This window comes from Tumebacillus amylolyticus, from assembly GCF_016722965.1.
GTDB lineage: Bacteria > Bacillota > Bacilli > Tumebacillales > Tumebacillaceae > Tumebacillus > Tumebacillus amylolyticus.
In genome coordinates this window covers 1-56,196 of record NZ_JAEQNB010000005.1, presented here as the reverse complement: position 1 = coordinate 56,196, position 56,196 = coordinate 1, and the positions used below count along the sequence as shown (strand labels likewise).

55 protein-coding genes, 16 tRNA genes and 2 rRNA genes (1 of these 73 only partly in view) are annotated in these 56,196 nt (G+C 55.7%); 57 read left to right on the top strand and 16 right to left on the bottom strand.

The features are described 5' to 3' along the window. The 4 genes from JJB07_RS15605 to abc-f form a co-directional block, all read left to right on the top strand. Window positions 1-68, top strand: partial view of a GNAT family N-acetyltransferase gene (locus JJB07_RS15605; RefSeq protein ID WP_201636644.1) — the 3' end only. 367 nt of this gene lie to the left of the window's left edge; 68 of the gene's 435 nt are visible here — the last part of the coding sequence; its start codon lies beyond the left edge, outside the window; its stop codon occupies window positions 66-68. Between the two features lie 53 nt (window positions 69-121). Then, window positions 122-610 (top strand): signal peptidase II, encoded by a 489-nt coding sequence (lspA, locus tag JJB07_RS15600; protein WP_201636642.1) that lies wholly within the window; start codon window positions 122-124, stop codon window positions 608-610. 31 nt (window positions 611-641) lie between these two features. Next, window positions 642-779 (top strand): hypothetical protein, encoded by a 138-nt coding sequence (locus JJB07_RS15595; RefSeq protein WP_201636640.1) that lies wholly within the window; start codon window positions 642-644, stop codon window positions 777-779. A gap of 105 nt (window positions 780-884) precedes the next feature. Next, window positions 885-2,798, top strand: coding sequence for a ribosomal protection-like ABC-F family protein (abc-f, locus tag JJB07_RS15590; protein WP_201636638.1), 1,914 nt, complete (start codon window positions 885-887; stop codon window positions 2,796-2,798). Between the two features lie 50 nt (window positions 2,799-2,848). On the opposite strand, the gene JJB07_RS15585 is transcribed toward abc-f, so the two are convergent. Beyond that, window positions 2,849-3,727: an SDR family oxidoreductase gene (locus tag JJB07_RS15585; RefSeq protein ID WP_201636636.1), complete on the bottom strand. Its 879-nt coding sequence runs from the start codon at window positions 3,725-3,727 to the stop codon at window positions 2,849-2,851. A gap of 103 nt (window positions 3,728-3,830) precedes the next feature. Between JJB07_RS15585 and modA the strand changes: the two genes are divergently transcribed. From modA to JJB07_RS15565, 4 genes are all read left to right on the top strand, one after another. After that, window positions 3,831-4,625 carry a molybdate ABC transporter substrate-binding protein gene (modA, locus tag JJB07_RS15580; protein WP_201636634.1) on the top strand — a complete coding sequence of 265 codons (795 nt, stop codon included), beginning with the start codon at window positions 3,831-3,833 and terminating at the stop codon, window positions 4,623-4,625. A 167-nt stretch (window positions 4,626-4,792) separates the two neighbouring features. Next, a complete protein-coding gene (modB, locus tag JJB07_RS15575; RefSeq protein ID WP_201636632.1) occupies window positions 4,793-5,449 on the top strand; it encodes a molybdate ABC transporter permease subunit in 657 nt (218 codons plus the stop codon). 123 nt (window positions 5,450-5,572) lie between these two features. Further along, window positions 5,573-7,411, top strand: a complete 1,839-nt coding sequence (gene typA, locus JJB07_RS15570; protein WP_201636630.1) for a translational GTPase TypA — start codon at window positions 5,573-5,575, stop codon at window positions 7,409-7,411. Further along, complete coding sequence (locus tag JJB07_RS15565; protein WP_201636628.1) at window positions 7,390-7,632, top strand: YuzB family protein; 243 nt, start codon at window positions 7,390-7,392, stop codon at window positions 7,630-7,632. Before typA ends, JJB07_RS15565 begins: the two co-directional genes overlap by 22 nt. A gap of 69 nt (window positions 7,633-7,701) precedes the next feature. On the opposite strand, the gene JJB07_RS15560 is transcribed toward JJB07_RS15565, so the two are convergent. After that, window positions 7,702-7,857, bottom strand: coding sequence for a hypothetical protein (locus JJB07_RS15560; RefSeq protein ID WP_201636626.1), 156 nt, complete (start codon window positions 7,855-7,857; stop codon window positions 7,702-7,704). A gap of 156 nt (window positions 7,858-8,013) precedes the next feature. Here JJB07_RS15560 and JJB07_RS15555 point away from each other — a divergent pair, with 156 nt between their 5' ends. The 3 genes from JJB07_RS15555 (at window position 8,014) to erpA (ending at window position 9,454) form a co-directional block, all read left to right on the top strand. Beyond that, a complete protein-coding gene (locus JJB07_RS15555; RefSeq protein ID WP_201636624.1) occupies window positions 8,014-8,466 on the top strand; it encodes a pyridoxamine 5'-phosphate oxidase family protein in 453 nt (150 codons plus the stop codon). Between the two features lie 68 nt (window positions 8,467-8,534). Then, a complete protein-coding gene (locus JJB07_RS15550) occupies window positions 8,535-8,984 on the top strand; it encodes a hypothetical protein (RefSeq protein ID WP_201636623.1) in 450 nt (149 codons plus the stop codon). Window positions 8,985-9,100: 116 nt separating this feature from the next. Continuing rightward, entirely contained in the window at window positions 9,101-9,454 is a 354-nt protein-coding gene (gene erpA / locus JJB07_RS15545; protein WP_201636621.1) for an iron-sulfur cluster insertion protein ErpA, read from the top strand. 111 nt (window positions 9,455-9,565) lie between these two features. Here the strand turns inward: erpA and tpx are convergent, their stop codons facing one another. The 4 genes from tpx to JJB07_RS15525 form a co-directional block, all read right to left on the bottom strand. After that, window positions 9,566-10,084, bottom strand: a complete 519-nt coding sequence (gene tpx, locus JJB07_RS15540; protein WP_201636619.1) for a thiol peroxidase — start codon at window positions 10,082-10,084, stop codon at window positions 9,566-9,568. A gap of 77 nt (window positions 10,085-10,161) precedes the next feature. Beyond that, window positions 10,162-10,941, bottom strand: coding sequence for an elongation factor P 5-aminopentanone reductase (gene ymfI / locus JJB07_RS15535; protein WP_236588130.1), 780 nt, complete (start codon window positions 10,939-10,941; stop codon window positions 10,162-10,164). Window positions 10,942-10,974: 33 nt separating this feature from the next. After that, a complete protein-coding gene (locus JJB07_RS15530; RefSeq protein ID WP_201636615.1) occupies window positions 10,975-11,754 on the bottom strand; it encodes an alpha/beta fold hydrolase in 780 nt (259 codons plus the stop codon). A gap of 3 nt (window positions 11,755-11,757) precedes the next feature. After that, window positions 11,758-12,594 (bottom strand): hypothetical protein, encoded by an 837-nt coding sequence (locus tag JJB07_RS15525; RefSeq protein WP_201636613.1) that lies wholly within the window; start codon window positions 12,592-12,594, stop codon window positions 11,758-11,760. A gap of 82 nt (window positions 12,595-12,676) precedes the next feature. Between JJB07_RS15525 and JJB07_RS15520 the strand changes: the two genes are divergently transcribed. The 6 genes from JJB07_RS15520 (at window position 12,677) to JJB07_RS15495 (ending at window position 19,720) form a co-directional block, all read left to right on the top strand. Continuing rightward, complete coding sequence (locus tag JJB07_RS15520; RefSeq protein WP_201636611.1) at window positions 12,677-14,023, top strand: acetyl-CoA carboxylase biotin carboxylase subunit; 1,347 nt, start codon at window positions 12,677-12,679, stop codon at window positions 14,021-14,023. Window positions 14,024-14,064: 41 nt separating this feature from the next. Next, complete coding sequence (locus JJB07_RS15515) at window positions 14,065-14,280, top strand: acetyl-CoA carboxylase biotin carboxyl carrier protein subunit (protein ID WP_201636609.1); 216 nt, start codon at window positions 14,065-14,067, stop codon at window positions 14,278-14,280. Between the two features lie 2 nt (window positions 14,281-14,282). After that, window positions 14,283-15,182: a hydroxymethylglutaryl-CoA lyase gene (locus JJB07_RS15510; protein WP_201636607.1), complete on the top strand. Its 900-nt coding sequence runs from the start codon at window positions 14,283-14,285 to the stop codon at window positions 15,180-15,182. A gap of 59 nt (window positions 15,183-15,241) precedes the next feature. Next, window positions 15,242-16,075, top strand: a complete 834-nt coding sequence (locus JJB07_RS15505; protein WP_201636605.1) for an enoyl-CoA hydratase — start codon at window positions 15,242-15,244, stop codon at window positions 16,073-16,075. A 47-nt stretch (window positions 16,076-16,122) separates the two neighbouring features. Then, entirely contained in the window at window positions 16,123-17,652 is a 1,530-nt protein-coding gene (locus tag JJB07_RS15500) for an acyl-CoA carboxylase subunit beta (RefSeq protein ID WP_201636603.1), read from the top strand. Window positions 17,653-17,836: 184 nt separating this feature from the next. Beyond that, window positions 17,837-19,720: an ATP-dependent nuclease gene (locus tag JJB07_RS15495; protein ID WP_201636601.1), complete on the top strand. Its 1,884-nt coding sequence runs from the start codon at window positions 17,837-17,839 to the stop codon at window positions 19,718-19,720. 87 nt (window positions 19,721-19,807) lie between these two features. On the opposite strand, the gene JJB07_RS15490 is transcribed toward JJB07_RS15495, so the two are convergent. Then, window positions 19,808-20,986, bottom strand: coding sequence for a cytochrome P450 (locus JJB07_RS15490; protein WP_201636599.1), 1,179 nt, complete (start codon window positions 20,984-20,986; stop codon window positions 19,808-19,810). Window positions 20,987-21,143: 157 nt separating this feature from the next. Here JJB07_RS15490 and JJB07_RS15485 point away from each other — a divergent pair, with 157 nt between their 5' ends. The 3 genes from JJB07_RS15485 (at window position 21,144) to JJB07_RS15475 (ending at window position 24,052) form a co-directional block, all read left to right on the top strand. Next, window positions 21,144-22,232, top strand: a complete 1,089-nt coding sequence (locus JJB07_RS15485) for a GTP pyrophosphokinase (protein WP_201636597.1) — start codon at window positions 21,144-21,146, stop codon at window positions 22,230-22,232. Then, window positions 22,229-23,122, top strand: a complete 894-nt coding sequence (locus JJB07_RS15480; RefSeq protein WP_201636595.1) for a ketopantoate reductase family protein — start codon at window positions 22,229-22,231, stop codon at window positions 23,120-23,122. Before JJB07_RS15485 ends, JJB07_RS15480 begins: the two co-directional genes overlap by 4 nt. A 477-nt stretch (window positions 23,123-23,599) precedes the next feature. Beyond that, complete coding sequence (locus tag JJB07_RS15475; protein WP_201636593.1) at window positions 23,600-24,052, top strand: helix-turn-helix transcriptional regulator; 453 nt, start codon at window positions 23,600-23,602, stop codon at window positions 24,050-24,052. Between the two features lie 25 nt (window positions 24,053-24,077). Here the strand turns inward: JJB07_RS15475 and JJB07_RS15470 are convergent, their stop codons facing one another. The 8 genes from JJB07_RS15470 to JJB07_RS15435 form a co-directional block, all read right to left on the bottom strand. After that, window positions 24,078-25,160, bottom strand: a complete 1,083-nt coding sequence (locus tag JJB07_RS15470) for a tetratricopeptide repeat-containing glycosyltransferase family 2 protein (RefSeq protein WP_201636591.1) — start codon at window positions 25,158-25,160, stop codon at window positions 24,078-24,080. Next, window positions 25,157-25,735 carry a hypothetical protein gene (locus JJB07_RS15465; RefSeq protein WP_201636589.1) on the bottom strand — a complete coding sequence of 193 codons (579 nt, stop codon included), beginning with the start codon at window positions 25,733-25,735 and terminating at the stop codon, window positions 25,157-25,159. The genes JJB07_RS15470 and JJB07_RS15465 overlap by 4 nt, the downstream gene beginning before the upstream one ends. Continuing rightward, window positions 25,732-27,759, bottom strand: coding sequence for a DUF1796 family putative cysteine peptidase (locus tag JJB07_RS15460; protein WP_347338365.1), 2,028 nt, complete (start codon window positions 27,757-27,759; stop codon window positions 25,732-25,734). Before JJB07_RS15460 ends, JJB07_RS15465 begins: the two co-directional genes overlap by 4 nt. Then, window positions 27,756-28,715: a Gfo/Idh/MocA family protein gene (locus JJB07_RS15455; RefSeq protein ID WP_201636586.1), complete on the bottom strand. Its 960-nt coding sequence runs from the start codon at window positions 28,713-28,715 to the stop codon at window positions 27,756-27,758. Before JJB07_RS15455 ends, JJB07_RS15460 begins: the two co-directional genes overlap by 4 nt. Then, a complete protein-coding gene (locus JJB07_RS15450; RefSeq protein ID WP_201636584.1) occupies window positions 28,712-29,818 on the bottom strand; it encodes a DegT/DnrJ/EryC1/StrS family aminotransferase in 1,107 nt (368 codons plus the stop codon). Before JJB07_RS15450 ends, JJB07_RS15455 begins: the two co-directional genes overlap by 4 nt. A gap of 17 nt (window positions 29,819-29,835) precedes the next feature. After that, on the bottom strand, window positions 29,836-30,513 hold the full coding sequence (locus JJB07_RS15445) for an acyltransferase (RefSeq protein ID WP_201636582.1): 678 nt from the start codon (window positions 30,511-30,513) through the stop codon (window positions 29,836-29,838). Then, window positions 30,510-31,511: a DUF3880 domain-containing protein gene (locus JJB07_RS15440; RefSeq protein WP_201636580.1), complete on the bottom strand. Its 1,002-nt coding sequence runs from the start codon at window positions 31,509-31,511 to the stop codon at window positions 30,510-30,512. Before JJB07_RS15440 ends, JJB07_RS15445 begins: the two co-directional genes overlap by 4 nt. A 156-nt stretch (window positions 31,512-31,667) precedes the next feature. Further along, window positions 31,668-32,018, bottom strand: coding sequence for a winged helix-turn-helix transcriptional regulator (locus tag JJB07_RS15435; protein WP_201636578.1), 351 nt, complete (start codon window positions 32,016-32,018; stop codon window positions 31,668-31,670). A 128-nt stretch (window positions 32,019-32,146) separates the two neighbouring features. Here JJB07_RS15435 and namA point away from each other — a divergent pair, with 128 nt between their 5' ends. The 31 genes from namA (at window position 32,147) to rrf (ending at window position 54,835) form a co-directional block, all read left to right on the top strand. Further along, window positions 32,147-33,166 carry an NADPH dehydrogenase NamA gene (namA, locus tag JJB07_RS15430; protein WP_201636576.1) on the top strand — a complete coding sequence of 340 codons (1,020 nt, stop codon included), beginning with the start codon at window positions 32,147-32,149 and terminating at the stop codon, window positions 33,164-33,166. A 197-nt stretch (window positions 33,167-33,363) separates the two neighbouring features. Beyond that, on the top strand, window positions 33,364-33,795 hold the full coding sequence (gene mraZ / locus JJB07_RS15425) for a division/cell wall cluster transcriptional repressor MraZ (RefSeq protein ID WP_201637313.1): 432 nt from the start codon (window positions 33,364-33,366) through the stop codon (window positions 33,793-33,795). Window positions 33,796-33,807: 12 nt separating this feature from the next. Continuing rightward, the gene (gene rsmH, locus JJB07_RS15420; RefSeq protein ID WP_201636574.1) at window positions 33,808-34,755 is read left to right on the top strand and encodes a 16S rRNA (cytosine(1402)-N(4))-methyltransferase RsmH; all 948 of its coding nucleotides are present in this window, start codon (window positions 33,808-33,810) and stop codon (window positions 34,753-34,755) included. Between the two features lie 49 nt (window positions 34,756-34,804). Beyond that, window positions 34,805-35,191: a cell division protein FtsL gene (locus JJB07_RS15415; RefSeq protein ID WP_201636572.1), complete on the top strand. Its 387-nt coding sequence runs from the start codon at window positions 34,805-34,807 to the stop codon at window positions 35,189-35,191. Further along, the gene (locus tag JJB07_RS15410) at window positions 35,191-37,419 is read left to right on the top strand and encodes a PASTA domain-containing penicillin-binding protein (protein ID WP_201636570.1); all 2,229 of its coding nucleotides are present in this window, start codon (window positions 35,191-35,193) and stop codon (window positions 37,417-37,419) included. Before JJB07_RS15415 ends, JJB07_RS15410 begins: the two co-directional genes overlap by 1 nt. Window positions 37,420-37,570: 151 nt before the next feature. Beyond that, complete coding sequence (locus JJB07_RS15405; RefSeq protein WP_201637312.1) at window positions 37,571-39,490, top strand: stage V sporulation protein D; 1,920 nt, start codon at window positions 37,571-37,573, stop codon at window positions 39,488-39,490. Between the two features lie 71 nt (window positions 39,491-39,561). Beyond that, the gene (locus tag JJB07_RS15400) at window positions 39,562-41,046 is read left to right on the top strand and encodes a UDP-N-acetylmuramoyl-L-alanyl-D-glutamate--2,6-diaminopimelate ligase (RefSeq protein WP_201636568.1); all 1,485 of its coding nucleotides are present in this window, start codon (window positions 39,562-39,564) and stop codon (window positions 41,044-41,046) included. Further along, window positions 41,043-42,440 (top strand): UDP-N-acetylmuramoyl-tripeptide--D-alanyl-D-alanine ligase, encoded by a 1,398-nt coding sequence (locus JJB07_RS15395; RefSeq protein WP_201636566.1) that lies wholly within the window; start codon window positions 41,043-41,045, stop codon window positions 42,438-42,440. The genes JJB07_RS15400 and JJB07_RS15395 overlap by 4 nt, the downstream gene beginning before the upstream one ends. Before the next feature lie 32 nt (window positions 42,441-42,472). Beyond that, window positions 42,473-43,438 (top strand): phospho-N-acetylmuramoyl-pentapeptide-transferase, encoded by a 966-nt coding sequence (gene mraY, locus JJB07_RS15390; RefSeq protein WP_201636564.1) that lies wholly within the window; start codon window positions 42,473-42,475, stop codon window positions 43,436-43,438. Between the two features lie 13 nt (window positions 43,439-43,451). After that, a complete protein-coding gene (gene murD / locus JJB07_RS15385) occupies window positions 43,452-44,798 on the top strand; it encodes a UDP-N-acetylmuramoyl-L-alanine--D-glutamate ligase (protein ID WP_201636562.1) in 1,347 nt (448 codons plus the stop codon). Between the two features lie 42 nt (window positions 44,799-44,840). Beyond that, a complete protein-coding gene (gene spoVE / locus JJB07_RS15380) occupies window positions 44,841-45,947 on the top strand; it encodes a stage V sporulation protein E (protein WP_201637311.1) in 1,107 nt (368 codons plus the stop codon). 185 nt (window positions 45,948-46,132) lie between these two features. Next, window positions 46,133-47,056, top strand: coding sequence for a UDP-N-acetylmuramate dehydrogenase (murB, locus tag JJB07_RS15375; protein WP_201636560.1), 924 nt, complete (start codon window positions 46,133-46,135; stop codon window positions 47,054-47,056). Between the two features lie 5 nt (window positions 47,057-47,061). After that, window positions 47,062-48,330, top strand: a complete 1,269-nt coding sequence (gene murA, locus JJB07_RS15370) for a UDP-N-acetylglucosamine 1-carboxyvinyltransferase (protein WP_201636558.1) — start codon at window positions 47,062-47,064, stop codon at window positions 48,328-48,330. 113 nt (window positions 48,331-48,443) lie between these two features. After that, window positions 48,444-49,235, top strand: a complete 792-nt coding sequence (locus JJB07_RS15365; protein ID WP_201636556.1) for a cell division protein FtsQ/DivIB — start codon at window positions 48,444-48,446, stop codon at window positions 49,233-49,235. A 2-nt stretch (window positions 49,236-49,237) separates the two neighbouring features. After that, window positions 49,238-49,987, top strand: coding sequence for a DUF881 domain-containing protein (locus JJB07_RS15360; protein WP_201636554.1), 750 nt, complete (start codon window positions 49,238-49,240; stop codon window positions 49,985-49,987). A gap of 10 nt (window positions 49,988-49,997) precedes the next feature. Then, window positions 49,998-50,723: a DUF881 domain-containing protein gene (locus JJB07_RS15355; protein WP_201636552.1), complete on the top strand. Its 726-nt coding sequence runs from the start codon at window positions 49,998-50,000 to the stop codon at window positions 50,721-50,723. Beyond that, window positions 50,720-51,076, top strand: coding sequence for a small basic family protein (locus JJB07_RS15350; RefSeq protein ID WP_201636550.1), 357 nt, complete (start codon window positions 50,720-50,722; stop codon window positions 51,074-51,076). The genes JJB07_RS15355 and JJB07_RS15350 overlap by 4 nt, the downstream gene beginning before the upstream one ends. A gap of 97 nt (window positions 51,077-51,173) precedes the next feature. Then, on the top strand, window positions 51,174-52,418 hold the full coding sequence (gene ftsA, locus JJB07_RS15345; protein ID WP_201636548.1) for a cell division protein FtsA: 1,245 nt from the start codon (window positions 51,174-51,176) through the stop codon (window positions 52,416-52,418). Between the two features lie 33 nt (window positions 52,419-52,451). Beyond that, complete coding sequence (gene ftsZ / locus JJB07_RS15340) at window positions 52,452-53,522, top strand: cell division protein FtsZ (protein WP_201636546.1); 1,071 nt, start codon at window positions 52,452-52,454, stop codon at window positions 53,520-53,522. A gap of 208 nt (window positions 53,523-53,730) precedes the next feature. After that, window positions 53,731-53,806 (top strand) — tRNA-Lys (locus JJB07_RS15335). Between the two features lie 17 nt (window positions 53,807-53,823). Beyond that, window positions 53,824-53,900 (top strand) — tRNA-Arg (locus JJB07_RS15330). A 10-nt stretch (window positions 53,901-53,910) separates the two neighbouring features. After that, window positions 53,911-53,986: transfer RNA gene (locus JJB07_RS15325), tRNA-Ala, on the top strand. Window positions 53,987-53,991: 5 nt separating this feature from the next. Next, window positions 53,992-54,067, top strand: a tRNA-Asn gene (locus tag JJB07_RS15320). Window positions 54,068-54,070: 3 nt separating this feature from the next. After that, window positions 54,071-54,146: transfer RNA gene (locus JJB07_RS15315), tRNA-Thr, on the top strand. A 7-nt stretch (window positions 54,147-54,153) separates the two neighbouring features. Then, window positions 54,154-54,230, top strand: a tRNA-Glu gene (locus JJB07_RS15310). 6 nt (window positions 54,231-54,236) lie between these two features. Continuing rightward, window positions 54,237-54,312, top strand: a tRNA-Val gene (locus tag JJB07_RS15305). A gap of 9 nt (window positions 54,313-54,321) precedes the next feature. Then, window positions 54,322-54,398: transfer RNA gene (locus JJB07_RS15300), tRNA-Asp, on the top strand. Between the two features lie 4 nt (window positions 54,399-54,402). Continuing rightward, window positions 54,403-54,478 (top strand) — tRNA-Phe (locus tag JJB07_RS15295). A 61-nt stretch (window positions 54,479-54,539) separates the two neighbouring features. Further along, window positions 54,540-54,614: transfer RNA gene (locus JJB07_RS15290), tRNA-Gly, on the top strand. 14 nt (window positions 54,615-54,628) lie between these two features. Beyond that, window positions 54,629-54,705: transfer RNA gene (locus JJB07_RS15285), tRNA-Ile, on the top strand. Window positions 54,706-54,718: 13 nt separating this feature from the next. Then, a 5S ribosomal RNA gene (rrf, locus tag JJB07_RS15280) occupies window positions 54,719-54,835 on the top strand. A gap of 89 nt (window positions 54,836-54,924) precedes the next feature. On the opposite strand, the gene JJB07_RS15275 is transcribed toward rrf, so the two are convergent. Beyond that, window positions 54,925-55,101, bottom strand: coding sequence for a hypothetical protein (locus JJB07_RS15275; RefSeq protein WP_201636544.1), 177 nt, complete (start codon window positions 55,099-55,101; stop codon window positions 54,925-54,927). 232 nt (window positions 55,102-55,333) lie between these two features. Here JJB07_RS15275 and JJB07_RS15270 point away from each other — a divergent pair. From JJB07_RS15270 to JJB07_RS15245, 6 genes are all read left to right on the top strand, one after another. Next, window positions 55,334-55,425 (top strand) — tRNA-Ser (locus JJB07_RS15270). Window positions 55,426-55,429: 4 nt separating this feature from the next. Further along, window positions 55,430-55,506 (top strand) — tRNA-Met (locus tag JJB07_RS15265). A 9-nt stretch (window positions 55,507-55,515) separates the two neighbouring features. Beyond that, window positions 55,516-55,599: transfer RNA gene (locus JJB07_RS15260), tRNA-Tyr, on the top strand. 8 nt (window positions 55,600-55,607) lie between these two features. After that, window positions 55,608-55,683: transfer RNA gene (locus JJB07_RS15255), tRNA-Asn, on the top strand. Window positions 55,684-55,686: 3 nt separating this feature from the next. Next, window positions 55,687-55,778 (top strand) — tRNA-Ser (locus JJB07_RS15250). A 203-nt stretch (window positions 55,779-55,981) separates the two neighbouring features. After that, window positions 55,982-56,196, top strand: a 16S ribosomal RNA gene (locus JJB07_RS15245); the annotation flags it as partial.

Below are 56,196 nucleotides of genomic sequence, written 5' to 3'. Positions count from 1 at the left end.
AGACCGTCTCGCCGGAACCGTTCCTCGAAGCGGGCATCTTGCATGTGAAAATGGTCAAAAACGCGTAACTTCACACGAAGTACTGAACAAATAAGGAGTACAGGCGAGGGGGCGTTATCGAGTGAAGAGAAGCTACCTGTGGTTCTGGTTGTCCGCTTGTCTCGTTTTCGGTCTTGATCGGTTCACCAAAGTCTGGGCGCAGACGTCGCTGACGCTCGGCGACAGTGTGGTCGGCATCGACGGCTGGTACCAGTGGACGTTGTATCACAATCCGGGCGCCGCCGGGGGACTTTGGAGCGGGCACGCCGATTGGCTCGCGCTGATCTCGATCTTCGCCGGAGTTGCCATCCTCTGGTTCATCTACAAAGGACCGCACGACCGCAACGGGTTGCTCCTGTTGGGTCTGGGTCTGATGTTTGGCGGAGCGCTCGGCAACCTCTACGACCGCTTGCTGTACCAATACGTCATCGACTTCATCGACCCGGTCGGGGCGAACTACATCTACAACCTCGCCGACAAAGGCATTCGCTGGGGCTTGTACCTCGCCGTACTCGGGCTGTGGTTTTCCGGAAAAAGGCTTGCGAAGGAAAGTCAGAATGTGGTATCTTAATTTTAACTAATTGTGAAGGGTGGTGAGGAGGATGAATTTCAACGTGGCGTTCAACAGCCGTTTCCAAAGTTTGCAAGCGCAAGTCTTTGGATTTTCGTACGATGTGGCCTATCACGGGACCCGTCTGCCCATTTTTACCCATACGGTTGTTGAAAATCACGTGAAATGACTCCTGCCTTGACCACATCGGAAGTTTCAGATGAGGGGCTGTGGGGACTTTTCCCGCAGTCCCTTTTTTTCATGCGCAGGGGCATCCAATAGGAGGCTTACCCCCATGATCATCTCCATGCAAAATGTCCAAAAATACTACGGCGCCAACTTGGTGCTTGCCGATATTACGTTTGAAATCAAGCCGGGCGAGCGTGTCGGGCTGATCGGCCGCAACGGCCAAGGCAAGACGACGATTGCCAAGATGTTGACAGGCGAACACAAGCCGGACGGCGGTTCGCTTTTGATTCGCAAGGGCACGCGGATCGGCTGTCTCGACCAGATTCCCGATTACCAAGACGAGACGTCGGTGTACGACGTGTTGGCACGCGGGTACAAAGCCGTTCGCGAGGCTCAAGTGAAGATGCGCGTTCTGGAAGAGCAGATGACGCTCCCGGACGTGTACGAATCGGAAGAAACTTTGCAAAAAGTGCTCGGCGAGTACGACCGCCTGCGCCATGCGTTTGAGCAGGGCGGCGGCTATGAAATGGAAGCGCACATCGAACGCGTTGCCCGTGGCCTCGGTGTCCCGGATACGCAATTTACGCGTCCGTTCCGCTCGCTGTCAGGCGGGGAGAAGACCAAAGCAGGTCTCTCTGCGCTGCTGATTGAGAATCCCGATTTGCTTTTGCTCGACGAACCGACCAACCATCTCGACATGCACGCCATTGAGTGGTTGGAGCAATACCTGACGAGTTACGAAGGCACCGTCGTTGTGATTTCGCATGACCGCTACTTCCTCGACAAAGTCGTGACCAAAGTGATTGAGATCGAAGACGGCGAAGCGTTCACGTACCACACGAACTACTCGGGCTTCCAGATTCAAAAGGAAGAGAATCTGCTCAACCAGTTCAACGCCTTCCAAGAACAGCAGAAGAAGATCAAGAAAATGCAAGAAGCGATCAAACGCCTGCGCGAATGGGCGAAATTGAACCCGCAGAACGGCAAGTTCCACCGCCAAGCCAACTCGATGCAGAAAGCGCTCGACCGCATGGAGAAAATCAAACGCCCGATTCTCGAACGCAAAGCGATGGACTTGCAACTGAACCAGAACGACCGCTCCGGCAAGCAAGTCGCCGTGTTGGAAGACGTTGCGAAGTCGTTCGGCGACCGCCGCCTGTTCCAAGGGGTGTCGGAGTTGCTCGTCTACGGGGAGCGCGTGTTCCTGATCGGGGACAACGGGGCGGGGAAGAGTACGATTTTTAAAATGCTGCTCGGGGACCTCGAACCGGATGCCGGCCGCGTGCAACTGGGTTCCCGCGTAGAAGTCGGGTATCTCGCCCAAGAAGCCGCCCCCAAGGACGAGTCCAAGACCGTCTTGCAATACTTCCGCGACCAAGTGGTCATTCCGATGGAGGAGGGCCAAGCGCGCGGGCAACTCAGCCGCTTCCTGTTCTACGGGCCGGATGTGTTCAAATCGGTGAAGAGCCTCTCTGGGGGCGAATGGACGCGCTTGCGTCTGGCGCTTTTGACGTATATCAAACCGAATTTGTTGTTGCTTGACGAGCCGACCAACCACTTGGACATCGACTCGCGGGAAGCGTTGGAAGAAGCGCTCGACGACTACCCCGGCACGTTGCTGGTGATCTCGCACGACCGCTATCTGATCAACCGACTCGCCAACCGCATCTGGGCGTTGGAGCAAAGCCAACTGACCAACTACCTCGGCAACTTCGAGTTTTACAAGGAAAAAAGGGCCGACCGTCTCGCGGTGCCCGAACCCGTCGTGATCGAGAAAAAAGCAGCCCCCGAGCCGACGCCGGTTCCCACTTCGAAAAAACGCGTCGACCCCTACCTCAAAGCGAAACTGGAAACCGGCATCGCCGAGGAGGAGTCCCGCCTGCAACAACTCGATGCAGATCTGGCGGACCCTGCCAACAGCGCAGACGCCGCTCTGTTGCAATCCCTCTTCACCGAGCGCGAGTCTGTGCAGCAACGCCTGGACGATCTCTTGGAGAAGTGGATGGAGTTGGAGGAGTAATTGTAAAAAGCCTCAAGGAGAGCACGCGCTCCCTTGAGGCTTTTTTTCATCTATCCATTTACGATATACCCGCCGTTGGGATGCAAAACCTGCCCGCTCATATACGAAGAATCCTCACTCGCGAGAAATACGTAGCTCGGTGCCACTTCCACCGGTTGCCCCGGACGATCCATCGGGACGTCGGAGCCGAATTTGCCGACATCTTCGGCGCTGTATGAAGAGGGGATCAGCGGGGTCCAGATCGGACCCGGCGCGACGGCGTTGACCCGAATGCCGCGCGGCATGAGGTTTGTGGAGAGAGAGCGAGTGAAGGTCACCACCGCTCCTTTGGTCGAGGAGTAGTCGAGCAGTTTTTCATTGCCGCGATAGGCGGTGATCGAAGCGGTGTTGATGATCGAAGCTCCGCGCTTCAAGTGCGGAAGGGCCGCTTTGGTCAGGAAAAACATCCCGAAGATATTCGTGGCAAACGTTCGAATCAACTGCGCGGCGGTGATGTCTTCGAGACATTCTTGCACATGTTGCTCGCCTGCGTTGTTGACGAGGATGTCGAGACGGCCAAAAGTTTCCAATACGGCTTGCACGATGCTCTTGCAAGTCTCCTCCAAGCCGATGTCGCCGGAGACGGCGAGACATTTCCGACCCTTGGCTTCCAGCAACTGCACCGTCTCGGCGGCGTCTTCATGCTCATCGAGATACACGAACGCAACGTCGGCGCCTTCACGGGCATACGCCAACGCAACCGCCCGCCCGATCCCGCTGTCTCCGCCGGTGATCAGAGCGACTTTGCCATTCAACTTCCCGCTGCCCACGGCATCCGGATATTCAAAAATCGGGCGCGGCTCCATCACATATTCGAAGCCCGGCTGGCGATCTTGATGTTGCGGGGGGACTCGGTGCGGGAAATTCTCGATCCATTTTTCGTGGTTCATGGTCTGCGTCACCTCGCCTACACCGTATGTAGGTGCTGGGCAGGAGGTTCCGCCTTTGGTAGAATCAGGGGAGACATTCAGGCAGCTAGGGGAGGCTTTTTTTATGAAAAAACGCATCGCCATGTTGATGGCCGTGAGTTTGGTACTGCTTGCGGGGTGCAGTTCGCAGGAACCTTCGACTTCAACAACTCCTGCTGACAAACCGCATGTGACGCTGACTCTTTCCGCAGCGGCGAGTCTTGCAAAACCGCTTGACACGTTGACTGCAGATTATAAAAAGGACCACCCGGAGGTCGAAGTGACCGTGAATCTCGGCGCATCCGGTACGTTGCAAAAACAGATCGAGCAGGGCGCGCCCGCGGATCTGTTTTGGTCGGCAGGTGTGGCGCAGATGGATGCTTTGGAGAAAAAGGAACTGCTCGCAGACGGCACCCGCCAAGATGTCTTGAAAAACGAACTCGTCCTCATCCGCCCCAAGAGCGGCACCGTACAAACCTTCGAAGACCTCGGCAAACCCGCCGTGAAAAAAATCGCCCTCGGCACGCCGGAAACTGTGCCTGCCGGAAAATACGCGCAAGAGGCGCTGACGAAACTACATCTGTGGGCTCACGTGCAGGAAAAAGCGATCTTCGGCAAGGACGTCACGTCCGTACTGACCTACGTTGAACACGGAGAAGTCGACGCAGGCCTCGTCTACAAAACGGACGCACTGAGCTCCACGCAGGTTGACATCGTGGCAACCAGCGACGAATCCGCCCATTCGCCGATCCTGTACCCGTTGGCCATACTCAAAAATACACAGCACCTCCCCGAAGCGAAGGCCTTGGAAGACTACCTCCACAGCGCCCACGCCCAAGAGGTTTTGCAGAAAGCAGGTTTCGCCCTTGCGACCCACTAATTCCAAAAAAGGGCGAGACCCAGGAGCACGTTTCCCATACAAGCCGCATCTCCTAACAGGAGTGCCGACAACGAGTATGGGCCTGCACGACGAGACACCCAACCAACACGAAATGCACGGTTCGCACGGTTCGCATACCGCACCCAGCCTGCCAAAGGCGGTGCTATATGCTTGACATCTGGACACCCATCAAACTCTCCCTGCAAGTCGCCGCCTACTCCACGCTCCTCGTCGTCATTTTCGGTACTTTCTTTGGAAAATGGATGGCCCGCAGACGCTTCCCCGGCAAGATGCTGCTCGAAACCCTTTTTCTGCTCCCCATGGTCCTGCCGCCGACAGTGGCAGGATTTGGACTGCTGATCTTGCTTGGAAATGAGGGACTTGGACGTTTCTTTCCTCCGGGAGAGGGCATCTTATTTACACAGGGCTCTGCGATCATCGCTTCCTCCGTCGTCTCGTTCCCGCTGATGTTTCAATCCGCCAAAGTCGGGTTTGAGAGCGTCGAGTTGGAGCTCGAACTTGTGGCCCGCACCCTCGGGGCCAACGCGTGGCAGACGTTTTTCTACGTCTCGTTGCCACTCGCACGGCGCGGCTTGCTGGCCGGCGTCTTGCTCAGTTTCGCGCGCGGACTCGGCGAATTCGGCGCAACGCTGATGGTGGCGGGCAACATCCCCGGACGCACGCAAACGATCCCGCTGGCGATCTACAACGCGGTCGAAAGCGGACAGAACGACCGTGCGTGGGGCTTGGTTCTCTGCTTGTTCCTGCTTTCCTTTTTCATGATGGCTGTGATCCAACGGCTTCAACGAAAAAACGCAACATGAGCCATGTTTCGGCAAATGTTGCGTTTTTATAGTAGCTTTAAAATTCGTTCTGTGGCACAATGGAGAATGTGTGTTTCAATCTAGCTAAATACGATTTCCAATCTAGGAGGAATCTCGAATATTATGAAGTACCAAGAATCGCTTCGCAACATCGCGATCATCGCGCACGTTGACCACGGGAAGACCACCCTCGTCGACAAACTTCTTCAACAATCCGGCGTCTTCCGTGCCAACGAACATGTCGCGGAACGCGCGATGGACTCCAACGACCTCGAACGTGAGCGCGGGATCACCATCCTCGCGAAAAACACCGCCGTTCACTACGGCGAGTACCTGATCAACATCGTCGATACCCCTGGACACGCCGACTTCGGCGGAGAAGTTGAGCGTATCTTGAAAATGGTTGACGGCGTTCTGCTCGTCGTTGACGCATATGAAGGCGTAATGCCGCAGACCAAGTTCGTACTGCGCAAAGCTCTTGAACAAAACCTCACCCCGATCGTCGTCGTCAACAAAATCGACCGTCCGGCTGCACGTCCGGATGAAGTCATCGACGAAGTTCTGAACCTCTTCATCGAACTGGATGCAAACGAAGACCAACTCGACTTCCCGGTTGTCTACGCTTCGGCGCTGAACGGTTTTGCTATGCTTGACCACACCAAGCCGGGCGACGACATGAAGCCGCTGTTCGAATCGATCATCCAGAACATCCCGCACCCGTCCGTTGACCCGGAGCAACCGTTGCAAATCCAGATCAACATGCTGGACTACAACGAATACCTGGGCCGCATCGGGATCGGCCGCGTGCAACGCGGTATCGTCAACCTGAACGAACAAGTAGCGGTTATGAAGCGCGACGGCAAAGTCGAGCGCCAACGCGTCGTCAAGCTGTTCGGTTTCCAAGGTCTGCAACGCATCGAGATCGAGACCGCTCAAGCGGGCGACCTGATCGCAATCGCAGGTGTCGGCGAACTGAACGTTGGCGAAACCGTTTCGGACATCAACAACCAAGAAGCGCTTCCGCTTCTGCACATCGACGAGCCGACTCTGCAAATGACCTTCCTCGTCAACGACTCGCCGTTCGCAGGTCAAGAAGGTAAGCACGTGACGTCCCGCAAACTGCGCGACCGTCTCATGGCTGAACTTGAGACCGACGTTTCTCTGCGCGTCGAAGAAACCGATTCCCCGGATGCGTTCATCGTTTCCGGTCGCGGTGAACTTCACCTCGGCATCTTGATCGAGAACATGCGTCGCGAAGGCTACGAGCTGCAAGTGTCCAAGCCGCAAGTTATCTTCCGCAACGTAGACGGCGTCAAGCACGAGCCGTTCGAGAACCTCGTGGTTGACGTACCGGAAGAATACACCGGCCCGGTTATGGAACGTCTCGGCCTGCGCAAAGCAGACATGACGAACATGATCAACAACGGCAACGGCAACGTGCGCCTCGAATTCCTCATCCCGGCTCGCGGTCTGATCGGGTTCCGTACCGAATTCCTGACCATCACCCGCGGTTTCGGGATCATGAACCACTCCTTCCACGAATACATGCCGACCAAAGGGGACATCGAAGGCCGCCACGCAGGCGTTCTCGTCGCTGCTGAAACCGGCACCGCGTCCACCTACGGGATCGAAGGTCTCGAAGACCGCGGCATCATGTTCATCGCACCGGGTACCGAAGTGTACGAAGGCATGATCGTGGGCGAGCACAACCGCGACAACGACCTGACGATCAACCCGTGCAAAACCAAAGCGGCAACCAACGTTCGTTCCGCGACCAAGGATGAAACCACCCGCCTGAAAACTCCGCGCATCATGTCGATGGAGCAGGCGCTTGAATACTTGAACGACGATGAATACTGCGAAGTCACCCCGCAATCCGTCCGTCTTCGCAAGAAATTCCTCAAGAAAAACGACCGTGACCGCGCAGATAAGGACAAGAAATGGGCGAAAGTCAACGCATAGTCATCGACTTTTGCAACAGCAACCTCATGTCCTTCACGCAGGAACTGATTCAGTCCCTGCGTGAGGAACATCCGGAGTGGAACATCTCCAAATACGGTTGCCTGACCAACTGCGGCGAGTGCTCCGTGCGTCCCTTTGCGATCCTCAACGACGACATCGTCGCCGGAGAGACCGTGGAGGAACTGCGCGCGAAGCTCTTGGAGCGGATTGCGAATCTGTAAGCCCGATCCAACAAAAAGACCCAACCCCTCGCATGAGGGAGTTGGGTCTTTTTTTCGTGATCCGAGGTTCTAAGGCAGCTGTTCTTCCATGCTCACCAGAGGTATCGTCTCCCGAGCAAGTTGGCGCCCCGCTTCGAGCCAATCCTCTTCCGCGAGATGGTTCGCCGCTACCAAGTCCTCGTTCCAGGCCGACATCATGTCGTCAAGAGGAAGGTTAGTAGTCACTGAGATACCTCCTTCATGGTCTAATGAACCCCAAGGTTAGGGTGTTGAAAACCGAGGCTCCCTATACGTATGGGAATGGAGAAATGGTGCTATAATGGCAGGTATAAAGCGCTGGCAAAACAAGGCACACTGGGTAGTAGAAAGGGGTTACCACTGATGGCAGACAAAGTTCAGGACAAGCTCTCCGAAGAGTTAGTCACCCATCTCCAAGGAGGCCGCATGGTGACCGTTGCGTCCATCGACGCCGAGAACGGCTCGCCGAACATCCTGTGCATCTCGTGGTTGAGTGCGATCGACAGCTCCACCCTGAGATTTGCAATCGACGGCCGTTCAAAACTGTTGCAAAACATTGAGAAAGACGAGCGCGTGACCGTCACGGTGCTGGGTCTGGGGTCCGCGTACGCGGTCGTAGGCACAGCAAGGAAGTACACGGACCGCCTCGAGAACGTCGCGCTGAACATGGCGGGCGTGGAGATCCAAATCAACTCCGTCATCGACATCATGTTCTACGGAGGCAAGCTCACCGTGGAACCCGCGTACGACCACACCTACGACAAAGCGCTGGCTGAGAAGTATGACCAAGAGGTCTTTGCGGCCCTGCGCCGGTAGGGTCTGCTCTACATAGCAGTACATCAAGCAGAACCACATCAGTTCCTAGCTCGAAGGAGGGACATAGGATGGAGAAACCGTTTTCTTATCCGCTCACGATGAAAAATGGAAAAGTGTTTGATTCAGCCGGCAAGGACGTCACCGACCTGTACCAAGAGTACAAACAGTCGGAGGCAGCTGACAAAATGGTACAAGCCCTCGAAAAGCTCGCCGAAGTGAAATCGATGGGCCAGGAAACCCGCCGTATGCTGTTCATCGACTCGGCCTACAAGTACGCCTCGGTCATCGAAACGTTTATCGGAGACGACCTCTCAGACCGCCTGAACCTCGCCTACGCGGGCAAGGTGGAGCAAAGCGAGACGGGCGACTGGCTCCTGAACAAAATGAACCGCAAGATCGTCCCGATTGAAAGCCTCGCGTCGCTGTACGGCTACGTCTCTCGTGGAGACATCTCGATGGACATGGCGGAAATCGCGTGGGACAATCGAGAAGCGTTTTTCTATATGATCCGTCGCTAACTCCGCTACATACGTAAGGACGCTGACAGAAGCCAGCACAGATGGGTGCATAGCTGTACATTTACCAGCATAACATGGTATCCTGTAAGTGCATTCTGTATAGAGGAGGTGAGCGCATGGTAACGTTGACTCCGGCTGCGGTGGAGAAGGTCTCTTCTCTCATCCAAGCCAAAGACAATGACCAGTTGGCTCTTCGCATTTTCATTAAGTCCGGTGGTTGCTCCGGTTTCTCGTACGGCATGGCTCTCGACGAGAAGAAAGACAATGACCAAGCGTTCGAAATCGAAGGCGTGAAAGTCGTCATCGACGAAATGTCCGGCCAGTACCTGAACGGTGCTGTCGTTGACTTCGTAGACTCGATGATGGGTGCAGGCTTCAAGATCGAGAACCCGAATGCCACTTCCACCTGCGGTTGCGGTTCTTCCTTCAAAACCGCTGATGGTGCAGGCAAACCGGGCGCTTGCTGCTAATCAGTTCCAACGAAAACCACCACTCCTTCGGGAGTCGGTGGTTTTTTTGACGCGAAAAAAAGCGCTGGATTCCCAAGGGAGTCCAGCGCTTCTTTTTCAAAAGAAAAGGGCTTACAGAGCAGCTTTCGCAGCTTGAATTGCCGCTTCGTAGTTCGGGTGGTTGGTGACTTCGTTGACGTACTCAACGTGAACGACTTTGTCGTTTGCGTCGATGACGAAGACGGAACGAGCGAGCAGGCGCAGTTCTTTGATGACGACGCCGTAGTTCAGACCGAAGGACAGGTCGCGGTGGTCGGACACGGTTTGAACCTTGTCGATGCCCGCAGCTGCGCACCAGCGGCCTTGTGCGAACGGGAGGTCAACGGAGACGGTGAGGATGGTCACGCCTTCGAGGGTTGCAGCTTCTTCGTTGAAGCGGCGGGTTTGTGCATCGCAAACGCCGGTGTCCACAGACGGAACAACGGAGATGATGCGCACGGTGCCCTTGGAATCAGCCAGGGTAACCGGGGTGAGGTTGTTTGCGAGGACGGTGAAGTCCGGCGCGGTGTCGCCGACGTTTACAACGTTGCCTTGCAGGGTGACAGCGCCGCCCTTGAAGGTGATGCCTTGACGTTCTGCTACAGTGGTCATGAGTGTTACCTCCTGATTTTTAATGGGTATGTACTTCTAAACGTACAAGTTCTATCATACCCGAAATTGGCAACCAATTATGTGATGTAGCCCCCATTTGGCGAAAGGACTTGTCCTGTGACGAACGATGACGAGGGAAGTGCAAGAAATTGTACCGCATTCGCCACGTCTTCCGCCGTTCCGAGACGGCCGACCGGCGTTTCCTCGGCGAGCATCGCGAGGTCTTCGTCGCTCAGATGCCCGAGCATGTCGGTTTGAATCGCGCCGGGAGCCACCGCATTGACGGTGATACCCGAGAGGCCCATCTCTTTGGCGAGCGCTTTGGTCAACGCGATCACACCGCCTTTGGAGGCGCTGTACGCCACTTCACAGGAGCCGCCCGCCAACCCCCATATCGACGACAAATTAATGATTCGTCCGTACTGCCGGGCAATCATATGCGGGAGAACGGCTTTGGTGCAGAGAAACGGCGCTTTCAAATTCGCCGTCATGATCGAGTCCCACTCTTCCTCCGTCATGTCAAGCAAGAGCCCGGTGTGGGCAACTCCCGCGTTGTTGACGAGAATCGAAGGCGCACCAAAATGAGCGGACGTCGTCTCGACGAGGCGAGAGACGTCCGCTGCGTTCGATACGTCCGCTTGCACGGTGAGAACCCGCACGTCATGACGGCGGCAGATGGCGGCTACAGATTCAGCCATTTCGGCGTTCTGCCGATAATTGACGACCACGTGGGCACCGGCGCGCGCGAGACCGACGGCGATCGCCGCTCCGATCCCGCGAGACGCTCCGGTGACGATGGCCGTCTGCCCGTTCAAGGGACGTGTCGAGGCGTTGAGAGATGTGAGGTGAGAGGTCAAAAACGTCCACTTCCTTTCCATCTCTCTACTGTATCAAGAAAGCTTCAACTCTTCCAGCCACTCGCTCAGCAGACGATTGAACGTCTTTTGCGCGCGGGTTGCAACGGCGTGGTTGACCCCTTCGACAACGGCGAGACGAGCGTGGGGGAGGAGTTGTGAGAACTCGCGGGCGTAGATGGCCGTAGCGTGGTCTTTGGAGCCGTGAACGAGCAGGACGGGGCAGTGGATGCGCGAGGAGACTTGACGGGTGGTCAAATAGTCTTCACCGGCGTGGAGAATCCGCAATCCTTCTTCGATACTCGCCCGTTTGGCAACGCGATAAAAAAATCCGCGCTGCACGAGATTTTCCGCATTGCTCACCGCCGTGGCGTAGGCGGCGAGTTTGTGGAAGTTGGTCAGCAGGAGCCATCGGCTGAACATCGTCTTGAGCGACATGTACACGCCTTTGACTTTGGCGAACGATCCGATCAAGCAAAGACCCGCCACTTTTTCCGGATGGTCGATGGCGAATTGCTCGGCGATCAGAGTGCCGGACGAGTAGCCGACGAGGACGGCTTTTTCGATCCCGAGAGTTTCAAAGAGAGCGTGCAAATCCTCGCTGTAGGTGCGAACTGTCGCAGAGTCTTTGGAAGGTGCTGTGCCGCCATGACCCCGCACGTCGTAGGCGATGACCGTGTAATGGCGGGCGAACACGGGCGTCTGGCCGATCCACATCTGGTGGGAGAGGCCCATGCCGTGGATGAGAATCAGCGGGAAGCCCATGCCGGTCACCGTGTAGTAATGCGAGAGGCCGTCGTGTTCAAAGCGCGGCATAAGTTATTCCTTGGGCGGCAACCCGGCTGTGGCTTGCGGGTCCACGAGATTCGTGTCGCCAAGCCCGATGTTCGGGTCGATCCAGCCTTGTGGAGAGAACGGGGCAATCGGTTCGAGGTCGTAGCCTTCGGTGGCCGGATTGCGGTATTCGGGGGGCAGGTTGCTTGGAGCGACATTGCCAAACGAATACGGACTCTCCACGCCATGATTGGCAGGTAAACTCTCATACGAAGGAAACTCTCCATCGGCGTCACGCGAAGTCCCCCGATGCGGCTTGCCCCCGTATTGCATGATGATCCGTTCCGCCGTCATCGCTTCCTGTTCGGAGTAGACATCCACTGCGATAAAAACGCTCTCGCTTCCTGAACGATTCGCGCTCGAAGTCCCCGTTTTTTCGTTGTTTGTGTGATTTGTGCTCTCTTCTTGAGCTTCCCCGCGCAATCTCGTCCCGCCGGGGCCGTCCTCCAAGCCGTAGGCTTGCTCGAACTCGCCCATTTCGGCGAGCATGTAACTGCCGACACTTTGCCCGATGGCATCTCCCGCAATCGGTCCGCCGGTCAGGATCGGACTCATGCCGGGGTAGAGGTACGCAATCGTGCCAAGCGCAATGCCTCCGATCTCGGCCATCTCCGCCATCAACGTCTCTGCTGCCCCCATGCCGCCGTCGGCGAGTCTTTCGATCTCCGTACGATTGTCTACGCCCCCTGTTGTGGCAGGGTTTTGCGCATGTTTTGGGGTGAGAATCGAAATTCTTTCCTTAAAATAAGGTGTTAAGTCCTTGACGCACCCTTTGGCTGTTGTATACGATTGAAAATGAGTGATGATTCGTTCATTTTTCATGGTTTCCTGATCAACTCCTTCCACTTATAGAGTTTGCAGGAACCAGCTCAGCGATACAGTTTTAGCTTAGGGAGGAATTCATTTGTTCCGTAAAGTCCTGATCGCCAACCGCGGCGAGATCGCTTGCCGCGTCATCCGCACTTGCAAAGCCTTGGGCATCCAAACGGTCGGTATATATTCCGAAGCGGACGCAGAAGCGCCGCACGTGACCCTGGCAGACGAAGCGTTCCTCGTCGGCGCACCGCCGGTCGCACAGAGTTACTTGAACGTCGAGCGTATCCTCGAAATTCTGAAGGAAACGGGAGCCGATGCCGTCCATCCGGGCTATGGCTTGCTCTCGGAGAACACCGACTTCGCTCGTCGCATCGAAGAAGCGGGCGTCACCTTCATCGGCCCGTCCATCGAAGCAATCGCCGCGATGGGCTCCAAAATCGAGTCCCGCAAAGCGATGGAGACCGCAGGCGTTCCGGTCGTGCCGGGCATTACCCGCCCGCTCGTCGATGCAGAGGAAGGCGTAACCGTCGCCAACGAAATCGGCTACCCGGTTATGCTCAAAGCATCGGGCGGCGGCGGCGGCATCGGCATGCAGGTTTGCCATTCTGACGAAGAGCTCTTGAAAGCCTACGCAGGCAACCAAAACCGCGCCAAGCAATTTTTCGGCGACGACGCGATGTACATCGAGAAGTTCGTCGAAGAACCGCGCCACGTAGAAGTCCAGATTCTCGCGGACAAGCAAGGCAACACCGTCTACCTCTGGGAACGCGAATGCTCCATCCAACGCCGTCACCAGAAAGTCGTCGAAGAAGCGCCGTCCCCGTTCTTGGACACCGACCTCCGTCAACGCATGGGCGAAGCGGCCGTGCGCGCAGCGAAGTCGATCGGCTACAGCAACGCGGGCACCATCGAGTTCCTCGTCGATAAGCACCGCAACTTCTACTTCTTGGAAATGAACACCCGTCTCCAAGTGGAGCATCCGATCACCGAAGAGATCACCGGCCTCGACCTCGTCGCCGAACAATTGCGCATCGCAGCAGGGGAAGCACTCGGCTACACCCAAGAAGATGTAAAATTAGAAGGCCACGCGATTGAAGTCCGCATCTACGCGGAAGACCCGAAAACGTTCTTCCCGTCGCCGGGCACGATCACTCGTTTTGAACCGCCGACCTTCGACTACGTGCGCAACGAAATCGGCACGGCAGGTGCGGGCGCGAAAGTTACCCCGTTCTACGACCCGATGATCGCGAAGTTGGTCGTCAAAGCGACCAACCGTTTGGAAGCGATTACACGCATGCAGGAGGCGTTGGAGCACTACCACGTCGAAGGAATCAAAACCAACATCCCGATGTTGCGTGAAGTGATGGCGCATGAAGCGTTCCGCGCCGGGGATACGACCACCGATTTTGTGGCAAAACACATTCAGAAAAAATAACAGGGTTCTGTGCGAAACGAACCATCAGGAGGATAACAATCATGACTGAAATCACCGCAAGCATGGCAGGAAACGTATGGAAAGTTCTCGTTAAAATCGGCGACACCGTCGAAGACGGCCAAGACGTGGTCATCCTCGAATCGATGAAAATGGAAATCCCGATCGCAGCAGACTTCGGCGGCAAAGTCGTGGAAGTGCGCGCAGAAGAGGGCGGTTTCGTCAACGAAGGCGACGTTCTGGTCGTAATCGAGGACTAATCATGCAACTGCCAAACGCTGTCACGATCAAGGAAGTCGGCCCGCGCGACGGCTTGCAAAACGAAAAAACCGTCATCGCGACCTCCGACAAAATCGAATGGATCAACCGCCTGTCCCGCACAGGCGTCAAACATATCGAAGTCACCTCGTTCGTCAACCCGAAGTGGATTCCGCCCTTGGCGGATTCCTTCGAGGTGGCGACGGGCATTGAACGAGTTGAGGGCGTCACGTACTCGGCGCTCGTTCCGAACATGCGCGGCATGGAAGGGTTCCTGAAAGCGAACCTCGACGAAGTGGCGGTCTTCATGTCCGCGACCGAAGCGCACAACCTCAAGAACATCAACAAATCGATCGACGAGACCTTCCCCGTGTTGAAGGAAGTCATCGACGAAGCGTTGAAAAACGGCAAGCGCGTACGCGGCTACGTCTCGACGATTTTCGGTTGCCCCTACGAAGGGACGACCGACGTCAAACAAGCGCTGTACGTCTCGCAGAAACTGCTCGACTTGGGAATTCACGAATTGTCGCTGGGAGACACGATCGGCGTCGCGAATCCGGTCCAAGTTCAGCAGGTGCTGGAAGTCTTTTTGAAAGAGATCGCAGGCGATAAACTTGCGATGCACTTCCACGACACCCGCGGCATGGCGCTGGCAAACGTCGTGGCGTCGCTCCAGATGGGGATGACCACGTTCGACGGAGCCCTCGGCGGCTTGGGCGGTTGCCCGTACGCACCGGGTGCTTCGGGCAACGTCGCGACAGACGACCTCGTTCACATGTTGCACGGGATGGGTCTCCAAACCGGCATCGACGAAGGAGCCCTGATCGCCTCCGCTCAATTCATGCAAGAAAAAATCGGCCGCCCGCTGCCGTCGCATACTCTGCAAACCGTCAACGCTTGCTAAAAAAAGGCCGGTCACGCTTGCGTGGCAGAGCCGCTTTTCCAAGGGAGAGGAGTTTTTGTATGCCGTTTGATCCCAAGATTCAGAACTTCCGCGACACGCCGCTTTCCGAAGAACGCAAAGGCCTCGTGGTGACCACCATCGAAGACGGCATCGCCACCGTCACCCTGAACCGCGTAGAAGCGCACAACGCGCTCTCCGTCGAGATGCTCGAACAATTCATCGACACGCTCTACGCGCTCAAATTCGATCCGAACGTCCGCGTCGTCGTCGTGACGGGTGCGGGCGAAAAATCGTTCTGCGCTGGTGCCGACCTGATCCAACGCGGTCAGATGGACATGCCGCAAACCCGCCAGCACATCAACTTGATTCGCACCGCCGTCAACGAACTCGACCTCATGCCGCAGCCGGTCATCGCAGCGGTGAACGGCGTGGCATTTGGCGGCGGCATGGAGCTTGCCCTGCCGGCCGACATCCGCATCGCCACTCCGAACGCCAAGTTCGGTTTGACCGAAGTGGCGCTCGCGATCATCCCGGGCGCGGGCGGCACGCAACGCCTCCCGCGTCTGATCGGCCTCGCCAAAGCGAAGGAGCTGATCTTGACCGCCCGCCGCATCGAAGCGACGGAAGCGGAGCGAATCGGCCTCGTCAACTACGTGGTCCCGCACGAAGAGTTGCTGAACAAAGCATACGAACTCGCCCGCGAGATCACGAAAAACGGCCCGATGGCCGTCCGCCAAGCGAAACTCGCGATCAACAAAGGGGTCGAAGTCGACCTCGCGACCGGGCTTTCCATCGAGCAAAACGCTTACGAAGTGATCTTGCCGTCCCAAGACCGTGTCGAAGGCCTGCGCGCTTTCAAAGAGAAACGCCCCCCGGTCTACAAAGGCGAGTAAACATTCCGTAGGTTCTTGATAGGTTCTGGAGAGGAGAAATACCCACTATGACTTTTGACCAAACGCTCGCAGATCGCGTAGCCCGCATCAAACAAGGCGGCGCACCGAAATACCATGAAAAAAACGCCGAAACCGGCAAGCTGTTCGTCCGTGACCGTCTCCGCCTGCTCTTCGATGACGACTTTATCGTAGAAGACTCCATGTTCGCCAACTTTATGGCGGGCGATCTCCCGGCAGACGGCGTCGTCACTTGCCTGGGCAAAGTCGGCGGTCGCACCGTTGCCGTTATGGCGAACGACTCCACCGTCAAAGCCGGTTCCTGGGGCTCCCGCACCGTGGAGAAGATCATCCGCATCCAAGAGACGGCTGAAAAACTCAACGTCCCGATGATCTACCTCGTCGACTCCGCAGGCGCGCGCATCACCGACCAGATTCAGATGTTCCCGGGCCGTCGCGGTGCAGGACGCATCTTCTACAACCAAGTGAAATTCTCCGGCCGCATGCCGCAAGTTTGCGTTCTGTTCGGGCCGTCGGCTGCCGGCGGTGCGTACATCCCGGCGTTCTGCGACATCGTGATCATGGTCGACAAAAACGCTTCGATGTACCTCGGCTCCCCGCGCATGGCGGAGATGGTCATCGGGGAAAAAGTCACCCTCGAAGAAATGGGCGGCGCCCGCATGCATTGCCAAGTCTCCGGTTGCGGGGACGTGCTCGCGAAAACCGAGCAAGACGCGATCAACCAAGCGCGCCAATACCTCGGCTACTTCCCGCAAAACTACAGCGAAATGCCGCCGGTGGCAGAAGCGCTCGACCCGGCAGCTTTCGAGAAGTCGATTGCAGAAATCATCCCGGCGAACCAAAACGCGCCGTTCAACATGCTCGACCTCATCAACCGCCTGATCGACGAAGGCTCTTGGTTTGAAATCAAGAAGTTGTTCGCACAGGAGTTGCTGACCGGTCTCGGTCGCATCAACGGTCGTGTCATCGGGATCATCGCGAACCAACCGAAAGTCAAAGGCGGCGTGCTGTTCGTCGATTCGGCCGACAAAGCGGCGAAGTTCATCACCCTCTGCGACGCGTTCAACATCCCGATCTTGTTCCTCGCCGACGTTCCGGGCTTCATGATCGGGACCAAAGTCGAGCGTGCCGGCATCATCCGCCACGGCGCGAAACTGATCTCCGCAATGTCGGAAGCTTCCGTGCCGAAGATCTCCGTCGTCGTGCGCAAAGCGTACGGTGCAGGTCTCTACGCGATGGCTGGCCCTGCGTTCGAACCGGATGCATGCCTCGCGTTGCCGTCCGCTTCCATCGCCGTCATGGGTCCGGAAGCTGCAGTCAACGCTGTGTACGCAAACAAGATCGCCGAACTTCCGGAAGAAGAGCGTGCCGCGTTCATCGAAGCGAAGCGCGACGAGTACCGCGAAGACATCGACATCTACAAACTGGCGTCCGAGATGATCATCGACGGCATCGTCGACCCGAACGACCTCCGCGCCGAACTCGTCCGCCGCTACGACGTGTACTCCTCCAAGTACGCACCGTTCACGGACCGCAAACACCCGGTCTACCCGGTATAATATCGGTACTTTTAGTAAAAATCCCCTCTTCGTTTTGAAGAGGGGATTTTTTCATTACTGCTGCACCTTTTCTTTTTGGTACAATTGTTTCTTTTTTCTATATTTGTTTTGATAAGTATGCTAATATTAGGGTGAGATAAAATAGAAAATTTAGCCAGATTCATTCTGGCATTGGGGGAAAAATATGAAACTGTATTCGTTAAAAATTGAAGGATTCAGACGTCATGTTTGCACAGAGATTCATTTTTTAGATGCGACATTCTTGATAGGTCAAAATAACATAGGGAAAAGCTCCGTATTACAAGCGTTGAATTACGTCTTGAATGATATCAAAAAAATTCCAGACGAAGAGTTTTTCCATATTTCGTCTGAGAGTGGTACTGAAAATATTAGACTTGCGGATAAAGTGGTATTAACTGCAGAATTCCGAAACGTACCAGAGGAAGCAAAATTTTGGAGAGGCTTTAAAGGAAGAATTTTGTCGTATGAACTTCCGCTTGACAGCTATGAAACAGGAAATAGGATTGTTTATAGAAAGACGTTTGAACCAAGAAAGGATTATGTTGTTGAAATGCGGGAGTTAAAACGTACAATTAAGCCCGAATTTCAATCGTGTTCCAACTTAAACGAACTCATTCATGCAGGTTTGGATGAAGAAATCGTTGATCAACTGTTTTCCGGTGCAGACCGAGCTAAAAAGTTGCTTAAAAAGCAGACAGAAATTCTAGAAGAATTAGATGAAATGTATGACTTCAACGAGGCGGAGGAGGATTGGTTCATTAATCCCGGTGGCATCCCTTCTATCGTTCTTCAGAAACTGCCGAAGTTTCTCCTTATCCCAGCCCAAGATAAAACAGAAGAATTGTCTGGTAGTAAAGGGACTTTAGTCACAACACTGGAGGAACTTTTTAAAGATGTACGTGAAGCATCACATAACTATCAACAAGCACAGCACTATCTTAATCAACTCGCATTGGAACTTGATCCATCCGATCAAGATAGTGAATTCGGCGGGATGATGGGCGAATTGAATAGTGTTTTGGGCGAAGTTTTTCCCGACTCTAAAATTAATGCCCAGGCCAAATTGTCCGACGCGGATTCTGTAATCAAACCACAGTTCAACATCACTATGTCAAGTAACATCACAACACCTGTCTCTCTGCAAGGAACAGGGATGATTCGTTCGGCTGTGTTCGCTTTGCTTAGATACAGAAATATACGAGATAACAAAAAGAACAGTTCTGAAAGCTCTCCTATTAGACCGTTGCTTATCGGTTTTGAAGAACCAGAAATTTATCTTCATCCTAATGCAGCAAAACAAATGCGAGATACCATTTATGAGTTGGCACAACAGAATCAAATTGTATGCACAACTCACTCGCCGTATATGATTGATTTGAGTAAAAGACCAATGCAGATACTCAACAATCTCACCGTTGATAAAGTGAAGATGGCGTATGAAGCAGAAACAATAGAGGTCGATAAGATTCATTCTTATCCTCTTAATACAACAAACGCGTACAAAAAATTGGAAGAGGATGACAAGGTATACGTAAAAATGTTGTTGAAAATCGATGACTATATGGCAAAGGTATTTTTCTCGAAGCAAGTGTTAATTGTTGAGGGGGACACTGAAGATATTGTCTTGCGTGAGACTATTAACAGAATGCCTGAAAAAGTGAGAAAGGACATCTACCACAACTGGCAGATTGTAAAGGCTCGTGGCAAAGGTAGTATTACCTCACTTGTAAAATATCTGAAGGCTATGGGAATCCAGCCATATGCAATGCATGATAAAGACACTGGTAAGCCAAACGCCGAAATGCATAACCAACCTATTTTGGATGCGGTGGGAGGGCCTGATAAACGAATCATGCTGGAAAACTGCATTGAGGATGTACTTGGCTACCCAGCACCCTCGAGTGAAAAACCTTTTAGAGCTTATAGGTTTAGTTCTCAATGGGGTCAATCATGGACGGATGTACCTGAACCATGGCGTAAGATAATGGAGGGGATATTCGAAGAATCTTTTAAGTTGCAACAAGAAGAATCTATCGTCACGACCTAGGTGGAAATTACAGACGGGCTCTAATCACAAGCACTTGTAAAAAAGAACCTGCCTCCCACGGGAGACAGGTTCTTTTTTTTCAAAACACTAGCGGACGACCGGCAGACTTTTCAACCCGTAGATAATCGGGCTTGCCACCGTCTTGAACTCGGCACCTTCCACGAGCTTCATCGTCGGGAAGCGGTTCATCAACGCTTGAATCGCGATGCGTCCTTCCAGACGAGCAAGCGGTGCGCCGAGGCAGAAGTGCGGGCCCATGCCAAACGCGATGTGCGGGTTCGGGTTGCGGTCGATCACAAATTCATCGGCACGGTCAAACTTCTCGGGATCAAGGTTCGCCGAACCGATCCACGCGATGACTTCTGTGCCTTCCGGAATCGTCACGCCGCCGATCTCCACCGGTTCCTTGGTGAAGCGGTTCATCGACTGTGCCGGAGAGCGGAAGCGCAGACCTTCCTCAATCGCCGAATTCAGCAAGTCCGGCTCACGGACGAGGCGTTCCCAATTCGCCGGAGTTTCCAGCAGGGAGAGCATCGTGTTGCCGATCAAGTTGGTCGTCGTCTCGTTGCCCGCGACCAGCAGGAGGAAGCAGAAGCCGAGCAGTTCCGGAATCGTCAGTTTCTCCCCGTCCACTTCAGACGCCAGCAGGGCGGTGATCAAGTCGTTCGACGGCTGAATCGCGCGGGACTGGATAACTTGCGCAAAGTACGCTCCGAGCTCTTGCGTGACGGAGTGGCGCAGTTTCATATTGTCTTCAATCGTCTCGCCCGCTTCGAAATCGACGCCCTTGACGACGATGTCGGACCAGTGCTTGAATTTCTCACGATCTTCATTGGGCACGCCGAGCATTTCGGCGATGACGATGACCGGCAGCGGGTAGGAGAAGTCGCGGATGATGTCAAAGCCCGGTTGATTCGCGACTTCATCGAGCAGTTCCTTCGCAATCTCTTCGATGCGCGGAGCCAGAGCTTCGATGGCTTTGGGTGTGAACGCTTGGGCGACGAGTTGACGGTACTTCATATGTTTGGGCGGGTCCATGTTGATGATGCTCTGCGACGTCAATTCCTCGCCTGCACGTTGCGAGGAGAAGTTTGCATGGTCGGAGAGCACACGCTGTACATCTTCAAAACGGAAGACATCGTAGCAGGTGCGTTCGGCATCGTAGTGTACCGGACCGACGTCGCGCATCTCACGGTACCACACATCGGGAGACGCTGCGCTGAGCCAGCCGCGGGACGGGATGATCAGAGCGGGCATTTTTTGCATAAGTGAATCCTCCGTTCTCAATTGGCACGAATTGATATGTAATTCTGTTAACACTTCAATGCTAATCGGAAAAGCACGAGGAAGCAATGGCTTGACAGGAAATAATGCGCTATCATGGGAGTACACAGAAGTAGACGGAGTGGAGGGGAAGACCACGATGGAAAAAGACAACCTGTCACCGATCCTTGCGGAGTACGACCAGGAGATCGGCATCTATTCGGACTTCAAGACCAAAATCGAAGTGCTGATTCAAGAACTGCTGAAGCAAAATGACATCCACGTGCATTCGATCACCGCCCGCTGCAAAGACCGCCGCAGCCTGCAAGGGAAAATCGCCCGTTCGGATGGAAAATATTCATCACTTAACCAAATCACCGACATCGTCGGCCTGCGCATCATCACCTATTACAACGACGAAGTGGACGCCGTCGCCAAACTTGTGGAGAAGGAATTCGAACTCGACATCCAAAACTCCGTGGACAAACGCGAACTGCTCGACCCGGATCGCTTCGGCTACCTCTCGCTGCATTATGTCGTCAAACTGCCGGAGAAGCGCCTGTCGCTGACGGAGTACGCCAGATTCGTCGGGTGCAAAGCGGAAATTCAAATCCGCTCGATCCTCCAACACACTTGGGCGGAGATCGAACACGACATGGGCTACAAAAGCAAACAAGCGATCCCCAAGGAGATCCGCCGAAGTTTCTCCCGTCTCGCCGGACTGCTTGAGATCGCCGATCTTGAATTCACGAAAATTCGCGATTCGCTCGAAGAATACGAGAACGAGGTGCAAGAGCAGATCCAAGACCAGCCGACCACCGTGCTGATCGACCAAGCCTCGCTGAAGTCCTACATCAACACCAGTGCCTTGGTGCAAGAACTGGACGAGCAGATCATTTCCTATTCGGGGGCTTTGCTCCAACTCAACGAGCACTTCATCGGCGCGATGGTCGACAAACTGCACTTCTGCGGGCTGAACACGATCTCCGACATCGAGGAACGGCTGAACAAGCACAAGTACCTCATCGTCGAGATCGCCAAGCAAGTCTACCAGTCGCAACAGCGCCCGCTCGACATCATGAGCGTGGGCATTTCACTGCTCTACCTCTGCAACGTCCTCGTCGCGAGCACAGAATCCTTGGAATTCGTCCGTCGCTACGTGCGCGGCTCTTCCAACATGGACCCGGCGTTGGAAGAGCGCTTGGCGATGGACATCTTGCTGTTCTACAAGCAGGCCATCTCCCTATGAAAAAAATCGCCATCGTCGGCCCCGGAGCCATCGGGCGATTGTTTGCCGGAGTCCTCGTCAGCGGCGGGCATCGTCCCGTTTTCGTCTGCCGCCGCGAGGAGCAAGCGCAAGCGTTTTTGCAAGACGGGCTTGCGTTCGTGAACTTGGCGGGGGAGGAGCACCGTCTGGACGTCAGCGCTGTTACAGGCGACGTGCCTTCTGACGCGGACGCCGTCCTGCTCACGGTCAAGAGTTACGACACGCACACCGCCGCGCAAAAACTGCCTGCGAACATCCCCGTGCTCTCCCTGCAAAACGGTCTCGGCAACGGCGAAACCCTCGCCCGACACCTCGACCCGACCCAACTCGCACTCGGGCTGACTACCCACGGAGCCACGTCGGACGGCAACACCCAAGTCCACTACAAAGGCGCGGGCCAAACCGTCCTCGGAGACTGGGACCTCCTCCCTGAAAAAAACAGCCCGGCCCACTGGTGGGCCGAGCTGTTCACTTCCTGCGGACACGCCGTCACGCTCTCCGAAGACATCCGCACCGAAGTCTGGAAAAAAGCGATGGTCAACATCGGCATCAACCCGTTCACCGCGCTCCATCGCAAAAAAAACGGCGAGCTCCTCGACAGCCCCTCGCTGCTGCGGATCATGCGCCTCACCGTCGAAGAAGCAGAAGCCATCGCAAGAGGAGAGGGTGTCCACCTCACCAACAGCTTTGACCGCGTGCTCGACGTCTGCCGGCAAACGTCCGCCAACACGTCCTCGATGCTCCAAGACGTGCTTGCCGGACGTCGAACCGAAATCGAATCGCTCTGCGGAGTCATCGAATCCTTCGGCCACAAGCAAGGCGTGAAGACCCCGTACAACACCGCCATGCTCGAACTCGTCCGTGCTCTCTAAAAAAAGCCCGCTCCTGTGCGTACAGGAACGGGCCTTTTTTTGAAGGGTGCGAAGTGGACGAGCATCGAACAACTTCGCCCACGTCCGGGGTTGTGCAAATTCCTCCTGAATTGGAAGTGTATAGGAACCTTTTACACAACCTTCATAGATTTTCCTCTATTCGTTCAAGGTTTTTTCACAAAACCGTAATGTTTACTATTTACATTCACGCATGGGGCGATTACAATATAAACTATGGAATTTCGGAATTGTTCCGATCTGATTTCTGTGGAGCCGTGCAAACGGTTGCTGATGCCTCCCCTTTTATCACATCCACAGAGACTTCCACACTTTTTGTTCGTTCTGAAATGACCCCATTGTGTAGACTGAGAGAGTTCTTGAACTCTTTTGGTCTCTTTTTTTTCCATATCAGGGTTGCAAAATGATTCGAATCGTGTAATATTACACTATAAGAGTCAAACGGGAGATGGATAGAGCATGGAACAACGAGAATTCGACCAACTGATTTCTGAACGAACCCGCACGATTCGAGCCGAAGCGAACGTTACGCAAGACCGTTTTGCCGAGATGATCGGCATTTCCAAGAAAACGCTCGTCGAAGTCGAAAAGGGACGCAAGACATTCGGCTTCACCACGTCGGTGACGGTGGCGGTGTTGTTTCGCGACGGAGAGATCGTGCAGAATCTGTTTGGCGACGCGGTGATGGAGATCATCGACCTCTGCGCCCGCCAGAGCGCCGTAAAGCCGTGGTACAAAACGCTCGGGGGCCATGTGTTCTGGACGCTGTTCATCGAGCACGAAGGATATCGGATGCAACACAACCGCGTCACGGGACATTACCGCATCCTCGATCCGAAGAATTATCTCATCTATTATTCGTTTGACAAGGATGAGGTGCGGCAGCGCTTCAATGAAATTCTGAGTCAATAAAAACCTGACCTCCGTCTGTGGGGGGTCAGGTTTTTTTTGCGTCTTGCGTCTGTTCGAGCAGACGTTTGTTGGCGAGCAGGCGTTGATCTTGCGGGCGGTAGGCGCGGGCGATCTGGTTGTGGAGGTAGGCATGGTCGAGATCGCCGATCTGAAAATAGCAGATGCAAAGCTGTACATGGGGCAACCAGGTATAGTAGGGGCGGTGGAGAACGCCCCATTGAGAGGTGGAGAGTGGCAGAGTGGTCGCTTGTTCGAACCACTTGGCGGCTTTTTCCCAGTTGTTGCGTTGCAGTTCGAAGTCCCCGAGCCGACAGCAGACTTCGGCGCGTGGGGGGCCGTAGTCGAAAGCTCGGAGGAGGGCGGCGTGTTGACGTTCGGGTTCTCTAAGTTGAGCGAAACAATCGGCGAGTTTCCAGCAAGCGGCGATGGCATCTTCGAACCAGCATTCGTCTGAGTTGAGGAAGTCTTCGAAGGCGGAGACGGCTTGTGGGTAGAGGTTGTGGTGGAGAAGTTCGGTTCCGTAATAGTAGAGGTCGCGGGGGGAGAAGGGGTCTCCTTGGGCGAGTTTTTTTTGGTAGATGCGCAAGTTGCGGTCGGTGTCGCCGTGCATGCGGTAGTGTGTGACGGTGAGGTCGCTTTCCAGATGAGTGCCGTCGACGGCGAGGTATTCGTGGACGGCGCCGTGCCAGCGGAAATTTTTGCCGCGTTTGAGAAGTCGGTTGCGTCTGCAGGAGCTGAGGACTTGGCCGTGGTCATCTGTGCCGAGAACATAAGGGCAGGAGACGAAGTCGATCACGGGATCGAGCGTTTGTTTGAGGTGTCGGAGTTTGGCGCGGTCAGGTTCGAGCAGTTGGTCGTCGGCATCGAGCCAGAGGATGTAGTCTTGGGTGGCGTAGGAAAAAGCGGCGTTTCGCGCGGCGGCGAAGTCGTCGATCCAAGGGAAGTGGTAGACGCGGTGTGTGTACGTGGCGGCGATTTCGACGGTGGAGTCGGTGGAGCCGGTGTCGAGGATGATGAGTTCGTCGACGAGGTCGTGGATGGAGTCGAGACAGCGGGGGAGGGTGAGCGCTTCGTTTTTGACGATGAGGCAGAGGGAGATCGTGATCATGAGAGTTTGCGCAGGGTGAGGAGGATGCTGTGTTCGACGGGTGCGAGTTGGATGGGGAAGCCGGTGACGTTTTGCAGACGGACCGGGGCGGGGACGTCGACGAAATGGAGGACGATCTGCCCGGTGTCGCGTTTGTTCGCGCCGGAAGTGCCGCGTGAGTAGGAGGTGGGAGCGACGATTTTGCCGTGGATGTCGAGGACGAAGTAGCTGGTTTCAATCGTGCTGATTTCGTAGGTGATGAGATAGTGGCCGGGTTCTTGGACGGTGAGTTCAACAGGAGCGAAGGCTAAGTCCTCAATGGAGAGTGGCGTGAACGAGAAGGATGTGGAGTCTTCGAGGAGAGAAGTATCGTGCGAATCTGAAACCGAGTCCCTCTGTGCGAAAAAACCCCCAGTCGGGCATGTGATGCCTGTGGGAGACGTGATGCCGGTCGGACACGTGATCCCAGTGGGAACCACAATCTTCAAAAGTTCTGTGGGCGCGACGAGTTTGCTGTCAACAGAATCACCGAATGGCGAGGACTGCTTCAATTCCTGCCAGAACACCCCGACTTTTTCCGGTTCCTTCGGTTTCACTCCATCAGGCAGAATGGTCGAGGACGCTTTTGTTTTGCTTTTGGGGTCTTTCGAGCGACGCAGGCGGTCGATTTTTTTCCGAGAGATGTTGCGGCACACGGGGCAGATGTATTTATGAAACAAGGTCGGCTGCTTCTTCTGACTCGACAACTCACATCACTCCTTGCATTCAAAGCTGTCAGCACATTCTCCACCATCTTGGTCAACACCTGATCAACCAACAAACTGCCTCCAAACGTAATCGACCCCGCCGAAAAAACGCCCCCGCCGCCAGGATGGGCGTAATACATCATCTCGGCACCCGCCCCGAACGCATTCGTCCCTTTCGCCAGCAACTCCACATTCGCCGGAGAGTCTGCCGTGACCTTGTCAGTCTCCCAGCCGGAAGCACCGCCTAAATTGCGTCCCGCCTGCCCGATCAAATCCCCGTTTTTCACACCCGTCCCCGCAAAAATCCAATGATCCGCCTGTACAACGCGATACGGGCTGTAATCATGCGCCACCGTGTTGAAAGCCACTCCCACCACACGCGCTTCCGGTCGTTTCACATGCACCCACGTACCCCCGGGCTCCCCGGTCAACTCATGCAGACCGCAATCCTTGCGCACTTCCAACTGATGCCCTTGAATCACCGTCTTCCAATACACGCTGTTCGCCGACAGCGTCAACAATGAACCGCCGCGGTTCAAAAACCTTTCCAACGCATCATACATCGTTTCCGTCCAATACTCTCCGTGCGTATTGATCACCAACGCCGAAGCTCCCTCCAAGACCTCCGGCGTGTGGTGCAGGTCCCAATCGGCGATCAGTTGATACGGATGGCCTTGCTTCTCCAACCAGGCCAGCACATTTTTTTCCGCACCCGCCAGATGTCCGACCTCCGTAATCGGAAGGGTCGACGGATTCGGACGTTGCGTCGAGAGGATCGCCGAGTGCGTTTTTCCCGGACCGTCTGAAAGATGATACTCGTACAGGGAGGCTCCTCCCCAGTCATTGTATGCCTGCCATGTATTCGTGGAAGCAAGTACGACCAGGGAGGGTTTGGCTTTTTTCGGTGGTGCTTTCAAAACGAACGTGATATAAAACCACCCGCCCGCCTCATCGAACAACCGCGCCGCATACAGCCCCGACGGCCATTCCTCCGGCACCGTGAACGCATAACTCGTCGACCAATTGCATCCGTCCCGATACGCATGCAGCGGGTAGGGCTGGACATACCCCGCAATCCCGTGGGCTTCGTACATCGATTGCTCCTCCAGCCCGAAACGGATAAATTCGACCGAAAACTGCGGCTGTGGCGAGTGAACTTTAAACAGAATCGTTTCACCGGGCTCGTAACTGACCTTGTGGCTGTAGCCTTCCAAGGAGTGCGTGTTTGTCACCGGCTGTACCTCCTCGCGTCGCGTGATTCCGTCAAACAGCGCATCCCACGCCGCATCATTGCCTTCCCAACGGATGTCGTCATTGGGAAGAAGCACGGAACAGACCCGATCCAACCCCCAATCCAGCTCGATCAACCGACGATCATCTGTGTAATTCACGACGAGCAGGAAAAAATCGCCCTGTGGACGCAACGCCTCCAGGGCGGTCACCAAGGCCTCCGTCTGCTCCCGAGTGCCCGCTAAGCGCACGAACAGCACAGAGTCACTTTTTTCAACCTGTTGTAAAAAACGCCGGATTCTGCGATCCAGTTTTTCTCGAAACGCGGGATAGTCTTCCACCCACTCTCGGCCCGGCACGATGTCGATGTCATGCATGGACGTCGATTGGTACCTGTCATCGAACAGGACGTGATGATACGCACCTTCGCCTGCAGGCAACAATTGAATGTTCTCCCGCGCAAAGTACTCTTGGAAGCGAGATTGCAACAACTCCGTCAGCATCGGCAACGAATACGTGAGCATCCAATCCAGCGGTCCGGAGGAGCTTCGCAGCCCGATGCGATCCAATTGGTAGGCGGTTTGACAGTTGCCGCCGAGGCTTAGCACCGCATCAAATTCCCGTTTCAGTTCAGCCAATTTCACCAAGAAGTTGTGCCTCCCTCCAAGACCTTGCGAATTTGCAACGCGACTTCCAGCGCCTTGGTTCCCTCAGCAGGTCCGGTCAGTGGAGACTGTGAACGTTCGATGCATTGCACGAAATGCTCCAACTGGCTCGTCAGCGGGTCGAGCGGTGGAACGGCGACCTGCTCGACGAGGTGTTCTGTACGGTACGGGGTCGCGGCGGGTGTGGCATCGATTCGGGAGATGGAGAGCTCGCGCGTCAGGAAGTCGAGGTTGAGAAAGCGGTGGGTCTCCGTGATCGAGAGCGAGCGGATTTTGCGCGAGGCTACGCGGTTGGCGACGAGGTTTGCCAGCATGCCGTTTTCAAAAACCAACACCGCCGTTGCGACATCCGCTTCTCCACCGGACTGTAGCGAAATTCCTTGGGCACAGATTTTTTTGACGGGGGAGTGCACCAGTTGCAAGACGATATCCAAGTCGTGAATCATCAGGTCCAAGATCACATCCGACTTCATCAACCGTTGCGCCGGTCCGTAGCGGCGCGCTTCCAAGAACAACATCTGAGAGGGTTGCACGGCGAGGAACAACTGCTGGGCGGCGGGGTTGAAACGCTCAATATGGCCGACTTGGACGATGACCGGGTGTTTTTGAAGGAGGTTTTCCAATTGCGCCGCTTCATCGAGCGTCGTCACATACGGCTTCTCGACGAAGACGTGCTTCCCGGATTGAATCGCGTCGCGGGTGTAGGCAAAGTGGAGCGGAGTGGGGACGGCGAGCACCACGGCGTCCACCTGTTGCTGGAGGTCTGCATACGAGCCACAGGCGGTGGTGTTCAATTGGGCGGCCATCTCCCGACAGCGAACTGAATCTACATCAAACACCCCGGCGAGGACGATCTGCTTCATCCGGCTGAGGGCTCGCCCGTGGTGTTGGCCCATCGCGCCAAGCCCCACGAGGCCGATTCGAAGAGGTGTCATGAGCGATCGCCTGCACTTTCTCGAATGGCTTCGATCACGTAGTCTTGCTGAACTTCCGTCAACAGCGGGTGAATCGGGAGCGCGAGGATGCGTCGGGCGGCGGCTTCGGAAACGGGGAAGTCACCTGCGCAATGTCCGAGTGGAGAGAAGACCTGCTGCAAGTGCAAGGGAATCGGGTAGTAGATGCCCGTTGCAATGCCCTTTGCTTGGAGATGGGCTGCCAACGTGTCACGTTGCGGGCTCTCGATTGAATATTGATGGTATATATGTTCACGGTCAGGAGCGACCGCCGGAGTTTGCACGATCCCTTGTAAGTGGCGCGTGTAGCGCTGAGCGAGAGCGCGGCGTTTTTCATTCCATGCGTCGAGAACTTTGAATTTGACGCTGAGGACGGCAGCTTGCAGTTCATCCAATCGGGAGTTGAGACCGAGTTGCACGTGGACGTACTTTTCATAACTGCCGTGGTTGCGCAGGCCGATGATCTTGTGCGCGAGGTCGTCATCGTCGGTGGTGATCAACCCGCCGTCGCCAAAACCGCCCAGATTCTTGGTCGGGAAAAAAGAAAAGCATCCGGCGATGCCGAACGATCCTGCTTTTTTCCCTTGGTACGAGGCCCCCATCGCTTGGCAGGCATCTTCGATAACCGGCACGTTGCAGGCGGCTGCGATGCTTTGAATTTTTTCCATGTCCGCGACTTGCCCGAACAGATGCACGAGGAGCACCGCTTTGGTGCGGGCTGTGATCGCTGCTTCCAGCAAGTTCGGGTCGAGGTTGTACGTCGCCGGGTCGATGTCGACAAAAACGGGTGTGGCACCCGTGCTGGCTATGACTTCCGCCGTCGCAAAAAACGTGAACGGCGTGGTGATCACTTCATCTCCAAGACCGATTCCCAGCGCTTCAAGCGTCAACAGCAACGCATCCGTTCCATTGGCGACGCCGAGCGCGTGCTTGGTTCCGACATAAGCGGCGAGGTCTTGCTCCAACTGCCGCCCCTTGGGACCGAGGATGTAGGAACCGCTGGCGAGTACCTCCAACACGGCGGTTCGTATGTCATCACCCAGCAGCTGGTATTCTCCCTGTAAATCTAAAAACGGGACTTGCATGTGGGGTCGCCTCCTCGTCAACTGGGATCCAGCAAGGCGGCAGGGACGCCGACGACCACAGTCTGGTCCGGCACGTCGCGGGTGACGACGGAGCCTGCGCCGACGATGGCGAGTTTGCCGATGACGACGCCGGGCAGAAGCGTTGCGTTGTTGCCGATCTTGGCACCGCTTCGAATCGTCGGGCCTGCCAGAGAATAGGGTTGTGCGCCCATGTACTTGTCGTTGGACATCGAGACACAGGGCCCGATGAACACATGGTCTTCAATCGTGGTATCGCCCGTGACGTAGGCGTTCGTTTGAATCGTGCAGGAGGCGCCGATGGTCGTATTCAACTCGACGATTGCGGCGCGTCCGATGACGGTGCCGGGCCCAATCACCACGTTTTCCCGAATGCTGGCATGGTCGGCGACGAACGAATTCTCTCCGATCACGGTGCCTGTATAGAGGGAGACCAATTGCCCGATGCGCGTGCCGGAGCCGATGGTGAGCGTCAGATTCGACACGCCCGTGGTCCGCATAGTGGCGTTGCCACCCGGTCTAACGCCGAGGACGCAGTGATGGCCGACGGTGACGTTGTCGCCCAGTTTGGTTCCGGCCAGCAAGACGCAGTGATGCCCGATTGTGACGTTTTCGCCGAGAATCACTCCGTCTTCGATCACCACAGAATCGCCGATTTTTGCAGAGGCTGGAATCATACCGTTCCCTCCTGTTTCAAGATGCCTTTTTCGCGAAGCACGCGCAAGATGTAGTCCGCCCGTTCGCGGTAGCTGTGGTTTTTTTGGACTGCCATCTGCCCTTGGGTGCGGATGGTGTCCCGATGCTGTGGATGGCGGAGATAATAGTCCACGAGAAAAAGTGTCTCTTCCGGAGTCGAGGACACCACCAAATCTCGCCACGGCGTGAACACCTTGCGCACCGCGGGCGTGTCGGAGGTGATCAAAAAACCGCCCGACCCGAGAATCTCATACGTTCGCTGGGTCATCTGCGTCAGGAAATTCTGCAATCCGATCACGATCTTGGCGGAGCTGTAGACCTTGTTGCATTCCAGATACGACAGCTGCCCGTGCAACCAGTCTGCGGGGATGTCTTGCCCGAGAAACGGTTTCATGCCTTCCCAGCCCTTGCCCCAGAAGTCGATGCGGATGCCCTGCTCCAACAAGGGTTGAATCAGCACGCGCATCGATTCCATCCGGTAGTCGATGTCATATTGCCCGAGCACCCAATGGTAGGAGTTGGCGACGACGGCAATCGAGACATCGTACTTGGAGATCGGAGGCAAAGGGCGATGAATGGAAGGCTGGAACCCCCAATCGAGAGGAGCGGCGGGGATGCCGAGTTTGGCATACTCTTGCACAGATTCTTCACAGATGGTGAACACGAAGTCCGGCTGTCCATGCGTCAATACGACAGGCTTGACGAAATTGTCCAGAAACGTCGGGTCTTCCACAGACCAGTAGACGTGGGGGATGCCGACTTCTCGCGTACAGGCGCGAATCCAGCACAGCTTTTCCGGGAGCTGTTCATTGCCCCAGCCGTATGTGAGGACCACATCCGGCTGAAATCCGGAGATGACTTGCCGAACCCGTTCCTCACTCTCGGCCGGTACCACCATGATGTCATGGCCGCCGTCATAGAACCCGTTGGGCAACAAATGGAGGAGAACCTCATTGCTGTCAAAAAACAACACGCGCACCTTCGAACGCCTCCTCTCCCGCGAGTTGTACTCCTGCTGAGATAGTAAATGACGTCACGGGCATAGACGGAAGGGATAAACGCCTATATTTGGGTCAAAAGACACAAAAAAACCCCGATCCACCACGCGAGTTGCGTCTAGGGTCAGGGTTTTTCGTTATTCGGTCGTCGGTTGTTCCTCATCTTCGTGGCAAAGGTGGTTCGCATAATGCTGCGAGCCCCATTCGCGCAACGCATCTAAGACACTGGTCAACGTCAATCCGCTTTCCGTCAGCGTGTACTCCACGCGCGGCGGGATCTCCGGGTAGATCGTACGGTTGATGATGCCATGCTCCTCTAATTCTTTCAGCCGATCGGTCAACAGTTTCGAGGAGATCGGCAAGGACGTGGCGATCTCGGAAAAACGCTTCTTGCCATCGAACAGCTCGCGAATGATCAGAACGGTCCACTTTTTGCCGATGACACCGAGTGTCACTTCGATCGGACAACACGGATTCAATTCAGACATCTCGCTCGCTCCCTTACTCAGAGTTCTATTAGTATCAGTATAGCACAGTCTTTCCGTAAGTACGCTTACTTTACTATCGAAAGTGCATTTGCTATCGTGAACCCATATTAAGGAAAGGGGATTTTTCAATGGCAGGCTTATTCGATCCGTACACGATCAAAGGGTTGTCCTTAAAAAATAGAATCATGATGTCGCCGATGTGTCAGTACCAAGCGAACACAGACGGCACCGTCACCGATTGGCACTTTGTTCACTACGGCGCACGGGCGATTGGCGGAATCGGGCTGATCATGCTCGAAGCGAGCGCGGTGGAAGCACGGGGTCGCATTTCGAGACACGACATCGGCATCTGGTCCCACGAGCACGAAGCAGGCTTGAAGCGCATCGTCGATTTCGGGCACCAATACGGGTCCAAGATGGCGATCCAACTCGCACACGCCGGCGTCAAAGCGGAAACCGATGAACCGAACGTCGCTCCGACTGCCCTCTCGCACTTTGAGCGCTATGCGGTACCGCAAGAGCTCACGGTGGGGGAAATCACCCAGATTGTGGGGGCTTTTGCAACGGCGGCCGAACGCGCGGTGCGAATTGGGTTCGACACGGTGGAACTGCATGGCGCTCACGGGTACCTGATCAACCAATTTCTCTCCCCGTTGACCAACAAACGCACAGACGAATACGGCGGGTCGTTTGAAAAACGCCTGCGCTTCGCACTCGACGTCATCCAAGCGGTCAAAGGAGTTCTCCCGGCTGAGATGCCGCTGTTGCTGCGCGTGTCGGCGACCGAGTATTCGAACGAAGGCATCGACATCCACGAAATGGTGAAGATGGTCGCCGCTTTCAAACAAGCGGGCGTTGACATGGTGGACTGCTCCTCCGGCGGAACTCTGCCGGTGGCACCGCCGGCGATCTATCCGGGTTACCAAGTGCAGTTTGCGGACGCCATCAAGCAAGGGGCAGACATCCCCACCATCGCGGTCGGCCTGCTCGACACCCCGGCCCTCGCCGAAGAAGTGGTGCGCAACAACCGGGCAGACCTCGTCGCAGTTGGACGCGGCTTGCTGCGAAACGCACATTGGGCCAAAGTCGCGGCGCAAGAATTGAAAGTGACATTTGAGTTGCCGAACTCATATGCCCGGGCTTATTAAGTCAGACTGTATCTCTGGTAACAGAGAGACGAACGTATGTTTTGAGTCTCTAGAACCATTTTAATGTAATGGGTGAAAAACATGACATTCCTGCCATTCACATGGCAGGATTTCTTTTTATAGAACCGAATACCAGACAACAGTGGTGGAAAGTGGGGGAAAGTGGTGCACTTTTCCGCAAGGTGGGTGAAGAGGCAATGTTCATGGGGGAATATCAACACAACATTGATGACAAAGGACGCCTGATCATCCCTGCGAAATTTCGGGACGCGCTTGGCGCGAACTTTGTTGTGACCCGTGGACTAGATTCATGCCTGTTCGTATACCCGCGCAGCGAGTGGGAGAGTCTAGAGGCAAAGTTGAAGACTCTACCATTTACGAGAGCAGATGCCCGCGCGTTCAGTCGCTTTTTCTTCTCAGGGGCTACTGAGTGTGAACTCGACAAGCAAGGTCGCGTCAACATCCCGAACCATCTACGAGAATATGCCAAGTTTATCCGGGATTGTGTCGTAATCGGCGTGTCCAATCGCGTCGAGATCTGGGGCAAGGAAGCTTGGGATCAGTACTGTGCCCAATCTCAAGACTCGTTTGCTGAGATTGCGGAAAAACTAATCGATTTCGATTTGTAGGAGTGTTAACCAATGTCGGATACATCGACCTTTCATCACATTTCCGTTTTTGCAAAAGAAGCGGTGGAGGCTCTGCAACCGGAGCCTGACCATATCTATGTGGATTGCACGCTCGGAGGTGCAGGTCACTCGGGACGCATCTTGGAGGCCAGTTCGCCGACCGGCCGCCTGATTGCGATCGACCAAGACCTCATCGCCATCGCCAATGCCGAAAAAGTACTCGCCCCCTACGAAGGGCGGTTCACGATTGTCCATTCCAATTTTCGCCGATTAGCGGACATCGTGGCCGAACAGGGACTCTCCGGGGTGGATGGAGTGTTGTTTGACTTAGGTGTCTCCTCGCCGCAACTCGACGAGGGAGAGCGTGGATTCAGTTACCAGCACGATGCGCCTCTTGACATGCGCATGGACAAGACGCAAGACTTTACCGCACGCGATCTGGTCAACGAGTGGAGTCAAGATGAGATCATGAAGATCCTCTATGAATACGGGGAAGAGAAATGGTCGAAACGCATCGCTGAATTCATCGTCCGCGATCGTGCCAAAGCGCCGATCGAGACGACTGGACAATTGGTTGACATCATCAAAGCGGCCATTCCCGCCGCTGCACGCCGAGAAGGTGGCCATCCCGCCAAGCGGACGTTCCAAGGTATCCGCATCGCGGTCAACGACGAGTTGAACGTCTTCGCCGAGGCGATTCAACAAGCAATCGACGTTTTGAACCCGGGGGGTCGGGTGGCAATCATTACCTTCCATTCCTTAGAAGACCGCATGGCGAAGCTTGCCCTGCAAGAAGCCGCCCGTGGCTGCATTTGTCCGCCACAATTGCCGATCTGTCAGTGCAACAACAAGCCGCGCGTGAAACTGATCACGCGAAAGCCGATCGTTCCTTCTGAGGAAGAACTGGCGCACAACCCAAGGGCACGTTCCGCCAAACTGCGTATCGCCGAGAAACTCTAACCAACGGAACCTGTACACTGGAACTTGGGAGAAGGGAGCAAGACCGAAGATGTCAACATACCGGGATAACCTCGCGCGTCCGCTGCCGCAAGCAGAGCCCGCGCCCTCATACCAACCGAAAAAGCAACCTAACCGCTCTCCGCAGCAGAAAGCGGAAGCGAAAAACAAAGTAAAATGGCTGATCACCGTCATCTTCTGTCTCGCCGTCACGATCTCGCTGGCCGGCCGCTATGCGCACATGGTGTCTCTCAACTACCAGTTGGAGAACCAACGCGGGGAACTGCAAGCGATGAAGGACCAGCAGCTCAAGCTTGAACAGCAAGTGCTCCAAATGGAATCGGCAGAACGCATCAAAAGCGTTGCGACGAACCAACTGGGCATGAAGCAAGTGCAAGACAACCAGATGATCGTCGTTCAGCAAGGGAGCAAAAACTAATGAAAGAGCAGGACCGCACCTTCCGTAAGCGTTCGAAGCTCTTGCGCTTCGGTCTCTTGGTCGGCATGTCGTCCCTGGTCTTGCGCCTCTTTTATGTACAAGTCGCCGAGGCGAACTCCCTCTCGGACAAAGCCCAAGATTGGATCAAGACCGAGAAGGATGTCGTCGGCACACGGGGCGCCATCTACGACCGCAACGGTCAAAAGCTCGCCTTCACCGGTGTCGCCTACGACATCAACGTGGACGTGAGCACGTTCCGCCAAGCCAATGCCAAGGACAAAGGCGACACGCCGGAGGAATACGCAAAATTCCTCGCTCCTTTGCTTGGCATGACAGAGCAAGAGGTGTTGGGCTACATCGCCAACACCGATCCCAAAGTGCAAGGCGTCGGCTTGGGCCCCAAAGGGAAAAAAGTCGATGCCAGCATCGCCGAGAAGCTCGACGCGGCGCACAAGGAAAAAAAGTACAAGGGCATCACCGCCAACCGAGTGGACATCCGCCGCTATCCCAATGGAGCGCTTGCGTCTCACGTTCTCGGTTTCTACGGCATCAGCGGCACGAGCGACACCGAGACCGGACTCGCAGGTGTGGAGTCTGTGTACGACAAGGAGTTAACCGGGGTGCCGGGTCATGTGGAGTATTTCACCGACCGTGACGGCTACCAACTGCCGAACTACGAGCCGAAAGTCACCAAGCAACCGACCGACGGCAAAGACATCGTGCTGACGATTGACGGCACGATTCAGCACTTTGTCGAGGACGAACTGGACAACATCGTGCAGAAGTACGCACCGAAACACGCGACGATCATCGTCGCCGACCCGAACAACGGTGAAATTCTCGCGCTTGGCAACCGTCCGACGTTCAAACCGGCCGAGTACGCAACGTCTGACAAGGAAGCGCTCTGGAACAACTGGGCGCTCCGTTCGTTCGAACCGGGCTCTACGTTCAAGACGTTCGTCATGACCGGAGCACTGGCCGAACACAAACTCGATCTCTCGGAAACGTTCCAATCCGGCTCCATCACCGTCGACGGCATGACCGTCCGCGACTGGAACGGCACTGGTTTCGGGAACATCACCTTCCGCGAAGGGGTGTACAACTCCTCCAACGTCGGGTTTGTCAAGATCGGGCAGAAGCTTGGCAAGGAGTCTCTCTACAATTATCTCTACCAATTCGGGTTCGACAAACCGACCGGCATCGACTTGCCGGGCGAAGAGAACTCTTCGCTTTTTGACCCGAAAAAAATGAGCGACATCGACCTCGCGTCCACGTCGTTTGGTCAAGGTGTCTCTGTCACGCCGATGCAACAGGTCGCAGCGATGATGGCGGTCTGCAACGGCGGCAAAGTCTTCCAACCGCACGTCGTCAAGGAATTCCGTGACCAGAAGTCGGGAGCGACCGTCCAAGAAGTCCAGCCCAAAGTTGCGCACGAAGTGGCCAACCCGGAAGTCTTCCAAACGGTTCGCCAAGTTTTGGAGGAAACGGTACTCGCCGACGCCAACAAGACCGACTACATCAAAGGCTATCACGTCGCGGGCAAGACCGGTACCGCTCAGGTGCCCAAGGAGAAAGGCGCAGGCTACGATGACAGCAAATACCGTCTGTCCTTCACGGGCTTCGCACCGGCGAACAACCCGCGTCTGCTGATCTACGTCGACGTCGACCAAGCGACTCGCAACGCACCGTTGCAGTTCGGTTCGATTGTCGCGGCACCGTCCGGCAAAGTCGTCTTGGAAGAAGCCCTGCGCTACTTGCAAGTACCGATCGACCCGAATGACAACACCGTCCCGGACAAAAACGCGAAACCGGGCGACGCTGCAGCGTCCACCAAACCGGCCGAGCCGAAAACGTTCGTCAAAGTGCCGGACCTGATTGGCACCACCAAGGACCAAGCCAACGAATTGACCAAGCAAAACGGTCTCAAGATTCAAGGAGTTGGCGATGGACCGAAAGTGACTGGCCAGTGGCCGGACATCACCTACGGACAAATTCCGGAAGGAACCGAAGTCAAAGTCTACTTCGGGCCCGAAGGCAGCAAGGACGGAAAAGTGAAGATGCCCGACCTGCGCGGCCTCTCGATGCGGGAAGCGATGGAAACGTTGTCACTCCTGCAATTGCAGATGGAACCGAGTGGCTCCGGTTACGTGACCAAACAAGCCACGGCACCCGGCACGATGGTTCCATTCGGTACCACAGTCAAGTTGGATTTCTCCCCGCAGTCTTGACGCTGCGGGTTTTCTTGTGTTTAATGGACGGCGGACGGGCATGGTCAAGCCGGGTTCTTGTACCTCTTTTTCCTGCATAGTTTTAGAGCAGTACGGAAAAGGAGGTCTGGCTGTGCAATTGCTGTCTCAAGTCACGCTGCGCAAACGTTTGATGATCGTCCTTGCCATGCTTGCCGTTCTGTTCCTCTGCCTGATCTTGCGACTGGGCTACATACAGATGATCCAAGCGCCTTGGCTGACCGAACAGGCGGAAGACCTGTGGCGACGCAACATTCCGGTCGAGCCCAAGCGCGGGCAGATAACGGACCGCAACGGCGAAGTGCTCGCCTACAATGGCAGTGCTCCGACTGTCGTGGTCATTCCGGCGCAAGTCAAGGACAAGGAGGGCACGGCGGCGAAGCTCGCCCCGGTTCTCGAAATGACCAAGGAAAAAGTTCAACAGCAAATCTCAAAACGTGCGCTGATGGTCTATCTGGCCCCCGGCGGACGCAAAGTCACCGATGAAAAAGCCAAGCAGGTCCGCGACCTCAACCTCACGGGCATTTATGTCACCGAGGAAGGCAAGCGCTACTACCCCGAAGACGGGCTGGCCTCGCACATTCTCGGGTTCGCCGGTGTTGACAACCAAGGTTTGACCGGTGTCGAGTCGTGGTACAACTCCCGTCTGCAAGGCAAGCCCGGACGCATCTCGTTCTTCGCCAACGCGCGCGGGGAAGAGATGCCCAAGGAAGACGATGAGTACGTCGCACCGCAGAACGGGCAGAACTTAACGCTCACGATCGACAGCGAGATTCAGACGTTTGTGGAACGCGAGATCGAGAACGTCGTCGCGCAGTACAACCCCGACGGGGTCATGGCGATCGTCGCCGATCCCAAGACGGGCGAGATTCTCTCGCTTGCCAACTACCCGTCCTTCAAAAACGGCAGTTATCGCAGCTACCCGCAAGAAACGTACAACCGCGACCTCGCGATCTGGAAAAACTTCGAACCGGGTTCGACGTTCAAGATCGTGACGCTGGCGGCGGCGCTGGAAGAGAAAAAAATCACGCTCCAAGACCCGTTCTACGACCCCGGGTACTACACCGTCGGCGGACGCAACATTCGTTGCTGGAAAGCGGGCGGGCACGGGCAAGAGACGATGCTTGACGTCGTCGAGAACTCTTGCAACCCGGGCTTCATGCTGATGGGTCAGAAATTGGGCAAGGAAAAACTCTTCGACTACATCGACAAGTTCGGTTTCGGTCAAAAAACCGGCATCGACCTGCCGGGTGAAGGCAAGGGCATCCTCTTCAACGTCAACAAAGTGACGCCGGTCGACCTTGCGACCACTTCGTTTGGCCAAGGCGTTTCCGTTACGCCGATTCAGCAAGTCATGGCCGTTTCAGCGGTCGCCAACGGCGGCACGTTGATGAAACCGCATCTTGCCAAAGAGTGGCGCGACCCCGAAACCAACCAAGTCATCGAAGAGGTCAAGCCGGAAGCGGTACGCCGCGTCGTATCCGAAGATACCGCCCGCCAAGTGCGCGAAACGCTCGAATCGGTCGTCGCACGCGGCTCCGGTAAAAACGCTTATCTCGAAGGCTATCGAGTCGGCGGCAAGACTGGTACGGCGCAAGTTGCAGAAAACGGCGCTTATAAAAGCGGACATTACATCGTATCTTTTATTGGCATGGCTCCTGTCGACAACCCGCGTCTGGTTGCGTACATCGCGATTGACAACCCGAAAGCACCGCTGATCTTCGGGGGCGTCATCGCAGCACCGGTCGTCGGGAACATCCTCGGGGACAGCTTGCACTACTTGAACGTGCCGACTTCCAAGGAAGGCCTTGCCAAGGAGTACAACTACTTCGACGTCAAACCGGTCGAAGTGCCGCTGATCGCAGGCATGTCGGTCCAAGATGCACAAAAAGAAATGCTCGGTGCGGGCCTCCAACTGAAAACGGAGACCACAGGAACGGGCAAATACATCGTCGATCAATCACCGGCCGCCGGAACCAAAGTTCCGCCCGGTTCCACCGTCCGTCTGTATCTCTCCGATCAACAGGCGCCGACGGAGCAGAAGAAGCAATAACCTTGTCTGGAACGGGTGGAATGGTCCATACTGGTTGGTAGATTATTCGGAAGTGCGAGGAGGAAACGCAGTTGCGGTTGCGCGAGTTGATTGCCCCCATCATCCTCAAGCGCGTCGTCGGCTCTGACGACGTGGAGATCACACACATCACCCCGGATTCCCGTGAGGTACAACCGGGGAGTCTCTTTGTGGCCCTGCGCGGGTACACGGTGGATGGGCATGACTATGTACAAAAGGCGGTTGCAGCCGGAGCATCGGCTGTCGTCGTCGAATCAGAATTTGTTGGGCTTGCAGCACCGCAGGTCATCGTCCCGAACACAGGGACGATGGCTGCGGTGCTTGCGTCCGTTTTTTATCAACACCCGTCCAAGTCGATGAAAGTGATCGGGGTGACGGGGACGAACGGCAAGACGACGACCACGTCTTTGATCGAGCGCGTCTTGCGTGAGAACGGGCAGGAAACCGGTCTGATCGGGACGCTGAAAGTCAAATATGCGGACGTGGAGTATGAAACGTCGAACACGACGCCCGAAGCGTTGGTGCTTCAGCGAATCTTCCGAGAGATGCTCGATGCGGGTGTTCAATATCCCGTAATGGAAGTGTCGTCGCACGCGCTGGAACTGGGCCGTGTCGCAGGCACGCAGTATCGGACGGCCGTGTTCACCAACTTGACGCAGGACCATCTCGATTATCACGGTTCGATGGAAGAGTATCGCAATGCCAAAGCGAAGTTTTTCTCACGCCTTGGCAACACCTACAGCGACACGCCGTCGGAAGGCAGTTACGCCGTGATCAACGTCGACGACCCGGAAGCGGACTTTTTCCGTGCGGCGACGACGGCGCAAGTGATCACCTACGGAATTGATCACGAAGCGGACGTGCGGGCCATCGATGTCAAAATCGAGTCGCACGGCGTCTCGTATAAACTGATCTCTTTCGCGGGAACGGCCGAGTTCAACCTGCAGATGACCGGGAAGTTCAACGTCTACAACACGTTGGCGGCGACAGCGGCTTGTCTCTTGGAAGGCTTGACTTTGGAGCAGATCAAGACAACGCTCGAATCCGTGTCGGGTGTGGACGGACGCTTCGAGCGCGTCAATGCAGGGCAGAAGTTCGCGGTGATCGTGGACTACTCGCATACGCCGGATTCGCTGGAGAACGCGCTGAAAACGGTTCGTGAATTCGCGAAGGGTCGAGTGATGTGCCTCGTCGGATGCGGCGGTGATCGTGACCGCACGAAACGTCCGATCATGGCGAAGATCGCAACCGACTATGCGGACTTGGCGGTGTTGACCTCCGACAACCCGCGCACGGAAGACCCCGAGCTGATCTTGGACGACATGGAGGCGGGCGTGCAAGATGTGGAGAAAAACCGCTATGTCCGCATCGCAGACCGTGCCGAAGCGATTTCCTTCGCGATCGAGCAAGCCCAAGAGGACGACGTGATCTTGATCGCGGGCAAAGGGCACGAGACGTACCAGATCATCGGCAAGACCAAGACCCACTTCGACGACCGCGAAGTGGCGGCGGCCGCAATTCGAGGTGAGCAATCATGATCAAGCGTACTGCAGGTGAAATCGCAGCGTTGGCAGGGGGTCGATTGATCCAAGGTGACGCCGCTTTGCTCATCGAGGGTGTCTCGACAGACACTCGCAAAGACATGACCGGACGTCTGTTCGTCCCGCTCGTCGGCGAACGGTTCGACGCGCATGACTTTGTGCAAGCGGCTGTTGAACAGGGTGCGGTGGCCGCGCTCTGGCAAACAGGCAGATTCATTCCGGAACAAGCGCAAGGTCTCGCGCTGATCGAAGTCGAAGATACGTTGCTTGGGTTGCAAAACTTGGCGGCGGGCTACCGCAACGAGTTGACCCGCCTGCGCGTCGTCGGCGTAACGGGCTCCAACGGCAAGACTTCAACCAAAGACTTGCTCGCTTCGGTTCTGTCCGAGCGCTTCAAAGTTCAGAAGACCCTCGGCAACCTCAACAACCACATCGGCGTCCCGCTGGTGCTCCTGCAAGTGGAGGAGGACACCGATGTCGCCGTTTTGGAAATGGGCATGAACCACTTCCATGAGATCGAGTTGCTGGCAAAACTCGCGTCCCCGCAGATTGGGGTCATCACGAACATCGGGGAGGCGCATATCGAGCACCTCGGTTCGCGGGACGGCATCGCCGACGCGAAGTGCGAGTTGATCGAAGCGCTTGCTCCCGACGGGAAAGCGATTCTGTTTGGCGACGAACCGCTTTTACAGGAGCGGGCGGGGAAAACCAAAGCGCCGATCGTCTGGTTTGGATTTGGAGAAGGCAATGACGTACGCGCCGTCGAAGTGGAGAACTTAGGCATCGAAGGCTCCCGCTTCCAACTGGAAGGGGAAAAGGGTGCGTACACGCTCCCAGTTCCGGGCCTCCACCAACTCGGCAACGCGCTCGCCGCCATCGCAGTCGGGGAAGAGCTTGGCATGACCCGCGATGAGATTCGAGCAGGTCTTGCGCACGCCAAACTCACGGCACGCCGCTTTGAAGTTCACAAGGCTCGCGAGGGAAGCGGCACCGTGGTCGACGATGCGTACAACGCCTCGCCGACCTCGATGCGGGCAGCCCTTCAGATGCTCTCCGACATGCCGGGGGGATACAAAGTCGCGGCGCTCGGCGGGATGCTGGAACTCGGTCCTGATTCCGTTCTCATGCATCGCGAGACGGGCGCCTACCTCGCAGGTCTTGAAATCAACGAACTGGTTTGCATCGGAGACCTTGCCCGCGACATCGCAGCGGGAGCTCGCGAGGGCGCTTTTTCCGGCGTGATCTATGAGGTGGCCGACAAGCCGCAAGCAATCGAGTACCTTGAAAAACTGCTGCAACACCATGCACAAGACGAAACGGGCGGGGCGATCGTCCTCGTCAAATCTTCGCTTGGTATCGGTCTCGTCGATGTAGTTCGGGCGTTGACCTAAGTTGCGAAGACACTAGGGGAGGACCAAAGGTCATGGATATCACGATCATGTTGTGGACGACCGGGGTCGCGTTTCTTATCGCGGTGATCCTGGGTCCGCTGTTCATTCCGTTTTTACGACGCCTGAAATTCGGGCAGGCGATTCGTCAAGAGGGCCCGCAAAGTCACCAGAAAAAATCGGGCACGCCGACGATGGGAGGCATTATCTTCCTCGTTGCGTTGACGATCACCACACTGAAATTCTCCGACCATCAGTTCGCGACCTATCTGCTGTTGTTCGTGACGCTCGGGTACGGTCTCGTCGGATTCCTCGACGACTACATTAAAGTCGCCCTCAAGCGCAACCTCGGCTTGAAAGCCCGTCAGAAATTGCTCGGGCAGATCATCCTCGGCGTTGTGCTGTATATCGTCATGAATTACGCCGGTCTCATCGATATGAAGATCAACATCCCGCTGATCGACACGCCGCTCAACCTCGGATTCTTCTACTTGCCGTTCCTCGTCTTGATGGTCATCGGCATGTCGAACGCGGTCAACTTGACCGACGGTCTGGACGGTCTCGCAGCGGGTACGACCGCCATTGCGTTTGGATCGTATGCGATCTTGGCTTGGTGGACGTCGAACATGGAAGTGGCGATCTTCTGTGCGTCGATGGTCGGAGCGTTGCTCGGCTTCCTCGTCTTCAACGTCAACCCGGCCAAAGTGTTCATGGGGGACACAGGGTCACTTGCCTTGGGCGGTGCGCTGGCCACGGTCGCGATCCTCACCAAGACGGAGATCTATGTGTTCCTGATCGGCGGCGTGTTCGTGGCAGAAGTGCTGTCCGTCATCCTGCAAGTCATCTCGTTCCAGACATTTGGTCGACGCATCTTCAAAATGTCACCGCTTCACCACCACTTTGAGTTGATCGGCTGGTCGGAGTGGCGCGTCGTCGGCACGTTCTGGACCGTCGGACTGTTGCTGGCAGTCGGTTCGCTGGCACTGTACCTGAAACCGTAGGGAGAGACGCATCGTGGAGTACACTGAAAAAAAAGTTCTCGTGCTTGGCCTTGCCCGTTCCGGCGCGGCCGCTGCACGTCTGTTGCATCACAACGGCGCTGAGGTCACGGTCAATGACCAAAAAGACCTCAGCGACGATCCGCTGGCGGCGGAATTGCAAGCGCTCGGTATTGAAGTGATTGGCGGCGGGCATCCGGAGGGCATCGTGCATCCGGGGCTCGCCCTCGTCGTGAAAAACCCCGGGATTCCGTACAAGGCCGCTCCGGTGCGCCAAGCGCTGGAATTGGGTATCCCCGTGGTGACGGAAGTAGAAGTGGCGTACGGTTTCTCCAAAGCTCCTTTGATCGGCATTACCGGCTCCAACGGCAAGACCACGACCACGACGCTGGTTGGCAAGATGCTCGAAGCGGCCGACTTGAAACCGGTCGTGGCCGGCAACATCGGTCTCGCGCTGTCCGAAGTGGCAGAGAGTGTCACGGCCGACCAATGGCTGGTCGCGGAGCTGTCTTCGTTTCAACTGATGGGGACGCGCGCGTTCCGACCGAAGATCGGAGCGCTTTTGAACCTGTCACCCGCCCATCTGGACTATCATGGAACGTACGAAGAGTATCGCGACGCCAAGTACAGACTGTTTGCAAACCTTGGGCCCAGCGACATCGCGGTGTTGAACTGGGATCAGGAAGACGTGCGTGCGGCAGCCAAGGGTATGCAGGCGCGGGTCGTGCCTTTCTCAGCGTCCGAAGTTTTAGAAGAGGGCGTTTTTGTCAAAGATGGTCATATCCACGCTATCTTGAACGGCAAAAACGTACCTCTCCTCCCGGTGGCCGAAGTGGGCTTAGCCGGGGAACACAACTTGCAGAACGTCCTCGCGGCGGCGGCGATCTCTCTGGCGGCAGGTGCCTCAGCAGATGCAATCGCTGAAGTGGCGCGCACGTTCCGCGGTGTTGAGCACCGGACCGAATATGTGACCACCAAAAACGGGGTGGACTTCTACAACGACTCCAAAGCGACCAACGCAGCAGCGGCGACACAGGCGATCACCGCTTTTCCAAGCGTCGTGCTGATCGCAGGTGGCTTGGACCGTGGCATGGACTTCCAGGAACTCGTGCCGGTCTTTCAGAAGCACGTCAAGCACGTCGTGGCGATCGGGCAAGCGGCAGAACGCTTCTTGAACGTCGCCAATCTTGCAGGCAAGACAGCGGAAAAAGCCGACTCGCTCGAGACGGCCGTCCAACTCGCGGCACTTCGTGCAGAAGCGGGGGATACCGTTCTGTTGAGCCCAGCGTGTGCGTCGTGGGACATGTTTGGTTCGTTTGAAGAGAGAGGGAGCATGTTTAAAAAAGCTGTGCATACATTATAGCGATTGGACGAGACCGAGTATCCGGGGGTGACAGTTGCCGCAATGAACGTCAACGGCAAGATCAAATCGTATCCCGATACGCTGATCATTTTATCCACGCTTTTGCTTCTGGGGATCGGCGTCGTCATCGTGTATAGTGCCAGTGCGGTGCTCTCTGCGCAAAAGTTTGACGATCAATTCTTCTACGCCAAACGTCAATTGATGTGGGCCGTGCTTGGGATCATCTCGATGTTCGTCATGATGAACTATGATTATCACAAGCTGAGAAGAGTCGCCAAACCGCTCCTCCTGATCTGTTTCCTCTTCTTGATTGCCGTTGCCATTCCGGGCATCGGTTCTGTGCGCGGGGGGTCGCGTGCTTGGCTTGGGATCGGATCGTTCGGTATTCAGCCGTCTGAGTTCGCCAAGCTCGGGATCATCATCTTCTTTGCGTATATGTTAGAGAGGACGCAAGATCGCATTTCTCAATTCAAGCGAGGTCTGTTGCCGCCGCTCTCCATCGTCGTCTCGGCCGTCGGTTTGATCATGTTGGAGCCTGACCTTGGACAATCTGTTGTCCTGATGGGAACGGCGATCATCATCATCTTTGCCGCCGGCGCACGAGTCGGACATCTCCTCGGTCTCGCGAGCTTGGCCATCCCGGCGTTCGTCGGGCTGGTCGTGGTGGCGCCCTATCGCTTGAAACGGATCTTCGCTTTCATGGACCCTTGGGCGTACGAATTGGATGCAGGGTATCACATCATCCAGTCGCTTTACGCATTGGGTCCGGGCGGTCTGATGGGACTGGGCTTGGGACGGAGCCGTCAAAAGTTCCTCTATTTGCCGGAGCCCCAGACCGACTTTGTTTTCTCCATCCTTGCCGAGGAACTGGGTTTCATCGGCGGTGCGACAGTTCTGTTGCTCTTCCTGCTGCTGGTCTGGCGGGGGTTGCGTACGGCGATTACGGCGCCCGATACGTTCGGTTCGCTGCTTGCCGTCGGCATCACCGGCATGATTGCGGTACAGGTGGTCATCAACATCGGCGTTGTTACCGGCTCCATGCCGGTTACCGGGATCACGCTTCCGCTGATTTCGTACGGGGGATCGTCCCTGACGCTGATGCTGACCGGGATCGGGATCTTACTAAACATCTCCAGGCAGACGAGGTGAAGCCCAACGTCTGTCCGGAGTGAAAAAACACCGAGCGACACCGCGAGAAAACGCGGAATCGCTCGGATTTTTTCGCTTCTCTGGGCTGGTGTCACCACTTTCTCCACTCCCCCATATCATGAGGGTACGAGGCGCGGAACATCGAGGAGCGATCACAAATTGTCAGTGAAGTTGGAGGTACGACGATGAAACGAGAAGAGATCCAGAAACTGTTCACAGGCGAACAAGTCGGCGAGGTGCTGTTTGACGAACTCATGTCCAAACACACTTCGTGGCGCATTGGCGGCCCGGCCGACGTGTTCATCCTCCCGACCGAACAGGAGCACCTCGTGCGAATCATGCAACTGACTCATCAACACGGCATTCCGTGGTACGTGATCGGCAAAGGTTCGAACTTGCTGGTGCGGGACGGCGGGTGGCGAGGTGTCGTCATCAAACTGGCTGACAATTTTTCCGACTTGAGCATCACAGGCGACCGTCTGACTGCACAGGGAGGACGCTCCTTCGTTTCTGCCGCCCACCATGCGATTCGACAAGGAGTAAGCGGTTTAGAGTTTGCAACAGGGATTCCGGGAACGGTCGGCGGCGCGGTGATGATGAACGCCGGGGCGCACGGTGGTGAGGTGAAAGACGTGTTGATCGATTGTCACGTGCTAAGCCCGCAGGGAGACGTCATCCATCTGACGCATGCCGACTTGAAATTCGACTACCGCTACAGTGTGCTCAAGGACGACCCGATGATCGTGCTCGACGCGACCTTTCAATTAGGAAAGGGAGACGCGGAGGAGATGAGCGAACGGGTTCGCAACTGGGCGAAACGCCGTCAAAGCACGCAACCGCTCTCACTTCCAAGTTGCGGCAGTGTGTTCCGCAATCCGGAAGGCACGCACGCGGGCTTTTTGGTTCAAGAGGCGGGGCTCAAGGGCACACGGATCGGCGGTGCGCAAATCTCGGAACTCCACGGCAACTTTATCGTGAACGTCGGGGGAGCGAAGGCAGCAGATGTCGTGGCACTGATCGAACTCGTACAACGGACTATTTCAGAAAGATACGGACATGACCTTCACCCGGAAGTTCGGATCGTAGGAGACGATTCTATCGGGGGGTGACATGCGTGGAACGCATAGCCATTGAAGGTGGGCACAAACTTCAGGGCTCCGTGCGCGTACACGGTGCCAAGAACGCGGCCCTGCCGATCTTGGCGGCCAGCGTCATGGCGCATGGAGAAAGCGTGATCGAAGACGTGCCGGATCTGCAGGACATTCGCGTGATGGTTGCGATCCTTCGTCATTTGGGGTGTCAGGTACACCACGAAGGCTCGACGTTGCGAGTGGATGCAACCGGATTGACAGGTACAGAAGTGCCGGAGCACCTCATGCGTCAGATGCGCTCCTCTATTTTTCTGATGGGCCCGATCCTGGCGCGTTGCGGTCAAGTTCGCATCTCGTTGCCGGGCGGTTGTACCATCGGATCGCGTCCGATCGACCTGCATTTGAAAGGTTTGCAGGCGCTCGGAGCCCGCATTGAGGAGAAGCACGGCTATATCCTTTGCACAGCCAATCGACTGCGCGGTACGAACATCTATCTCGATCTGCCAAGTGTCGGAGCGACGGAGAACTTGATCATGGCCGCGGTGTTTGCTGACGGTGTGACGACGATTCATAACGCCGCACGCGAGCCGGAGATCGTCGATCTCGCCAACTACTTGAACGCGATGGGCGCCAAAGTCCACGGAGCAGGCGGGGCGAATGTCGTCATCGAGGGCGTACACCGCTTGCAGGGTCGAGCGTACAAGGTCATCCCGGACCGCATCGTAACCGGCACGCTGTTGTTGGCTACCGCTGCGACGGGGGGCGAAGTGGAACTGACCAACGTCCAACCGGATCATTTGGGAGCTGTGCTCTCGAAGTTGGAAGAGAGCGGTGTAGACATTCGCGTGGAAAGCAACAAGTTGTTCCTGCGCGCGAATTCCAGACCGCAACGCATTGAGCGGATCAGCACCGCGTACTACCCCGGTTTCCCGACCGACTTGCAGTCGCCGTTCATGGCGTACTTGAGTCTGGCAGACGGAACCTCGGTCATCACCGAGTCGATTTTTGAAGGACGTTACCAACATGTGAATGAATTGGCGCGCATGGGGGCGAAGATCAAAGTCGACATGCGGACTGCCTTCATTGAAGGCGTGCCGGAGTTGACGGGGGCGCACGTAGAGGCGACCGATCTGCGGGCAGGTGCTGCCTTGATACTGGCGGGCCTCGCCGCGAACGGTCGGACGTCGATTGGCAACGTGCACCACATCGACAGAGGGTATGAGAAGGTTGAGGAAGTATTTGGAAGTTTGGGTGCCAGAATCTGGCGTGAAAGGCCGGATGGCATCTCTTGAAAACACATTTGAACATGTTATAATGAGGGCAAACCCCTAGACTTACAACGGCGGCATATATCAAAAGTATATGCCGTTCGATTTTTTTTACGCAAAGGAGCAGGTCTGTTATCATGCACGAAACGCCCTCCACTATCGCCGAGACCTACACCGCCAAGACCGCAGAGCCGACCCGCAAGCGCCGCCCGAATTGGAAGGCGCTGCTTTTTGTTGTCGTGTTTTTCGTACTCCTCTTAGTGGCTGGCTTTTTGCAATCCCCTCTGTCGGCGGTCACGACCATCGACGTGAAGGGCAACCATGCGATCCGTTACGAAGAGATCGTGCGCGCGTCCGGGATCACAAAAGGCATGAGCTTCTGGCGCATCTCGGAGACGAAGGCCGCCGATGCCATCCTCAAGGCGTACCCGGTGGTGCAGACGGCCGATATCCAAGTGTCGTGGACAGGCAACGTCGTAATCGCCGTCGCAGAGAAGGCCGTTTCCGGGACGCTTGTCGGACAGGACGGCTTCTACAGCATCTTGCAAGACGGTACGGTGCTTGAGAAGACGACGAAACCGAGTGATTCGATGCCGCTGATCACGATGGAGAACCTGCCGCCGATCAAGGCGGGAGAAGTGGTTCAAGATGCCAACGTGCAGGCTTTGGCGAAACAAATTCCCGAAGTTGAGCGCAACACGCTCGATCAGATCTCCGAAGTGCGAATTCCGGCGAAAGGGCCGTGGCAGGTCTTCATGCGGGACAAGTTCGAAGTTCGCGTGCCGGAGTTGCAGTTTGCGGTCAAGATGAACGCTTACCAGAAGTTCCGGAACTCGCTCCCGGCCGACACGCCGCCGGGCGTACTCAACTTGCTGGAATCGAACTATTTACAAGAGTACAAATCGACTGCGAAGAAGGAAGGGGAGTAGAGATGCCGTTCAAACCTGACAAACGGTTGCGCCTGACCGTCTCACTGACGATGATCTCTGTCATTCTCGGACTGATGCTCTCGATGCAATACAAGAACATGCGCGTCACAGCCGATGCACAAGCAAAACTGCCGACGATCGATCCCAAGGCTCAGTACACCGCCGACCAACTCAATCGGATCAAGGATGAGAACAAAGGGTTGGAAGAAGAGATCGAGAAGCTCAATAAAACGTTGCACGGCTTGGAGAAGCAAGCGGGCGATGTGGACCAGAACCTCGCCCCGGAGATTCGCGACGATTTGACCAAGTACAAGATCATGTCCGGGTTGCTTGCCGTCAAAGGCCCGGGGATCACGTTCACCGTCGATGACAACAAAAAAGACATCCCCGCGGACAAGGACGTCCTGCTCTACATCACTCATGACTCCGACCTGCGCATGCTCGTCAACGAGCTGTTCATCGCCGGAGCCGAAGCGGTTTCGATCAACGGGCAGCGCATTACGACGACCACGGGCATCGTCTGCATCGGCACAATGGTTAAAGTCAACAACCAGCGTATCACCACGCCGTTTGTGTTCACCGCCATCGGGGACCCGAAGAACATGATCAATGCCCTGGAAACACGAGGCGGGGTCATCGAGTTGCTCACCCGCCCGGAGAACGGCCGCTATCTGACGATCACGCCGCCGAAGCAAAGCCCTACCGTTACCATTCCGGGGTATGCGGGCGACTTCAACGGGATGAAGAAATAGGAGGGTTGACATGCAAACCAAGCACAAGGTCAGTTTGTTCCTGGTCAGCTTCCTACTTGGCAGCATGCTGACCGTCCAGTTTTCCACCGTGCATCGTCCGCGCGAGGACAACAACGTGGTGGACAATGTCCAGCTGAACGCCGAGCTCGCGACGGAGAAGGATCGCCAGAAGTTTTACAACAGCGAGATCGATCGTCTGGAGCAACAGGTGAACACGTATCAAAACAAACAAGGTAACCGCGAGGAATTGGCCAAGGCGATGGCAGACGACCTCGACAAAATCAAGGGGCTCGCCGGCGTGAAACCGCTCAAGGGCAACGGAATCATCATCACCATCGAGGATTCCTTCGACGCGATTGCAGCCGGGGGCGACCCGAGCAAGGCCGCGTCTCTTGACTATTACTTGTACCAACTGATCAATTACCTCAACGGCAATGACGCACAGGCGATCTCTGTAGAGAACCATCGGATCATCTCACTGTCTTCGATCCGTTCCATCTCCATGAACAATCTGCAAGTCAACGCCGTGATGATCAACCCGAAGTCGATCACGATCAAAGCGGTCGGGAACATAGAGCAGATGAAGATCGGGATGAACTTGTTCCCGCAGTTCTTCCGCGAGATGGGGAAAGACTTCAAAATCACCGACGTCACCAACGGCAGCCTGACCATCCCGGCGTATGATGCGCCCGTCGAATTCAAGTATGCCCAACCTGAAGGAGATAAAAAACTATGATTTGGATTCCGGTCTTCGGACTTGTGCTCGGCGTCCTGCTCGGGTTCTCGTTCAACCTCTACATCCCGTTGCAGTACAGCTCTTATCTCTCCATTGCCATTCTCGCAGCGTTGGATACCGTTTTTGGCGGGATTCGTGCGAGTTTGGAGAAACATTTCGACAGCTCAGTGTTCATCAGCGGGTTCTTTTTTAACACGTTGCTGGCAGCTCTTTTGGCCTTTATCGGGGTTCAATTGGGTGTGGATCTGTACTTGGCGGCTGTGTTTGCGTTCGGGGTACGCTTGTTCAACAACCTCGCTTCGATCCGCCGTCTGATTGTCAACCGATCCCGCTCCCAAGAGAAAAATAGTTGAAAAACTTATCCCGAAAAAGAGGGAATTCACGCCCCGTGTTGAATTTAAGAACTGATCAACATCTGGCTTTTGCAATGAAACAGGGAGGTGCCACGGCTTGACAAACGGCGACATCATCGTCAGCTTAGACATAGGAACATCCAAAGTGCGAGCCATCATTGGTGAAATGAGTGGCACGGGCATCCAAATTATAGGCGTCGGTTCTGCTGAAGGCGATGGAATCCGTAAAGGTGCAATCGTTGACATAGACAAGACCGTACAGTCGATCCGCTCCGCCATCGATCATGCTGAACGCATGGTAGGTATCGAGATCGCTTCTGCATATGTCGGCATCTCCGGCAACCACATTTCCCTTCAGTCCAGCCGAGGCGTCGTAGCTGTCAATTCACCGAATCGCGAGATCGGTGAGGAGGATATAGATCGCGTCTTACAAGCTTCGCGCGTGATCGCATTGCCGCCGGAGCGTGAGATTATCGACGTTGTGCCGAAGATGTACATCGTTGACGGTTTGGATGAAATCGCGGATCCGCGTGGCATGATCGGGGTTCGCTTGGAAGTGGAAGCATACATCATCACCGGTTCCCGCACGGTCATTCACAACCTGATGCGCTGTGTGGAGCGCGCAGGTGTACAGATTGCGGGGCTCGTCTTGTCGCCGCTGGCGGCGAGCACGATCGCACTTACCAGCGACGAGCGCAAGCTCGGTGTCGGGCTCGTCGATATCGGCGCCGGCCAGACGACCATATCGGTTTTCAAGAACGGTATATTGGAAGCAACCGGCGTGCTTCCGGTCGGCGGTGACCATGTCACCAATGACATCGGCATCGGACTGCGCACGCAGACCGACGTCGCGGAACGCGTCAAGGTGCGCCACGGTTGTGCTTTGGTCTCGGCGGCCAACCAAGAGGAGACATTCAAAGTCTCCCGCGTCGGCAGCAATGTGGACAAGGAATTCAACCAAGTCGATCTTTCGAATATCATCGAGCCGCGCATGCAGGAGATCTTTCAGATGGTACGCCAAGAAGTCGAACGTATGGGCTTCAAGGACATGCCGGGCGGCTACGTCCTCACGGGCGGCGTCGCGGCGATCCCGAGCGTGGACAAGCTTGGTGAATATGAGTTGGATGCGAACGTTCGCGTTGCCATTCCTGACTACCTCGGAGTGAAGGACACGTCCTTCGTCAACGGGGTGGGCATCATCAAATACGTTGGCCGCAACATCACCCGGAAGCCGGAAGCCCAGTCTGCACCGCGCCGCAAGCAAACCAATGGTGGTGGCGGCAACACGGGCGGCGGTGGCCTCGTCGACCGCATCAAGAGCTGGTTCAGCGAATTCGTCTAAGAGACAGGGTACGTTTAAGGAGGATCAAGGTTTATGTTGGAGTTTGATTTTGATATAGAGGCCTTTGCTCAGATTAAGGTCATCGGATGCGGCGGCGGCGGTTGCAACGCGGTAAACCGAATGATTGAAGCGGGCATCAAGGGTGTAGAATTCATCACCGTCAACACCGACGCTCAAGCACTTCACCTCTCCAAGGCGGAGCACCGCCTCCAGATCGGTGAGAAACTGACCCGTGGACTTGGCGCTGGCGCTAACCCGGATATCGGGAAGAAAGCAGCCGAAGAGAGCCGTGAACAGATCGCAAACGCGTTGCGTGGTGCAGACATGGTCTTCGTCACTGCGGGCATGGGTGGCGGTACCGGTACGGGTGCTGCTCCGGTCGTTGCTGAGATCGCGAAGGAACTTGGCGCGCTGACCGTCGGCGTTGTCACCAAGCCTTTCACGTTCGAAGGTCGTCGTCGTATGGGCCAAGCTGAGAACGGCATTGCGTCCCTCAAGGAAAAAGTCGATACGCTGATCGTCATCCCGAATGACCGTCTGTTGGAGATCGTAGACAAAAACACCCCGATGCTGGAAGCGTTCCGTGAAGCGGACAACGTTCTCCGTCAGGGTGTCCAGGGGATCTCCGACCTGATCGCGGTACCGGGCTTGATCAACGTCGACTTTGCAGACGTCAAAACGATCATGACCGAGCGTGGATCGGCCCTTATGGGGATCGGTGTACACACCGGCGAGAACCGTGCAGCAGAAGCGGCCAAGAAAGCAATCTGCTCGCCGTTGCTTGAAACTTCGATCGACGGCGCACGTGGCGTGCTGATGCACATCGCAGGCGGCAACAACCTGTCTCTGTTCGAAGTCAACGAAGCGGCTGATATCGTTTCTTCGGCAGCTGACCCGGAAGTGAACATGATCTTTGGTGCGGTCATCAACCCGGACCTCAAGGACGAGATCATCGTCACCGTGATCGCGACGGGCTTCGAGCACAAGGAGCGTCCGCCGGCTCAGAAACCGCTCAACAAGATGGATATCAAGCCGTTCGGGGGCAACACTGCTTCCTCGGACAACCTCGACATCCCGGCGTTCCTGCGCCGTAACAACCGCTAATTCGAGAGGACTCCCTGTATGGGAGTCCTTTTTTATGGATTCTAGGAATCTGGCGAGTGCTGCGTGATATCGGGTGATATTGATAGAGTAGGGGAGTTGGTTTGGGCAGGTTGCCTTATTTGCTTGTATTATGCTGTTGAGAGGTTCGGGAGGGTGTGTTATATTAACTCTTGTCGCCGCGAGGTACACGGCACGATGGTGAGAACATGAGCCATTAGCTCAGTTGGTAGAGCACCTGACTTTTAATCAGGGTGTCGAAGGTTCAAGTCCTTCATGGCTCACCATATTTCAACTTCATGATGCGCCCTTAGCTCAGCTGGATAGAGCGTTTGACTACGAATCAAAAGGCCGGGAGTTCGAATCTCTCAGGGCGCGCCATTTACTTCTTGGGGGATTAGCTCAGTTGGTAGAGCACCTGCCTTGCAAGCAGGGGGTCAGCGGTTCGAATCCGCTATTCTCCACCATTTGTTCCTCGATAGCTCAGTTGGTAGAGCGCCCGACTGTTAATCGGATGGTCGCAAGTTCGAGTCTTGCTCGGGGAGCCATTTGCCTTTTTAGCTCAGTAGGTAGAGCGCATCCATGGTAAGGATGAGGTCATCGGTTCGATTCCGGTAAAAGGCACCATTTGTTTGGCCCGTTGGAGAAGCGGCTTAACTCACCGCCCTTTCAAGGCGGCATTCACGGGTTCGAATCCCGTACGGGTCACCAAGAGTTGGAGGTTTAGCTCAGCTGGGAGAGCATCTGCCTTACAAGCAGAGGGTCGGCGGTTCGATCCCGTCAACCTCCACCATTTTCATACGGAGCTGTGGTGTAGTGGCCTAACATGTCCGCCTGTCACGCGGAAGACCGCGGGTTCGAATCCCGTCAGCTCCGCCATTTTGGCTCGGTAGCTCAGTTGGTAGAGCAGTGGACTGAAAATCCACGTGTCGGCGGTTCGACTCCGTCCCGAGCCACCATAGTAGCCCCACTACAAGCGCGGCCGTCCAGGCCGCAACGTGGGACGCTCGCATCCTGCTCGCGGAAGTGGCTCAGGGGTAGAGCATCGCCTTGCCAAGGCGAGGGTCGCGGGTTCGAATCCCGTCTTCCGCTCCATTTTTTCAATAAATGGGCCCATAGCTCAGTTGGCTAGAGCGCACGACTGATAATCGTGAGGTCGGAAGTTCGAATCTTCTTGGGCCCACCATTCGTTTCATAAGTCTCGTGATGATGGCGGAAAGGTCACACCTGTTCCCATCCCGAACACAGAAGTTAAGCTTTCCAGCGCCGATGGTACTTGGACCGCAGGGTCCCGGGAGAGTAGGACGTCGCGAGGCACGAGAAAAGCCCGATCTCAATTTGAGATCGGGCTTTTTGCTGTTTCTGTATCTATTGCTGCGTCTGCTGGTCCGATGGGGTGCGGGGATTAGTGAAGCATCTTCAGGACGGTCTCCGGGTGGGTGACAGTGGCCCAGATTGCGGTGAGGAGGATGAGGGTGACCGCTGTGATGGCGGTGAGCGTTATGGAGGTGCTGGCGTTGATTCTCCAGCCTTCATTCGACTTTTCCAACTCCAACCCTTCGTCTCGTTGCTGCTCGCTCATTCGGATCGCACCCGCCTTTGTGTAAGGTCTATCTGTAGTGTGGGATATGGACAAACCGTTCTATACACAAAGTGTAGAAATTCGTCGCAAGAGAGAGTTTGATGATCGTGGTTGCGGGGAATAGGTGTTTTTGTCGGGTTTTGGCTGGACAAGCCTATTGATTAGATGCGGCAAAGGGTGCTATTATTACTCCTGTCGCCGCTGATGTGGACGACGAGAGGTTCTGAAACACGGAGAGATGTCCGAGCTTGGTCGAAGGAGCACGATTGGAAATCGTGTAGGCGGGAAACCGTCTCAGGGGTTCGAATCCCCTTCTCTCCGCCACCGTGGCGGTGTAGCTCAGCTGGCTAGAGCATTCGGTTCATACCCGGAGGGTCGGGGGTTCGAATCCCTCCGCCGCTACCAGTTTCATATGGAGAGGTACCAAAGTGGCCAAATGGGGCGGACTGTAAATCCGTTGCGTAAGCTTCGAAGGTTCGAATCCTTCTCTCTCCACCATGTTTTATTCCCCGATAGCTCAGTTGGTAGAGCGCCCGACTGTTAATCGGATGGTCGCAAGTTCGAGTCTTGCTCGGGGAGCCATCTGGAGAAATGTCCGAGTTTGGTCGAAGGAGCTTGACTCGAAATCAAGTAGGCGGGTAACCGTCTCGGGGGTTCGAATCCCTCTTTCTCCGCCATAAGAGAAGACCCGTATCCTCTTGGGGATGCAGGTCTTTTTTCTTCTCTTTACTTTTTGAATGTCCGATCTGAGAGAATCTGGTTGTTGATTGTTTGGTTGTGAATGTGGTATCTTAATTGAGCCGCTTCGGTGGCACACGATTGATCCTTGAAAACTAAACGAGTGATAGATGAAGATCGATTCGAGTCAGCGAACCAAACTTTTATTGAGAGTTTGATCCTGGCTCAGGACGAACGCTGGCGGCGTGCCTAATACATGCAAGTCGAGCGGACTGATTCGGGGCTTGCTCCGATGAGGTCAGCGGCGGACGGGTGAGTAACACGTGGGTAACCTGCCTGATCGTCTGGGATAACGCTTGGAAACGAGTGCTAATACCGGATAATCTCTTGGATCGCATGGTTCGAGAGTAAAAGGAG

Excerpts from the sequence above, each read along its gene's own strand:
- JJB07_RS15435 (WP_201636578.1), bottom strand. The coding sequence starts at position 32,018 with ATGTCTGAATTGAATCCGTGTTGTCCGATCGAAGTGACACTCGGTGTC.
- tpx (WP_201636619.1), bottom strand. The coding sequence starts at position 10,084 with ATGACCACTGTAGCAGAACGTCAAGGCATCACCTTCAAGGGCGGCGCT.
- JJB07_RS15365 (WP_201636556.1), top strand. The coding sequence starts at position 48,444 with ATGCACGAAACGCCCTCCACTATCGCCGAGACCTACACCGCCAAGACC.
- JJB07_RS15585 (WP_201636636.1), bottom strand. The coding sequence starts at position 3,727 with ATGAACCACGAAAAATGGATCGAGAATTTCCCGCACCGAGTCCCCCCG.
- murB (WP_201636560.1), top strand. The coding sequence starts at position 46,133 with ATGAAACGAGAAGAGATCCAGAAACTGTTCACAGGCGAACAAGTCGGC.
- modA (WP_201636634.1), top strand. The coding sequence starts at position 3,831 with ATGAAAAAACGCATCGCCATGTTGATGGCCGTGAGTTTGGTACTGCTT.
- mraY (WP_201636564.1), top strand. The coding sequence starts at position 42,473 with ATGGATATCACGATCATGTTGTGGACGACCGGGGTCGCGTTTCTTATC.
- JJB07_RS15405 (WP_201637312.1), top strand. The coding sequence starts at position 37,571 with ATGATCGTCCTTGCCATGCTTGCCGTTCTGTTCCTCTGCCTGATCTTG.
- JJB07_RS15515 (WP_201636609.1), top strand. The coding sequence starts at position 14,065 with ATGACTGAAATCACCGCAAGCATGGCAGGAAACGTATGGAAAGTTCTC.
- JJB07_RS15275 (WP_201636544.1), bottom strand. The coding sequence starts at position 55,101 with ATGAGCGAGCAGCAACGAGACGAAGGGTTGGAGTTGGAAAAGTCGAAT.
- JJB07_RS15445 (WP_201636582.1), bottom strand. The coding sequence starts at position 30,513 with ATGATTCCAGCCTCTGCAAAAATCGGCGATTCTGTGGTGATCGAAGAC.
- typA (WP_201636630.1), top strand. The coding sequence starts at position 5,573 with ATGAAGTACCAAGAATCGCTTCGCAACATCGCGATCATCGCGCACGTT.
- namA (WP_201636576.1), top strand. The coding sequence starts at position 32,147 with ATGGCAGGCTTATTCGATCCGTACACGATCAAAGGGTTGTCCTTAAAA.
- JJB07_RS15455 (WP_201636586.1), bottom strand. The coding sequence starts at position 28,715 with ATGACACCTCTTCGAATCGGCCTCGTGGGGCTTGGCGCGATGGGCCAA.
- rsmH (WP_201636574.1), top strand. The coding sequence starts at position 33,808 with ATGTCGGATACATCGACCTTTCATCACATTTCCGTTTTTGCAAAAGAA.
- ftsZ (WP_201636546.1), top strand. The coding sequence starts at position 52,452 with ATGTTGGAGTTTGATTTTGATATAGAGGCCTTTGCTCAGATTAAGGTC.
- JJB07_RS15510 (WP_201636607.1), top strand. The coding sequence starts at position 14,283 with ATGCAACTGCCAAACGCTGTCACGATCAAGGAAGTCGGCCCGCGCGAC.
- JJB07_RS15565 (WP_201636628.1), top strand. The coding sequence starts at position 7,390 with ATGGGCGAAAGTCAACGCATAGTCATCGACTTTTGCAACAGCAACCTC.
- abc-f (WP_201636638.1), top strand. The coding sequence starts at position 885 with ATGATCATCTCCATGCAAAATGTCCAAAAATACTACGGCGCCAACTTG.
- mraZ (WP_201637313.1), top strand. The coding sequence starts at position 33,364 with ATGTTCATGGGGGAATATCAACACAACATTGATGACAAAGGACGCCTG.
- JJB07_RS15450 (WP_201636584.1), bottom strand. The coding sequence starts at position 29,818 with ATGCAAGTCCCGTTTTTAGATTTACAGGGAGAATACCAGCTGCTGGGT.
- JJB07_RS15355 (WP_201636552.1), top strand. The coding sequence starts at position 49,998 with ATGCAAACCAAGCACAAGGTCAGTTTGTTCCTGGTCAGCTTCCTACTT.
- JJB07_RS15395 (WP_201636566.1), top strand. The coding sequence starts at position 41,043 with ATGATCAAGCGTACTGCAGGTGAAATCGCAGCGTTGGCAGGGGGTCGA.
- JJB07_RS15475 (WP_201636593.1), top strand. The coding sequence starts at position 23,600 with ATGGAACAACGAGAATTCGACCAACTGATTTCTGAACGAACCCGCACG.
- JJB07_RS15525 (WP_201636613.1), bottom strand. The coding sequence starts at position 12,594 with ATGAAAAATGAACGAATCATCACTCATTTTCAATCGTATACAACAGCC.
- JJB07_RS15415 (WP_201636572.1), top strand. The coding sequence starts at position 34,805 with ATGTCAACATACCGGGATAACCTCGCGCGTCCGCTGCCGCAAGCAGAG.
- JJB07_RS15495 (WP_201636601.1), top strand. The coding sequence starts at position 17,837 with ATGAAACTGTATTCGTTAAAAATTGAAGGATTCAGACGTCATGTTTGC.
- JJB07_RS15410 (WP_201636570.1), top strand. The coding sequence starts at position 35,191 with ATGAAAGAGCAGGACCGCACCTTCCGTAAGCGTTCGAAGCTCTTGCGC.
- modB (WP_201636632.1), top strand. The coding sequence starts at position 4,793 with ATGCTTGACATCTGGACACCCATCAAACTCTCCCTGCAAGTCGCCGCC.
- JJB07_RS15490 (WP_201636599.1), bottom strand. The coding sequence starts at position 20,986 with ATGCAAAAAATGCCCGCTCTGATCATCCCGTCCCGCGGCTGGCTCAGC.
- JJB07_RS15480 (WP_201636595.1), top strand. The coding sequence starts at position 22,229 with ATGAAAAAAATCGCCATCGTCGGCCCCGGAGCCATCGGGCGATTGTTT.
- erpA (WP_201636621.1), top strand. The coding sequence starts at position 9,101 with ATGGTAACGTTGACTCCGGCTGCGGTGGAGAAGGTCTCTTCTCTCATC.
- JJB07_RS15505 (WP_201636605.1), top strand. The coding sequence starts at position 15,242 with ATGCCGTTTGATCCCAAGATTCAGAACTTCCGCGACACGCCGCTTTCC.
- JJB07_RS15500 (WP_201636603.1), top strand. The coding sequence starts at position 16,123 with ATGACTTTTGACCAAACGCTCGCAGATCGCGTAGCCCGCATCAAACAA.
- JJB07_RS15530 (WP_201636615.1), bottom strand. The coding sequence starts at position 11,754 with ATGCCGCGCTTTGAACACGACGGCCTCTCGCATTACTACACGGTGACC.
- JJB07_RS15350 (WP_201636550.1), top strand. The coding sequence starts at position 50,720 with ATGATTTGGATTCCGGTCTTCGGACTTGTGCTCGGCGTCCTGCTCGGG.
- JJB07_RS15360 (WP_201636554.1), top strand. The coding sequence starts at position 49,238 with ATGCCGTTCAAACCTGACAAACGGTTGCGCCTGACCGTCTCACTGACG.
- spoVE (WP_201637311.1), top strand. The coding sequence starts at position 44,841 with ATGAACGTCAACGGCAAGATCAAATCGTATCCCGATACGCTGATCATT.
- JJB07_RS15595 (WP_201636640.1), top strand. The coding sequence starts at position 642 with ATGAATTTCAACGTGGCGTTCAACAGCCGTTTCCAAAGTTTGCAAGCG.
- JJB07_RS15470 (WP_201636591.1), bottom strand. The coding sequence starts at position 25,160 with ATGATCACGATCTCCCTCTGCCTCATCGTCAAAAACGAAGCGCTCACC.
- JJB07_RS15550 (WP_201636623.1), top strand. The coding sequence starts at position 8,535 with ATGGAGAAACCGTTTTCTTATCCGCTCACGATGAAAAATGGAAAAGTG.
- JJB07_RS15555 (WP_201636624.1), top strand. The coding sequence starts at position 8,014 with ATGGCAGACAAAGTTCAGGACAAGCTCTCCGAAGAGTTAGTCACCCAT.
- JJB07_RS15485 (WP_201636597.1), top strand. The coding sequence starts at position 21,144 with ATGGAAAAAGACAACCTGTCACCGATCCTTGCGGAGTACGACCAGGAG.